The sequence below is a fragment of the Fodinibius salipaludis genome, from assembly GCF_002287075.1.
Taxonomy (GTDB): domain Bacteria; phylum Bacteroidota; class Rhodothermia; order Balneolales; family Balneolaceae; genus Fodinibius; species Fodinibius salipaludis.
Genome location: NZ_NSKE01000001.1, coordinates 1 through 57,671, shown reverse-complemented (window position 1 = coordinate 57,671; position 57,671 = coordinate 1). Strand labels below are relative to the sequence as shown.

Annotated in this window: 61 protein-coding genes (1 of these 61 running past the window's edge); 32 read left to right on the top strand and 29 right to left on the bottom strand. The window is 40.0% G+C overall.

What is annotated here, in order from left to right:
• The 3 genes in view from CK503_RS00310 to CK503_RS00300 are tightly spaced (at most 21 nt apart) and all read left to right on the top strand, a layout consistent with a single transcriptional unit that may run on beyond the window.
• Window positions 1–147: the final stretch of a M28 family peptidase gene (locus CK503_RS00310; RefSeq protein ID WP_095604789.1), read on the top strand. 840 nt of this gene lie to the left of the window's left edge; only the last 147 of its 987 coding nucleotides appear in the window; its start codon lies beyond the left edge, outside the window; its stop codon occupies window positions 145–147.
• Between the two features lie 21 nt (window positions 148–168).
• Window positions 169–1,011, top strand: coding sequence for a 50S ribosomal protein L11 methyltransferase (prmA, locus tag CK503_RS00305; protein ID WP_095604788.1), 843 nt, complete (start codon window positions 169–171; stop codon window positions 1,009–1,011).
• A complete protein-coding gene (locus CK503_RS00300) occupies window positions 1,008–1,922 on the top strand; it encodes a Ppx/GppA phosphatase family protein (protein ID WP_095604787.1) in 915 nt (304 codons plus the stop codon). Before prmA ends, CK503_RS00300 begins: the two co-directional genes overlap by 4 nt.
• A gap of 58 nt (window positions 1,923–1,980) precedes the next feature.
• On the opposite strand, the gene CK503_RS00295 is transcribed toward CK503_RS00300, so the two are convergent.
• Complete coding sequence (locus tag CK503_RS00295; RefSeq protein ID WP_095604786.1) at window positions 1,981–2,535, bottom strand: outer membrane beta-barrel protein; 555 nt, start codon at window positions 2,533–2,535, stop codon at window positions 1,981–1,983.
• Between the two features lie 424 nt (window positions 2,536–2,959).
• On the opposite strand from CK503_RS00295, the gene CK503_RS00290 reads away from it, so the two are divergent.
• The gene (locus tag CK503_RS00290) at window positions 2,960–3,598 is read left to right on the top strand and encodes an RNA polymerase sigma factor (protein WP_095604785.1); all 639 of its coding nucleotides are present in this window, start codon (window positions 2,960–2,962) and stop codon (window positions 3,596–3,598) included.
• A 12-nt stretch (window positions 3,599–3,610) separates the two neighbouring features.
• Here the strand turns inward: CK503_RS00290 and queG are convergent, their stop codons facing one another.
• The 5 genes from queG to CK503_RS00265 form a co-directional block, all read right to left on the bottom strand.
• The gene (queG, locus tag CK503_RS00285; protein ID WP_095604784.1) at window positions 3,611–4,561 is read right to left on the bottom strand and encodes a tRNA epoxyqueuosine(34) reductase QueG; all 951 of its coding nucleotides are present in this window, start codon (window positions 4,559–4,561) and stop codon (window positions 3,611–3,613) included.
• A 68-nt stretch (window positions 4,562–4,629) separates the two neighbouring features.
• Entirely contained in the window at window positions 4,630–5,313 is a 684-nt protein-coding gene (ftsE, locus tag CK503_RS00280) for a cell division ATP-binding protein FtsE (RefSeq protein ID WP_095604783.1), read from the bottom strand.
• A complete protein-coding gene (locus CK503_RS00275; protein ID WP_095604782.1) occupies window positions 5,295–6,089 on the bottom strand; it encodes a class I SAM-dependent DNA methyltransferase in 795 nt (264 codons plus the stop codon). The genes ftsE and CK503_RS00275 overlap by 19 nt, the downstream gene beginning before the upstream one ends.
• A complete protein-coding gene (gene pdxA / locus CK503_RS00270) occupies window positions 6,086–7,090 on the bottom strand; it encodes a 4-hydroxythreonine-4-phosphate dehydrogenase PdxA (protein ID WP_095604781.1) in 1,005 nt (334 codons plus the stop codon). Before pdxA ends, CK503_RS00275 begins: the two co-directional genes overlap by 4 nt.
• Window positions 7,091–7,107: 17 nt before the next feature.
• Window positions 7,108–8,520 (bottom strand): GWxTD domain-containing protein, encoded by a 1,413-nt coding sequence (locus tag CK503_RS00265; RefSeq protein WP_095604780.1) that lies wholly within the window; start codon window positions 8,518–8,520, stop codon window positions 7,108–7,110.
• A 158-nt stretch (window positions 8,521–8,678) separates the two neighbouring features.
• On the opposite strand from CK503_RS00265, the gene CK503_RS00260 reads away from it, so the two are divergent.
• Window positions 8,679–10,313, top strand: a complete 1,635-nt coding sequence (locus tag CK503_RS00260; RefSeq protein WP_095604779.1) for an acyl-CoA carboxylase subunit beta — start codon at window positions 8,679–8,681, stop codon at window positions 10,311–10,313.
• A 65-nt stretch (window positions 10,314–10,378) separates the two neighbouring features.
• On the opposite strand, the gene CK503_RS00255 is transcribed toward CK503_RS00260, so the two are convergent.
• Window positions 10,379–11,605 (bottom strand): ABC transporter permease, encoded by a 1,227-nt coding sequence (locus CK503_RS00255; protein ID WP_095604778.1) that lies wholly within the window; start codon window positions 11,603–11,605, stop codon window positions 10,379–10,381.
• A gap of 109 nt (window positions 11,606–11,714) precedes the next feature.
• A complete protein-coding gene (lysS, locus tag CK503_RS00250) occupies window positions 11,715–13,247 on the bottom strand; it encodes a lysine--tRNA ligase (RefSeq protein WP_095604777.1) in 1,533 nt (510 codons plus the stop codon).
• Between the two features lie 375 nt (window positions 13,248–13,622).
• On the opposite strand from lysS, the gene CK503_RS00245 reads away from it, so the two are divergent.
• Window positions 13,623–13,877: a hypothetical protein gene (locus CK503_RS00245; RefSeq protein WP_095604776.1), complete on the top strand. Its 255-nt coding sequence runs from the start codon at window positions 13,623–13,625 to the stop codon at window positions 13,875–13,877.
• Window positions 13,878–13,972: 95 nt separating this feature from the next.
• Here CK503_RS00245 and CK503_RS00240 read toward each other — a convergent pair whose 3' ends face one another.
• The 8 genes from CK503_RS00240 to CK503_RS00205 all read right to left on the bottom strand — a co-directional run bounded on the left by CK503_RS00240 (window position 13,973) and on the right by CK503_RS00205 (window position 18,774).
• On the bottom strand, window positions 13,973–14,332 hold the full coding sequence (locus CK503_RS00240; protein WP_095604775.1) for a hypothetical protein: 360 nt from the start codon (window positions 14,330–14,332) through the stop codon (window positions 13,973–13,975).
• A gap of 65 nt (window positions 14,333–14,397) precedes the next feature.
• On the bottom strand, window positions 14,398–15,102 hold the full coding sequence (locus tag CK503_RS00235; protein WP_095604774.1) for a ribonuclease H-like domain-containing protein: 705 nt from the start codon (window positions 15,100–15,102) through the stop codon (window positions 14,398–14,400).
• A 95-nt stretch (window positions 15,103–15,197) separates the two neighbouring features.
• Entirely contained in the window at window positions 15,198–15,611 is a 414-nt protein-coding gene (locus tag CK503_RS00230) for a hypothetical protein (RefSeq protein ID WP_095604773.1), read from the bottom strand.
• Between the two features lie 379 nt (window positions 15,612–15,990).
• The gene (locus CK503_RS00225; RefSeq protein WP_095604772.1) at window positions 15,991–16,407 is read right to left on the bottom strand and encodes a hypothetical protein; all 417 of its coding nucleotides are present in this window, start codon (window positions 16,405–16,407) and stop codon (window positions 15,991–15,993) included.
• 317 nt (window positions 16,408–16,724) lie between these two features.
• Window positions 16,725–16,949, bottom strand: a complete 225-nt coding sequence (locus CK503_RS00220; RefSeq protein ID WP_095604771.1) for a hypothetical protein — start codon at window positions 16,947–16,949, stop codon at window positions 16,725–16,727.
• Window positions 16,950–17,000: 51 nt separating this feature from the next.
• Window positions 17,001–17,420 (bottom strand): hypothetical protein, encoded by a 420-nt coding sequence (locus tag CK503_RS00215; protein WP_095604770.1) that lies wholly within the window; start codon window positions 17,418–17,420, stop codon window positions 17,001–17,003.
• Window positions 17,396–17,857, bottom strand: coding sequence for a hypothetical protein (locus CK503_RS00210; protein WP_176466167.1), 462 nt, complete (start codon window positions 17,855–17,857; stop codon window positions 17,396–17,398). Before CK503_RS00210 ends, CK503_RS00215 begins: the two co-directional genes overlap by 25 nt.
• A gap of 224 nt (window positions 17,858–18,081) precedes the next feature.
• The gene (locus CK503_RS00205) at window positions 18,082–18,774 is read right to left on the bottom strand and encodes an ABC transporter ATP-binding protein (protein ID WP_095604768.1); all 693 of its coding nucleotides are present in this window, start codon (window positions 18,772–18,774) and stop codon (window positions 18,082–18,084) included.
• 1,669 nt (window positions 18,775–20,443) lie between these two features.
• Here CK503_RS00205 and CK503_RS00190 point away from each other — a divergent pair.
• From CK503_RS00190 to CK503_RS00150, 9 genes are all read left to right on the top strand, one after another.
• A complete protein-coding gene (locus CK503_RS00190) occupies window positions 20,444–21,073 on the top strand; it encodes a 4'-phosphopantetheinyl transferase family protein (RefSeq protein WP_095604765.1) in 630 nt (209 codons plus the stop codon).
• 24 nt (window positions 21,074–21,097) lie between these two features.
• The gene (amrB, locus tag CK503_RS00185; protein ID WP_095604764.1) at window positions 21,098–21,862 is read left to right on the top strand and encodes an AmmeMemoRadiSam system protein B; all 765 of its coding nucleotides are present in this window, start codon (window positions 21,098–21,100) and stop codon (window positions 21,860–21,862) included.
• A gap of 6 nt (window positions 21,863–21,868) precedes the next feature.
• Entirely contained in the window at window positions 21,869–22,735 is an 867-nt protein-coding gene (locus CK503_RS00180) for a Rossmann-like and DUF2520 domain-containing protein (protein WP_095604763.1), read from the top strand.
• A 6-nt stretch (window positions 22,736–22,741) separates the two neighbouring features.
• Window positions 22,742–23,059, top strand: coding sequence for an MGMT family protein (locus CK503_RS00175; protein WP_095604762.1), 318 nt, complete (start codon window positions 22,742–22,744; stop codon window positions 23,057–23,059).
• 12 nt (window positions 23,060–23,071) lie between these two features.
• Window positions 23,072–23,593, top strand: a complete 522-nt coding sequence (locus CK503_RS00170) for a TlpA family protein disulfide reductase (RefSeq protein ID WP_176466166.1) — start codon at window positions 23,072–23,074, stop codon at window positions 23,591–23,593.
• Window positions 23,594–23,598: 5 nt separating this feature from the next.
• A complete protein-coding gene (locus CK503_RS00165) occupies window positions 23,599–24,225 on the top strand; it encodes a redoxin domain-containing protein (RefSeq protein ID WP_095604760.1) in 627 nt (208 codons plus the stop codon).
• Window positions 24,226–24,313: 88 nt separating this feature from the next.
• Window positions 24,314–24,703: a 6-pyruvoyl trahydropterin synthase family protein gene (locus CK503_RS00160; RefSeq protein ID WP_095604759.1), complete on the top strand. Its 390-nt coding sequence runs from the start codon at window positions 24,314–24,316 to the stop codon at window positions 24,701–24,703.
• Window positions 24,696–25,352 carry a 7-carboxy-7-deazaguanine synthase QueE gene (locus CK503_RS00155; RefSeq protein ID WP_217988279.1) on the top strand — a complete coding sequence of 219 codons (657 nt, stop codon included), beginning with the start codon at window positions 24,696–24,698 and terminating at the stop codon, window positions 25,350–25,352. Before CK503_RS00160 ends, CK503_RS00155 begins: the two co-directional genes overlap by 8 nt.
• Entirely contained in the window at window positions 25,352–26,074 is a 723-nt protein-coding gene (locus tag CK503_RS00150) for an SDR family NAD(P)-dependent oxidoreductase (RefSeq protein ID WP_095604758.1), read from the top strand. The genes CK503_RS00155 and CK503_RS00150 overlap by 1 nt, the downstream gene beginning before the upstream one ends.
• Before the next feature lie 112 nt (window positions 26,075–26,186).
• Here the strand turns inward: CK503_RS00150 and CK503_RS00145 are convergent, their stop codons facing one another.
• Complete coding sequence (locus CK503_RS00145) at window positions 26,187–27,605, bottom strand: NAD-dependent malic enzyme (protein WP_095604757.1); 1,419 nt, start codon at window positions 27,603–27,605, stop codon at window positions 26,187–26,189.
• A 295-nt stretch (window positions 27,606–27,900) separates the two neighbouring features.
• Between CK503_RS00145 and CK503_RS00140 the strand changes: the two genes are divergently transcribed.
• From CK503_RS00140 to CK503_RS00125, 4 genes are all read left to right on the top strand, one after another.
• Window positions 27,901–29,229 (top strand): amidohydrolase family protein, encoded by a 1,329-nt coding sequence (locus CK503_RS00140; protein WP_095604756.1) that lies wholly within the window; start codon window positions 27,901–27,903, stop codon window positions 29,227–29,229.
• 4 nt (window positions 29,230–29,233) lie between these two features.
• Window positions 29,234–30,634, top strand: coding sequence for an amidohydrolase family protein (locus tag CK503_RS00135; RefSeq protein ID WP_095604755.1), 1,401 nt, complete (start codon window positions 29,234–29,236; stop codon window positions 30,632–30,634).
• A gap of 5 nt (window positions 30,635–30,639) precedes the next feature.
• Window positions 30,640–31,980, top strand: coding sequence for an amidohydrolase family protein (locus CK503_RS00130; RefSeq protein WP_095604754.1), 1,341 nt, complete (start codon window positions 30,640–30,642; stop codon window positions 31,978–31,980).
• Between the two features lie 105 nt (window positions 31,981–32,085).
• Window positions 32,086–32,901, top strand: a complete 816-nt coding sequence (locus tag CK503_RS00125) for a carbon-nitrogen hydrolase family protein (RefSeq protein WP_095604753.1) — start codon at window positions 32,086–32,088, stop codon at window positions 32,899–32,901.
• Window positions 32,902–32,905: 4 nt separating this feature from the next.
• Here the strand turns inward: CK503_RS00125 and CK503_RS00120 are convergent, their stop codons facing one another.
• The 4 genes from CK503_RS00120 to CK503_RS00105 all read right to left on the bottom strand — a co-directional run bounded on the left by CK503_RS00120 (window position 32,906) and on the right by CK503_RS00105 (window position 38,157).
• Window positions 32,906–34,078, bottom strand: a complete 1,173-nt coding sequence (locus tag CK503_RS00120; protein WP_095604752.1) for a DUF445 domain-containing protein — start codon at window positions 34,076–34,078, stop codon at window positions 32,906–32,908.
• A 79-nt stretch (window positions 34,079–34,157) separates the two neighbouring features.
• Entirely contained in the window at window positions 34,158–34,610 is a 453-nt protein-coding gene (gene ybeY, locus CK503_RS00115; RefSeq protein ID WP_095604751.1) for an rRNA maturation RNase YbeY, read from the bottom strand.
• Between the two features lie 5 nt (window positions 34,611–34,615).
• Entirely contained in the window at window positions 34,616–35,074 is a 459-nt protein-coding gene (locus tag CK503_RS00110; RefSeq protein WP_095604750.1) for a hypothetical protein, read from the bottom strand.
• A 107-nt stretch (window positions 35,075–35,181) separates the two neighbouring features.
• Window positions 35,182–38,157, bottom strand: a complete 2,976-nt coding sequence (locus CK503_RS00105; protein ID WP_095604749.1) for a protein O-mannosyl-transferase family — start codon at window positions 38,155–38,157, stop codon at window positions 35,182–35,184.
• A gap of 251 nt (window positions 38,158–38,408) precedes the next feature.
• Between CK503_RS00105 and CK503_RS00100 the strand changes: the two genes are divergently transcribed.
• The gene (locus CK503_RS00100) at window positions 38,409–39,911 is read left to right on the top strand and encodes a sodium-dependent transporter (RefSeq protein ID WP_095604748.1); all 1,503 of its coding nucleotides are present in this window, start codon (window positions 38,409–38,411) and stop codon (window positions 39,909–39,911) included.
• 4 nt (window positions 39,912–39,915) lie between these two features.
• Here the strand turns inward: CK503_RS00100 and CK503_RS00095 are convergent, their stop codons facing one another.
• The 4 genes from CK503_RS00095 to CK503_RS00080 all read right to left on the bottom strand — a co-directional run bounded on the left by CK503_RS00095 (window position 39,916) and on the right by CK503_RS00080 (window position 43,598).
• The gene (locus CK503_RS00095) at window positions 39,916–40,452 is read right to left on the bottom strand and encodes a PH domain-containing protein (RefSeq protein WP_095604747.1); all 537 of its coding nucleotides are present in this window, start codon (window positions 40,450–40,452) and stop codon (window positions 39,916–39,918) included.
• Window positions 40,453–40,513: 61 nt separating this feature from the next.
• The gene (locus CK503_RS00090) at window positions 40,514–41,875 is read right to left on the bottom strand and encodes an LA_2272 family surface repeat-containing protein (protein ID WP_095604746.1); all 1,362 of its coding nucleotides are present in this window, start codon (window positions 41,873–41,875) and stop codon (window positions 40,514–40,516) included.
• Between the two features lie 104 nt (window positions 41,876–41,979).
• A complete protein-coding gene (locus CK503_RS00085; protein WP_095604745.1) occupies window positions 41,980–42,639 on the bottom strand; it encodes an acyloxyacyl hydrolase in 660 nt (219 codons plus the stop codon).
• 56 nt (window positions 42,640–42,695) lie between these two features.
• A complete protein-coding gene (locus tag CK503_RS00080; protein ID WP_095604744.1) occupies window positions 42,696–43,598 on the bottom strand; it encodes a cation diffusion facilitator family transporter in 903 nt (300 codons plus the stop codon).
• Between the two features lie 192 nt (window positions 43,599–43,790).
• Here CK503_RS00080 and CK503_RS00075 point away from each other — a divergent pair, with 192 nt between their 5' ends.
• Complete coding sequence (locus tag CK503_RS00075) at window positions 43,791–44,144, top strand: site-specific integrase (protein ID WP_095604743.1); 354 nt, start codon at window positions 43,791–43,793, stop codon at window positions 44,142–44,144.
• Here the strand turns inward: CK503_RS00075 and tadA are convergent.
• Window positions 44,139–44,636, bottom strand: a complete 498-nt coding sequence (gene tadA / locus CK503_RS00070) for a tRNA adenosine(34) deaminase TadA (protein ID WP_255233293.1) — start codon at window positions 44,634–44,636, stop codon at window positions 44,139–44,141. The genes CK503_RS00075 and tadA overlap by 6 nt on opposite strands.
• Before the next feature lie 338 nt (window positions 44,637–44,974).
• Between tadA and CK503_RS00065 the strand changes: the two genes are divergently transcribed.
• A complete protein-coding gene (locus CK503_RS00065) occupies window positions 44,975–45,445 on the top strand; it encodes a hypothetical protein (RefSeq protein ID WP_095604742.1) in 471 nt (156 codons plus the stop codon).
• A gap of 29 nt (window positions 45,446–45,474) precedes the next feature.
• Window positions 45,475–46,719, top strand: coding sequence for a hypothetical protein (locus CK503_RS00060; protein WP_095604741.1), 1,245 nt, complete (start codon window positions 45,475–45,477; stop codon window positions 46,717–46,719).
• A gap of 81 nt (window positions 46,720–46,800) precedes the next feature.
• Here CK503_RS00060 and CK503_RS00055 read toward each other — a convergent pair whose 3' ends face one another.
• On the bottom strand, window positions 46,801–47,193 hold the full coding sequence (locus CK503_RS00055; protein WP_095604740.1) for a hypothetical protein: 393 nt from the start codon (window positions 47,191–47,193) through the stop codon (window positions 46,801–46,803).
• A 6-nt stretch (window positions 47,194–47,199) separates the two neighbouring features.
• Entirely contained in the window at window positions 47,200–48,048 is an 849-nt protein-coding gene (locus CK503_RS00050) for a 5'-nucleotidase, lipoprotein e(P4) family (RefSeq protein ID WP_095604739.1), read from the bottom strand.
• A gap of 152 nt (window positions 48,049–48,200) precedes the next feature.
• On the opposite strand from CK503_RS00050, the gene CK503_RS00045 reads away from it, so the two are divergent.
• The 6 genes from CK503_RS00045 to CK503_RS00020 are packed head-to-tail and all read left to right on the top strand — an operon-like array spanning window position 48,201 to window position 52,630.
• Window positions 48,201–48,659 (top strand): ATP-dependent zinc protease family protein, encoded by a 459-nt coding sequence (locus tag CK503_RS00045; protein WP_095604738.1) that lies wholly within the window; start codon window positions 48,201–48,203, stop codon window positions 48,657–48,659.
• Between the two features lie 6 nt (window positions 48,660–48,665).
• Window positions 48,666–49,589, top strand: a complete 924-nt coding sequence (gene rimK, locus CK503_RS00040) for a 30S ribosomal protein S6--L-glutamate ligase (protein ID WP_095604737.1) — start codon at window positions 48,666–48,668, stop codon at window positions 49,587–49,589.
• Complete coding sequence (locus CK503_RS00035) at window positions 49,582–50,526, top strand: succinylglutamate desuccinylase/aspartoacylase family protein (protein WP_095604736.1); 945 nt, start codon at window positions 49,582–49,584, stop codon at window positions 50,524–50,526. The genes rimK and CK503_RS00035 overlap by 8 nt, the downstream gene beginning before the upstream one ends.
• A 24-nt stretch (window positions 50,527–50,550) precedes the next feature.
• A complete protein-coding gene (locus CK503_RS00030; RefSeq protein WP_095604735.1) occupies window positions 50,551–50,901 on the top strand; it encodes a DUF952 domain-containing protein in 351 nt (116 codons plus the stop codon).
• Window positions 50,902–50,903: 2 nt separating this feature from the next.
• Window positions 50,904–51,755, top strand: a complete 852-nt coding sequence (locus tag CK503_RS00025) for a M28 family peptidase (protein WP_095604734.1) — start codon at window positions 50,904–50,906, stop codon at window positions 51,753–51,755.
• Window positions 51,752–52,630, top strand: a complete 879-nt coding sequence (locus CK503_RS00020; RefSeq protein ID WP_095604733.1) for a diacylglycerol/lipid kinase family protein — start codon at window positions 51,752–51,754, stop codon at window positions 52,628–52,630. The genes CK503_RS00025 and CK503_RS00020 overlap by 4 nt, the downstream gene beginning before the upstream one ends.
• 7 nt (window positions 52,631–52,637) lie before the next feature.
• Here the strand turns inward: CK503_RS00020 and CK503_RS00015 are convergent, their stop codons facing one another.
• Window positions 52,638–53,087 carry a fasciclin domain-containing protein gene (locus tag CK503_RS00015; RefSeq protein WP_095604732.1) on the bottom strand — a complete coding sequence of 150 codons (450 nt, stop codon included), beginning with the start codon at window positions 53,085–53,087 and terminating at the stop codon, window positions 52,638–52,640.
• A 1,062-nt stretch (window positions 53,088–54,149) separates the two neighbouring features.
• On the opposite strand from CK503_RS00015, the gene CK503_RS00010 reads away from it, so the two are divergent.
• From CK503_RS00010 to CK503_RS16205, 3 genes are all read left to right on the top strand, one after another.
• Window positions 54,150–56,180: an InlB B-repeat-containing protein gene (locus tag CK503_RS00010; RefSeq protein WP_095604731.1), complete on the top strand. Its 2,031-nt coding sequence runs from the start codon at window positions 54,150–54,152 to the stop codon at window positions 56,178–56,180.
• 23 nt (window positions 56,181–56,203) lie between these two features.
• Window positions 56,204–56,929 carry an LEM-3-like GIY-YIG domain-containing protein gene (locus CK503_RS00005; protein WP_095604730.1) on the top strand — a complete coding sequence of 242 codons (726 nt, stop codon included), beginning with the start codon at window positions 56,204–56,206 and terminating at the stop codon, window positions 56,927–56,929.
• A gap of 553 nt (window positions 56,930–57,482) precedes the next feature.
• Window positions 57,483–57,671: hypothetical protein (locus CK503_RS16205; protein ID WP_217988277.1), on the top strand; the 189-nt coding region annotated here is incomplete at its 3' end.

The window sequence follows — 57,671 nt, the reverse complement described above, 5'->3', positions numbered from 1 at the left end:
CACGAAGTAGGGGAAAAGGGTGCTGAATTTGCTCCATACTGGCATACTCATAATGATGACCTATCCATTATCAGTAAAAAAACATTGAATGGAGTAGGAGAAACAGTACTGGAGTTAATATATAATCGAGTGAATGTTTCGGATTAGGTTTTCTATTAATATTATAAAATGAAGTATTTAAAACTGGTCATACAAATCGCTGAGAAGTATCAAGAACCCCTGATTGCCGAACTTTTTGACATGGATTTTGATGGATTCGAGCAGCGAGATGATCAGATCATCACCTATATCCAAAAAGAACATTTTGGAATTAGCGACAGAGAACGCATTGATACCTTGCTTGCTGCTTATCCCGGCGATGGATTTATCGAATCGGAAGAAGTAGTAGCCGATCAAAATTGGAATAAGCAGTGGGAAGAGACGATTAAGGCGCAAACGGTTGGTAACTTTTTTATAAGACCAACATGGTCTCAAGAGTCCGTTCCCGAGAATAAAATTCTGCTTGAGATCGACCCCAAGATGTCATTTGGGACGGGATATCATGAGACAACACGCCTGATTTTAAATTTGTTACCCGATGTTATCGCTGATAATGATTTTGTGATTGATGCAGGTACCGGAACGGGAATTCTTTCTATTGCAGTCATCAAACTTGGAGCCCGCCATACTTTTGCATTTGATATTGATGAATGGAGTATATCCAACACAAAAGAGAATATTCTACTGAATGAAGTAGATAAAGATATTGATGTAGTAAAAGGTTCTTCTGAGGTTATATCGACGGAAAATAAAGCCGATGTGATATTGGCAAATATTGAACGAAATACCATTCTTGAGATTTTTTCTGATTTGGATGCTTCCCTCAAAAAAGGAGGGACCTTGGTGCTTTCAGGCCTACTTGAGAAGGATAAATCGTCTATTTTATCAGTTTTGAAAGACAAATACCAAATTGTTGATATTCCGAAAGAAAATGAGTGGATTGCTATTCAAGCTAAAAAGAATATACTTTGAAAGCTTCTATTGATATTGGTACGAATACCACACTTTTGTTGGTTGCTGATAAGAACGGCCCCTCCCTGAATATTCTTGAAGAGCAACAGCGGATTCCGCGTTTGGGAGCCGGCGTTGATGATAGCAAAGCGCTTTCAAAAGCAGCTATGGAGCGGGTTGTTGAATCACTAAGGGAATTCCTGGAGATCATTAATAATAAATATCCTGAAGTAGATGATATTTATGTGACCGCAACCAGCGCAGTCCGGGATGCCAAAAATAAAGCTGTTTTCATAGATCGGGTAGAACACGAAACGGGGCTGCAAATTAGAGTATTAAGTGGAGTTGAGGAAGCTGAGTATACTTTCTTAGGGGCGAAAAGCATGCTGGGTGATCTTGAAGGCCAACAAATGGTTATTGATATCGGTGGTGGAAGTACTGAGATAGCGTATGGAGGAAAACAACTGCAGGACCGTTATTCATATGACATGGGTTGTGTCCGTTTTACTGAGCGGTTTTTGAAAAATGATCCACCCACAGAATTACAAATCCGGCATTGTAAAGATGCCGTAAAAGAAATGTTGGAGGAATATGAATTTACTATTCCAAACCAGACAACTCTTATTGGTGTGGCCGGAACGGTAACCTCACTGACCTTTATTGATTTAGGGCTAAGCTCTTATGATGCCGAAGTATTATCAGGACGTATTATTACAAATGAAGGGCTTCAGGAGTATATTAAAATATTTAGCGGCTATAGATCCAAGGCACTTGAACAAAAATATCCGTCCGTGATGAAGGGGAGGGCTGATATTTTTATGGCGGGACTTCTTATTCTGGACGGATTCATGAATGAGTATAACTTTGAAGAACTTATCACATCAACGGGCGGTATAAGACATGGTGCTATCTTGGCGAATAAAGAGAAATAAAAAATGACGTTTCCTTTTGAGAAACGCCATTAATAGATAAAGAAATGTACGAATTGTATTAAAGACCGAATCGCAAACCTGCACCAATAACAAATTGATCGGCATCGCCTCCTAAGTTCCCTAATTTTACTTCACCAAAGATAGTTCCAAAATCCATTCCATAGTCCAAGCCGCCACCCAAATTGAGTCCAGCTTCTGAATTTGAATTGGATTGAGAACTTCCACCACCTTCTGATTCTGTTGACAATCCGGTGATGTTTATTCCACCTAATCCATAAATTGACAGATTATCCTCATCGTAAAAAATATAGTGGCCATTTAGGTTTAGTTCCCAAACTGTTGATGTAGTTTCTATAGTAGTTCCGCCAAAAGTAGTTTGTTCCACGGATTTAGGAAGGTAAAAGGTGAAATCGCCGCCGATTCTTATTTCAGGTGTTATACCATAATATCCATCAACACGTAATCCCAAGTCATTATCTAAGTCACCAGAATAGCCGACTCCAGAACCAAATGCTAAACCAGCTCCAACTTTAAAATCTTGGGCTTGAGCACTTGTGCTGTAAGCAAAGATTAATGTGAAAAGTACTAATGCTAATTTAATTGTTCTCTTCATAGTATTATTTATTATTTGATTTATGATTAGTATCCCTTTTTGGGTTAGTTATTATATACGTAATCCCTCTGAAATTTGTATCAAATTAATTGAAACAAATTTATTTTATCAAATTAAGTTGTTATAAAGTCTTAAAACTATATCTGTATTAATAATTTAATCCCAGCGAATCTTAAGCCAACGAGCACTAATCCCAAGGCACTCCTTTATATCCGGTAACTGTTAAGTTGCATTTTGTATTAGCATCATTAGCAAATGATGAAGGTATGTGAATTGATCTATTTATATGACCGTTGAGAGAAGCAAACCTTACAATTTTTCTTAAGATGTTTTAAAGCCTTTATATTAAATGGGAATAAAGTGACACTTTTACTAAGTTTGAACCGAAATTAAACAAGTAATAATTTTCCTGTCTTAAGTGGGAATGTCTGATTCAAACGCAACGAATTCACAAACATCCGATTCGACTCGAGAAAATGCATCCGAAAGCAGTCTTGAGGACGATGTACTTGTCAAAAAGGCCAAAGGGGGAGATGAAAAAGCCTACAAGAAGCTCGTTGACAAATATGAACGGGCACTCTATTTCCACATCCTAAAGATGGTAAAAGATCGTGAACAGGTCGAAGATCTGGTACAAGAGGCGTTTGTAAAGGCCTTTGATAACCTAAACACCTATAGTACCAATTACGCTTTTTCAACGTGGTTATACCGTATTGCTACCAACAATACCATCGATTATCTGCGTAAGAAGAAGTTAAAAACGCTTTCTATTGATAAACCGAAGAAAACCAGAGATGGAGAGATGCAGATGCAGCTGCCCGACGATTCGGCCAGCACAGATCGGGATATCATCAAAAAGCAGCGCAAGGAGATTGTACAAAATGCTATTGAGAAACTGCCCGAAAAATATCGGAAGGTAATTCAATTACGGCATATGGAGGAGAAGAGCTATAAAGAAATATCTGATATCCTTGATAAGCCATTGGGCACCGTAAAGGCGCATATCTTTAGAGCCCGGGAGCTGCTTTACAAAGCTCTTAAAGATAAAAGAGGTCGGTTTTAAGTAAAGGTCGGGCTAATCTCTTTTATTGAGGTTTTCTGCTGCTGCCGCTACATTATCTTTGTATTTCTCAAATTTTGCACGTCTGATAGCACTTCCTTCAAAAAGGGCATCGTATTGGGGAATGTCCAGTTCTTCCCAATAGTTGATATCATGGTCCAATATTTTCTTCCGTGGAAACAGGTCTTCCATCTCACCGTATGGGGCGTCACGGTTCCAGGGACAAACGTTCTGACAGATATCGCAGCCAAACATCCATCCTTCGAGGTCATCACGATATTCTTCAGGAATTTCGTCTTTTAGTTCGATGGTTAGATAAGAGATGCACTTCGTGGCATCTACCCTGTAAGGCTCGTAGATGGCGTTTGTGGGGCAGGCATCGATACAGCGAGTGCAACTACCGCAATGGTCGGTTACCGGCGTATCATAGTTGAATTCAGCGTCTACGATCATTTCCCCAATAAAAAAGAAAGAGCCGATATTCTTGTTTAGGATGTTCGAGTTTTTCCCCATCCAACCAAGCCCTGACTTTACTGCCCAGGCCTTATCTAAAACAGGGGCTGAATCAACAAATACGCGTCCTTCTAACCCGCCCAATAATTCTTTTGTTTGCGCAAAAAGTTTCTTCAACTTTTTCTTATATACTTTGTGATAATCACGTCCCTGGGCATATTTGGCAATTTTAGGGGTACCATCTTGTTCCATTTGGCGTTCGTGATCGGGATGGAAATAACTGCCAATAACAGAAACAACTGATTTTGATCCCGGGACCAGCTTAGTGGGATCCACTCTTTTTTCAAAGTGGTTTTCCATCCAGCCCATTGTTCCGTTCCGGTCTTGATTTAGCCATTCTCTCAGCCGACGTTCTTCCTTTTCGAGTCGACCGGCTTTGGCAAATCCGCAGGCGTTAAAACCTAATCGAAGGGCATATTCCCGTACTTTTTGCGTACGCTCACGAATGTTCATTTCAGCAAAAGTTTGATCTGATTGATTAGGTGTAAAATAAGAGATTTACCAAGAAATGACGACCATTGTTAGAGCTCATCCATTGCTATATCCCCGATCTTTCCGTTCTCCAGTTTTAATGTACGATAGGGATATTGTTTAACGGTATCATAATCATGAGTTACCATAAGTACGGCCATACCGCGATTATTGATCTGTTTGAGAAGCTCCATGATAGATGCCGAAGCTTCAGGATCAAGATTGCCGGTCGGCTCGTCAGCCAGCATAATACGAGGCTCATTGGCTAAAGCCCGGGCAATTACTACACGTTGTTTTTCACCGCCCGAAAGATCATTGGGCATATTTTTTCGTTTGTGACTTAATCCCACCATTCCCAACACTTCAACTACTCGCTGCTTGATATAACTTTTCTTTTCTCCGGTTACCTGTAGAGAAAAAGCCACATTGTCGTATACCGATCGGTCGGGCAGAAGCTGAAAATCCTGAAATACTATACCAAGTCTGCGCCGGAGATACGGTACTTTTTTATCGGGAAGGGATGTTATATCCAAATCGGCTACCTGAACACGGCCGGAATCGGGCAGCAGGTCTCGATATATTAGTCGCAGAAATGAGCTTTTACCGGCTCCGGTTTGACCTATTAGGTAGGCAAACTCACCGTTTTCAAGTGTGAAGTCAATATTGTCGAGCACCGGCCGGTGGTCGAATGATACCGTAACGTTCGAAAATTTTATTACTGATTGCTGGGACATTGTAATACCATTGTGATTCGTAAACTGTGGTCATCGGCCTCCTCAAAGTCGAAACCGCTGTATTTTGCTCGTATGTTATACGTTGTTTGATCGATAATATCAAGCATTTGTTGCAGAGTATAAATTCGCTGCTGATGGACTTCGCTGAATTCCTGCACAACTGTTTCCTGATCGTCGGCCAGTTTTTCTATGCGGAATGTATTTTCATGAAGCTGATTATCGGCATCATAACTGCTTTTTCGAAAATAACGATAATTATCTTCGGTGTATCCCTCTTCATTGTTTAGATAGTCAATAGCTTGTATAGAATTCTTTGGGGTAGTAAAATCAAAGATAAGAAGACCACCGGGTCGCAGCACTGATTTTGTCTCGTTTAAAAACGTGAGTACCTCATCGGCATTTTGCAGATAGTTGACACTGTCAAAAACGCTAAATGCGGCATCAAAAGTACGATCGAGCTGCAGATCAAGAAAATCCATAACCTCAAACTTCACGTTGCACAGCATATCCTTATTTTTTTGACGAGCTTTATGGATCATCTGCGATGATTTATCGGTTCCCACAACATTGTAGCACTCCAGCTCATCCAAGAATAGTGAAACAGAACCCGTACCGCAGGCCAGCTCCAGAATATCAACGGGGTTGAGATGGTGTTCGAGCATGATGGCATCGATAAAATCCGCCCACAGCTCGTAATCAACATCCTCCATAACGGCATCATAAATATCGGCCAGCTTGGAGTATTGCGGATGTTGTCCGGTGTTATTGGTGTTCATCCCTTTGCCATCTGTTTACTTCGATGTTCAATGAGTTCTGAAGCAAGTCTAAAAGCTTCGATGAATGATGACGGGGTTGCCTTATTTTGGCCGGCAATATCGAAGGCTGTGCCGTGATCGGGAGAGGTACGAATAATCGGAAGTCCGGCCGTGAAGTTAACACCACCGCCAAAAGAAAGGGTTTTAAAGGGGATCAGCCCCTGGTCGTGATACATAGCAACAATGCCATCGTATTGTTCATATTTCCTATTTCCGAAAAATCCATCAGCGGGATGAGGGCCCGAAACCGATAATCCTTTAGATCGCGAATCTTCAATAGCCGGGGTAATAATGTCTATTTCCTCGGTGCCGATGATACCGCCGTCGCCGGCATGTGGATTTAGTCCGAGCACAGCAATATTGGGCGACGAAAGATTGAAATCATTTTGCAAAGCATTGTGCATGACTCGGATATATTTTTTAATCGAGTTGGTTGAGAGGGCAGGGGCAATATCGGAAACAGGGATATGCCCGGTCACAAGTCCAACGCGTAAACCTTTGTGTACCAACATCATCATGTAATCAGAAGTGTTGGTTTTCTCAGCCAGGAATTCGGTATGTCCGGGGATGTGGTATCCTGCTAAGTTTACGGCCTCTTTTGATATCGGGGCCGTGACAAGAGCATCGGCTTGTTGCGATTTGCATAAGGAGATTCCCTTTTCAACTGCCAACATAGCACATTTCCCGGATCCTTTAGAAAAATCGCCGGGGTTAACTGAAGGGGTTTCTTCAGTATAGGTTTCTAAGAGATTAATTTGTTGTTTGGCAACATCATCAATGGATTGGGCATAATGGTAATCCAGCGATTCGGATAGATTACTGAGCCACCAATCCAATACTTCTTTTGAGCTTAGAATAACGGGCGTTATACCTTCCAAAGGGAGTTCAAGCAGTGACTTTATAACTACTTCCGGTCCGATCCCATTTACGTCTCCAATGCTTATAGCGATACGTTTCTGCATTGTAATAATTTAAGAACTTATCTTGATTGATTGGATACCAGTTTGAAATCCCCAAAGCCTGTTGTTGCTTTGAAAATAAATCGTCTGTCTGGGTAGGTCCATATTTCGGTTGTAGCTCCTTCTTTGGGAAATTTGCGGTTAATATCTTTTGGTTTACCATATTTTATATACACTTCACCTCGGTCACTGTTATAGCCGATTGTGTTTTCGGTAGAGTAATTCTCATAGGTATAATCGATGCGTTGATAATATTCGGCCATTAATTCATTAAACTGAGTATCCGGGGTAGGATCACGCTCTTTCCAGAATGAGCGAAATTTTTCCTCCCGTTCTGCAGTGGTACCGCGGTTAATTCTTTTAATGGTTTCCTTATCGACAATAAATCGAAGCATTTCTATAGCCGTATCCAGATTTAACAAACTGGTAGGCATATCTTTCCATTTGGAACGAAAGTTGTCTCGGGCTACAATATCCCCCGAACTATTTTTTACGGTTATTTGATACAATGAATTTTCAAATTCGCTATTTGGGATATCGATAACAGCGTAAGTGTATCCATTATTTGTATCGCTGAGGTTCAGGTAGGGTTTTCCTTCTGTATATAGCAACTGAGGGTGGACATCTGTTTTGATGTTTTTTTCTGTCAACGTTTCAGTAAATACATTGCTTTTTTGGGTGGTATCTTCTTGTAAAGTGCCAAGTTTAGTTATATCCAGAGTGTAAGATTCTTCCTCCTGATACTGCGGCAAATAGGCTATGGCGAAAAAATCCTTAGTATACTCAACAGTATTTCCCGTCGTATTTAGGATGAACCGGGAAGATTCGGATTGTTTCGCAAGTGTTGGACTAACAAGGATATTTCCCGTCTTTTTTTCTCTGAAAGATTTAATGTTGATCTTTTGCGTCCGTGAAATCCGGCTATCAGTCTGGGCGCCTCGCTTCATTTGCAACACATAGTTATATGATCCTGGATTAAGATCCACTTTGATATAACCGCTTAAAAACTGATCATCGGACTGACTACTTTCATAATCTTTTGCATAGGCGGTATCGGCCCAGGAAGCACGTCCTGCGGGCTCAAGTCCCTCAAGGGAAATATTTTCTTTTTTCTTTTTGTCAAAATTTGTTTTATCTGCTTTAAAAACTTCCAGCATTAAATCCATAGTGCTGAAATATTTATTGCGGGAAGAACGGTCTTGGCTTTTCTTAAAAGGCAACGAACTATAGGGCACATGGAAGGTGACGACAAATTGTACGGCCTCGCCATCATTTGCTGGCAGTATTAGGTTGTCGAATGATGTCTGCTGTTGTTGCTGACGCATAACCAGATCTTGATAGCTGATATTACGCTGCCCATAAAGTTCAGTAGCTGATATTATTGAGAGAGTAATAGCGAACAGAATCGTCAGATACTTTTTTGAAGTTTTCACAAGCTGATAAATTTTTATGGGTTTTAAATATCAAGGAAAATAAACTAAAGAACTTTTGGTGGAATAGATAGAAACAATACTTTCGAGATTGCTAATTTTCGTTATTTTTGAAACGCTTCAATGAATCCAACTATTATCCAAAATAATAAATCACGTCTATGAGTTCCCAAGATTCAGCTGGTACGTCTCAACAGGATTTAAAATCACTTATTCAAGAGATCAATGAAACCGAAAAGGAGATTAAAAAGGGAGGTGGAGAAAAGCGAATTGAAAAACAGCATAATAAAGGAAAGCTCACCGCTCGTGAGCGTATCTACATGCTTATCGATGACGATACACGCCTTTATGAGTTGGGGTTATGGGCCGGCTATGAGATGTACGAGGATGAGGGCGGATGTCCTTCCGGCGGAGTTGTAACAGGCATTGGAACCGTATCCGGACGTGATTGTGTAATTGTAGCCAACGATGCGACGGTAAAAGCGGGAGCCTGGTTTCCCATCACCGCAAAAAAGAATTTACGAGCCCAGGAAATAGCGCTCGAAAATAATCTGCCTATTCTCTATTTGGTAGATTCCGCCGGGGTCTACCTGCCCATGCAGGACGAAATTTTTCCCGACAAGGAACACTTTGGACGCATTTTTCGGAATAATGCCCGGCTAAGTGCCGAAGGTATCCCGCAGATCGCGGCTATTATGGGTAGCTGTGTGGCCGGTGGGGCCTATCTTCCTATCATGAGCGATGAAGCCCTTATTGTTGATGGTACGGGCAGTGTCTTTTTAGCGGGGAGCTATCTGGTGAAAGCGGCTATTGGCGAAGAAGTCGATAATGAGACCTTGGGCGGTGCAACCACTCATACCGAGATAAGCGGAGTAACGGATTATAAGATGGAGGACGATGAAGAATGCCTTTCTACCGTGCGCGATCTTGTTGATAAGCTGGGTCCGTTTGATAAAGCTGGATTTAACCGAAAAGATCCTGTTAAACCGTCTCGCGATGTGACTGAAATCTTTGACGTTTTTCCGGATGATCGTACCAAGCCGTATGATATGAATAAGGTTCTGGAATGTATTGTGGATGAGGATTCATTTACTGAATTCAAAAAAGGATATGGACAGACATTAATTACCGGTTTTGCTCGCGTGGATGGCTGGAGCGTGGGTATTGTGGCAAATCAGCGCAAAGTAACGCGCACCAAACAGGGAGAAATGCAGGTGGGCGGTGTTATCTATTCTGATTCCGCTGATAAAGCAGCCCGGTTTATTATGAATTGCAATCAAAAGAAAATACCTATTGTCTTTTTGCAGGATGTTTCCGGATTTATGATTGGCAAACGGGCAGAACATGGCGGAATCATTAAAGACGGTGCCAAAATGGTAAATGCCGTATCCAACAGTACCGTACCTAAAATTACTATTGTTGTCGGTAACAGTTATGGGGCTGGCAACTATGCCATGTGTGGACGTGCTTACGATCCGCGGTTTATGTATGCATGGCCGTCGGCGCAGATTGCAGTGATGGGAGGGACACAAGCCGCTAAGGTGCTAACCCAAATTCGAGTCTCAACGCTTGAGAAGAAAGGGAAGGAGATTACCGAAGAGGAGCAGCAGGAGATCATGAAAGAGATCAGCGAACGCTATGAGGAACAGACCGACGTTCGTTATGCGGCCGCTCGTTTGTGGGTTGATGGCATTATTAATCCTATTGATACGCGTGACCGTATTTCACATGCTATAAAATGTGCAGATCATAACCCGGATATCGAAGAGTTTAAAACGGGTGTAATGCAGGTGTAAGAAAGCAGTATAAATTTCTATACAAGTAATCTCATTCCGCTGCTCTGCTGCGGAATTAATAAAACTCACCGACCGTAAGCAATTACTTTAAGCGGATCGGTTTTGGATGCAATACGGGCCGGAAGCCAAGAGGCAAGGGCACAGAGAAAGAGTGTGACACCGGTAACCAATACGAAGTCGAGCATGTGAGGCTCAACAGGAGCATAAGCCATATAATAATTTTGTTCGGAAAGCGGAATAATGTGATAGGTGGACTGCAGCCAGGCAAAGGTCAGAGAAAGGAAAATTCCGATTATCAAGCCAACTACAGCTACGAATAATCCCTCGAGCAAAAAGATACCTCGAATACTTTTATCACTGGCGCCAATGGTTTTGAGGATGCCGATATCGCGCGTTCTTTCGAGCACCATCATCAATACCGTACCGATCAGGTTAAAAGCAGCTACAATAATCATCACTGCTATCACAAAGGGAATGGTCTGCTCCTGCAGATCTACCCAGGCAAAGATATTGCTGTAACGCTCATAAATTGTTTCTGCGAAGTAGGGATAACTGAGTTCGCTATCCAGCTTTTCACCAAAGGATTCTATTTGTGAATGATCTTTGAGTGTAATTTCTATTGCAGAGGCTTCTTCAGATGATTTTAGAAAAAACTTTTGAACATGAGGTCGGGCCGCTAAGGCCAGAACATCATCAAATTGACCTATACCTGTCTGATAAATACCAGAGAGCCGGAACTGCTCAATTTCTGGCGAACTCAACGGGGAAGGAAGCCCATCAACAGTGTAAGCGGTGAGGGTTGAGTTTATATCCACATTAAGGGTTTGGGCTAACTTTGAGCCAACAATTATTCCCGGTCGACCAGTGCTATCGGTACTCAAATCGTAGGTACCCCTTGTTATATAATTCCCGATATCCGTTACGTCTCCTTGTTCGTCTACACCTTTTAGAAGGGTGCCTGTAACGTCATCAGCTCCCTGAATCATGGTTTGACCATTGATGACAGCTTGCGCTTTACCAATTTCCGGATAGGTGTCAATTTCTTTTAAAAGGGTATCAGCTCTATTTATTGTTCCACCACTAAAAGTACTGACGGTGACGTGGGGAGCAAAACCCAGAACTTTGTTGTCGATAACGGATTTAAAACCGTGAACCACCGATAATGCAATTAGAAGCCCGGCGGAACCAACCGCTACACCGGTAATAGCCATTACTTTTATGAAGGATAGAAAACGGGATCCTTTCCGTTTACCCTTGAAATATCGTTTGGCTAAATACCACTCGAAGTTCATGGCGATAAATTAAATATTGTCACCTCGAACGTTAGTGAAAGATCTCTTAATAATATAAAACGAAAACAAAGATTTCTCACTGCGTTCGAAATGACTTTTATAGGGTTGTTTACTTTTCAGGTTTCATCTGTGGGAAGAACAGGACGTCCCGAATAGAGTCAGAGTCTGTCATAATCATGGCCAAACGGTCGATGCCGATGCCAAGTCCTGCCGTAGGAGGCATACCATACTCAAGCGCCTGCAGGAAGTCTTCATCGATAGCCATTGCTTCTTCATCACCTTCGGCACGCAGTCGCGCCTGCTCTTCGAAACGCTTACGCTGATCTACCGGATCATTAAGCTCGGAGAATGCATTGGCAATTTCCTTACCGTTACAGATGCATTCAAACCGTTCAACGAGCCCTTCTTTTTCGCGATGCTTCTTGGCAAGAGGACTCATTTCAATGGGATAGTCCGTGATGAAAGTAGGCTGAATAAGTTTTGGTTCGACATATTCGCCGAAGATTTCATCAATAATCTTACCTTTTCCGAAGCTGTCCTCCAAATCGATATCCAGTTCTTTTGCAATTGATTTTAGTTCATCTAAGTCTTTATCATATAAGTCTTTACCTGTTTCATCTTCAATAGCTTCAAACATGGGGGTTCGAGGCCAGGGGGCAGAAAAGTCGATCTCATTATCGCCAACTGTAACAGTTGCAGAGCCGTGGAGCGCTTTTGCCACCGATTCAACCATATTTTCTACAAACTCCATCATCCAGTTGTAATCCTTATAGGCTACGTAGAGCTCTACCTGGGTGAATTCAGGATTGTGGAACCGGGAAAGTCCCTCATTACGGAAGTCTTTCGAAAACTCATAGACACCATCATATCCGCCTACAATGAGTCGCTTTAGATATAACTCATTGGCAATACGAAGATAGAGCTTCATATCCAGCGCATTGTGGTGCGTTACAAAAGGCTCTGCAGAAGCGCCGCCATAAATAGGTTGTAGGATAGGCGTTTCAACCTCCATATACCCTTTGTCATTCATATAGTCGCGCATCGCCTGAACCATATCTGTTCTTTGCTGAAATACATCGCGTACTTCAGGATTTACAATCAAATCAAGATAACGCTGGCGATAGCGCTGTTCTTTGTCGGTAAAAGCGTCATACACTTTTGTTTCGCCGTCTTCTTCCACTTCTTTGGGTAGTGGAATAGGGCGAAGGGTTTTACTAAGCAGTGTAAATTCCTTGGCATAGACCGTGGTTTCGCCAGTGCCGGTTTTAAACACATGACCTTTGATACCAACGATGTCTCCTATATCGGTAAGTCGTTTGAATACTTCATTATATTCTTCCTTGCCAACATCATTCTTACGGATGTATACCTGTATTTCCCCTTCTGAGTCTTGTAAATTGAAGAAGGTAGATCCTCCCATGATGCGTCGCGTCATTACACGACCGGCAATTGCAACTTTCTCAACGTCTTCTTCATCCTGATCGTCCTGTTTAATGAGCTCGGGTCGATCTAAAATCTGTTTACTCTTATGGGTTACTTCAAAATCATAAGGATAGGGGTCGTAACCCATCTCCCGGAGTTCCTGTAATTTTTCCAAACGTATTTCGTGTTGTTCGCTTACTGAGGACTCAGTATTGCTCATGAGAAAGTCGTGTTTGTTTCTTTTTACTATGGTTTATTAAGTCGCTAAAAATAAAGAATTCATGACAAAAGTGTGATTTTTTTCTCAACTCTAACTAATCCTTTTACAAGAGTATCTGTTTAAAGAATTTAATAGTCTGCTGAATAAGGGATATGCTTTTTTTATTTAATATGTTTTGTAAAAGAAAAAATGTCCCTCCTATAGCTTCCTTTGGCCTGTTTTTCACAATTCAGTAAATTTACATTAAGATTCCTTTATATAGTGGTATTTTTTTTGTGTATTTATTAAAGTAATGTTTCCAAGTCTTAAGAGATGAAGTTGACTTCAAGGAGATCTTGATTGAGAGTAATATATTTTTAAAATATCGGAGAAGATATGAATAAGCGGTTATTTCATTCGCTAACTCAACAGTTGAAATATGAGGTTTTTTTCGTAACCGATGTTGGTGAACCCTATCATGATTCACCAAATGAATTAAAAGTCTTTGAATTTAGCTATAAGGGACAACAATGCAAGTTGGTTCTCAACGGTTCAATTGAGTTAAAAACACAACAAACCAATCAAGAGATAGAGTCGTACCAAGAATTGCTACAAGGACTTATGCGATCTGCCAGAAAGTCCACACCATGAGGTATTAACTTTTCCTGCCAAACTGTGGAAGGAGTGGTAATGGGTGCAAGGGGGGGCTTTGATGGTTTGATTAATTTACTCTGCAGCAGTGAATTCTAATTTACTGTAATCTCCGACTTAATTAATTCAATATTGGGGTTTGAATCAGCGCCATTAGCTCCTGTTTCCAGCTTTAATTCTATGTGAGCAGTACCTTTAAACCCATTTTTGGATTGATATTTATAGACAGCCTCCCTTGAATTACGAACTATCCTACTCATTTTGTAATGGTCAGGTTGCTTTGTTATGGTGACCAACTCTTCATCGCCCGAAATATCAGTTTGATATTCAAAAACTTCGGAACTTTTTATAGATACCTTTTTTATTTCCTTACTGATGTGTGGGTCAGTTGTATTATTGCAACTAAATAAGAAAAGGAGAACAATTGGAATGGAGAGTAAATTAAATATTTTCATATTAAATTCTCATTTTATGAGGTTTGTTTAAAAATACCACGAACCAGCAATTGGTCTTGAACAGTTTACTCAAGCCAATGTGTGAATTTTGATCTTGGCCACGGGTTATCCATCCATGAGGTATCGGGCAACGGCAATTTTGAAGCTTGCTCAACTGTTAGCCATCCTGAGGGGAGTTCGAAGTAGGACTGTTTTCCTCTTTGGGTTATCCAACTAATACGGTCGTTCTGCTCACTTGTCTCTGCAATATCTAAGGTTAATCGACAATCTTGAGCTACATATTCAAGCACTTTCTGATATTCTTTTTCTTTCCAGAGGGTTGGTGCTACTGCACCATCGATATCAGCAGGTTTACTAAGACCAATTGCTTTGGCTGCAGCATTTAATGATATGGGAAAGCCTTTACCACAAAAGAAATGATACATCATATCTACATGCTGTAGTGCAAGTTTACGGCAAGCAGAGAAATGCCCGGATTCTTCGGCTAAGATATCAAAGTCGAACCCGAGTCCATTATGTGTAATGATGGTATATCCCGAATCAACTTTTTGCTGAATATATTTAATGAGAGAAACCAAATCCTGCTCTGACATCTGTGGAGCGGGGAACCCGTCTGGTGTTTCTGAATAGAAAACTTCAGGTTCATTTTTCTCGGTACACCAAATTGCAGCACAAGTAATTCCCAGCGGCCTGAAACTATTTAGGTCGCTCACATTTTCGGGCAGTACCTTGGCTGTTTCTATATCAAATGCTAAGTATTTGTGGCTCATAACTTTGTTAATCTAACAATTTTAAATATAGTGCTGAAGCAATCTATTGATTTATTAGGTCTTGGATAGCATTCAATTTATCTTTCTTAATAAAGCTATGAATTTTCTTTTTTTTCATTTTCTACAAAAGTAAACTCCATTAAATTTGCAAAGAGACTGCCTTGGGTCATACTCGTAATTTGATTCAGCTCAATTTCATCGGGATGGTTCATATCATTCACAAATATGGGACGGTGGAGGAGTATCTTCTGTTTATTCGCTTCGAAATCGGATATTTCCATAATCTGAAGCGTTTTAACAATGTGGAAACAATAGGGCATCAAAACTACACATAGTACTCCAACGGCTACAAAGGTTGGTGAGATTGATATGCTTCCAGAACTAATAATATGCCCTAATGCTTTAATTAGAAATACGGCAGAAACTGCTCCAAAAATTATTATCAAAAATACAATGAGAATAAAACCATGAATTAAAAAGGTATTTGAAAGTTCTTCTCCGGTATTCATAATTCTTCCTTTTTAAAACTGTTCAACACCTTGTGATTAAGTTGAATCTATAGATGAAATATTAACTAATATGTGACAGGTTGACAAGAAAGGGAGGCAATGGCTTTTCACTATAGGCCTTTTAACAGTTATTGGGAGTTTTTTTTTATATACTTTCCAAACTCGATTTTTGAAAACACAGTGTATTTGCCTCCATAGTCTTCAAAACATCATCCCAAGCTTTTTCAAATTATTCTGTTGTAGCTGATAAATGGCTGGATGGAAGTTCTATATAAACTATTAATTCGTGCTTATTTTTGTGACTTAGTATTATGATTGTAGGTATGAACGTACCTATTTTGCTTTATCGAAGGGGGGCGGTTTCATGGGCTACAAGCAACTATTTAGGAAGCTTGAATACATTTTTAAGATTAATTGTAAATGAACTCCCAATCTCAGTTGCTTCCTCTCGATCTTCTGCCTCAATAATTCCTTTAATAGCTATATCTTCTCCTTCATATTGTATAATTAGATGGGAATCAAAGTCTACAAGAGAATCCTTGGCAACGGTGTACTCGTATTCAAATGATTTTTCCCAGGGAGTTTTAATAGTTTCTATAACCATTTCCTTGTCGAGGTTTTTATATATCACGGTAGCCGGCTGGTTGTAGTTAGGGGAGTTTCCGTATTCAATAATTTTATAGGTTAATGTACCTTGATTGGATATTTTCCTTGGGTTGTTATCGGTGGGGCTATCACTGCAACCAACTATGATGAGAGAAAGAATGAGTATCAGAGCTTGTCGTATCAAATTCATTATATCAATTCAATTTGATGAGTTAATCTATATTGGGTTTTCTGTAATCGGATGTATCTCATAATGCTTCTTTAATCTCATTTTACTATATGTAATAAAGAATAACAACATTGAAGAGAGGAAGGAATAGATTTTTGTTTATCTACTAATGTGATGAAAATCTTTACAACTTTGAACTTTTAATTCCTATTTGTTTTAGGACTCTTCTCCTCGATATCTCTTTAATACATTCTGTATGCTGGGAGTCCAGTACTGGTCGTAACCGAACAATAACAGATATTGATTCTTGATCGGAATTTAGTAGTAGTATACTTCCATTAATTATTCGTGCTAAATTCCTGAATCTTCTGACGCCAAAAGCTATTGGCTTCATCCTTTTGAACTCCTAAAACTTGACGCATAGCATTGTAAATACCTTCATCATTAGATGTTTGTTTAAGAAAATTTTCAACTGCTTGAGTCCCACCTTTTTCCTCAGCTGCTTTAATCAATACAGCACTACTGACGTAATATGTTTGAGATGAAATTCTTTGTCCGGTCACAACTTTATTTAACGACAGAGATTTATTAGAGCTTATTTTTTGAGCAACAGGTTAAATTAGTTGCTCAAAAGATTTTTGTCCCATACCACCATAATAGGTTGCAAGTCCTTCGTCAATAAAGGGATCTAATTCATAGTCTTTAAAAATGGTATGCACCAATTCATGGGGGTACTCTTCTGACCCTGTACCTACAAATACTTGATTATTTTTAGGATAGCCACGGCCATCATTGCCATCCCAGGCATAATCCAGCCCACTTATTTTTGCCATTTCCATAAAACTTGGAGCTAAGTAATAATTAATGGGTTCTGTTATAGTAATATTAAATTTATTTGATAGCTCTTTGACAAATTGAGCAGAGTCTTGAGCTTTGTCTTTATCAAAGTCAAAATTTAGCGGGTAGATATATTGAATATTCCCAATTTGCCTGCGTTGCCAATCGTTGGTTAGGTAGGGAAGAACACTAAACAATCTCCATTCTCCATTTTCTTTGCCGGCGTATACTCGTTGGATAGAATAAATTTCCTGGGATTTATTGAGATTTTTGGGAGCGTATAGTGTTTTGATAGCATAGAATTCGTCTTTTTTTCAATGCTTAGTACTCTTGGCTTTAACCCAAACGCACTATGTACATTCATACCATTGGATAGTTCATAACCATAGGTCCACCTTCGAGAAATATCGTAATCACTCCATTTCTCTTTTTGCTGCTCTGACCAATATGGGTTGTCATAAATGTTATTTGGCTGATTGCTTAAATGTTTTTGCCATAATTTATAGACCTTTTTGACTTCGACATCAGTAGTATCAACTCGCGGGGCTATTGGCAGGTCAATTAACTCTTGCGCATTTCCATTTAAAAAGCAGAAAATTATTATAAGTATTGAAATACCGACTTTCTTCATCACACTTAATGATAGTTATATTACAAATTGTTTTATAACAATATCGTACCTAACCAATAGGCACAGGCGTATCGCGTTAACTACCAAATGAAAGGTTAACCAATAAATAGAAGGGAGTGTAGGCTTGCCGGGACAATTTATGTTATGGGTTTTCTCACAAATTAAAACAATCTCAGGTGAATTATCGGTGTGATTTGCGATATGAATCTAAATACAATTTTATTCAATTATTGACTGAAAATACTCTGAATTACTGATTCTGAGTGTTGGGTTATATCTGATTTTATGTATTCACTTATATTTTGAAAATCAGACTTGCTAAATGTTTGTTGTACCGACCCTTTATATAGATAGCTTATTTTATCACAATTGCTTTTTAAAACCTCGAGAATATGCGAGGTTAGGACTATAATTTTATTCTTCTTTTTTAACTCTTTTAATATAAGATTGAGATTTTCGACCGTCTCGAGATCCAAACCATTAAAAGGTTCGTCAAGAAGCATAATAGGTTTATCTTGAGATATGATACCAAGTAAAGCGAGTTTCTTTTTCATTCCTGTGGAATACGTATCAACAAGTTTATTTAGTGGGAGATTGAAAATCTCATTCCATAGCTCCACATCAAATGTAGAATTACCATGAGATAGCAAATCAATATATTCGGCACCTTTCATATAGGGATAGAACCGTGGTTCGGTTTCTAAATATCCTATCTGTGAAGTACCGAAACTGTTATCTGGAAAGATGACTTCTCCAACTGAGGGTGTTAGTAGCCCATATATAATTTTAAAAAACGTAGTCTTCCCAGCTCCATTTGCTCCTAATATACCATGAATACTTCCGGCTTTTAACTCAAGAGAAAGGTCACGTAAAACTTGTTTCTCTCCATAAGAAAAATCTATGTTTTTAATTTTTAGCATATTCAGGTAGTGCTTTATTAGCTTTTCGCCAATAGAAGTAAAGGAACACTATTCCTATCGGAAAGAATATTATTGTGCTTATAAAAAATATAGTGAAAGGAATTTGGTTGTGAATTACTGATTTAGAAAACCCAAACTGAGAGTATTTATACAGAAGACAAAAACATATTGAGCATTCAATTATAATCAGTAATAGTATTAAGATGTACCATAACTCGATATGAAAAAGTAAAAATAGAGTATAAAATGGTAGAAAAAATAAATGAATAAATACTGAGTGATCTTTCAATTTTGCCCACAGAAAACTTGAGTTTCTGGGGTATGATTCAATCAGTTCTTTGCATTCCAGATCAGTAAAAGCCTCTGAAAAGCTTGCAACTAATATGAGTATTGCTACCGGTATCGCAATAGCATAGGAGATTACCAAAACCGTAAAGGTAAATCCGAACAGCAAAAAGAGTTTTCGTTGACGCATATAGCTACGCCATTCAAATAGATTAACCGGGATCCACTTGATAAGCCGACTATTATCCTGATAGCTTTTTTCGATCTTGACAGAAGGGAGAAACAGCATTATTGTAATTAATAGATGTCCAAAAAGTATAGCTGACCATTGTTGGAAGTAAACAAGAAAAAGGGAGTAGGGGAGTACCAGGGAATGATATTCTCCTGCCAAAATAGCTTCTATCGAGACATCTAACTTCCTGAGAAAGCCTTGATCTTTTCGCAACAGATGAATAGGTAATATTACCAGCGGATAGATGAGTACTGATAGGAAATAATTATCTGAAATCAATCCGGGCAACTCAAAAATCAGAAAACCGACTATTATTATTGCTAATATAAAAATACGGATAAATCCGACCTGCTTAAATAATCGCCAAAGTTGCTTTAGTCGAAATATTAATATCTTTGATAGAAGTGAGTCCAATGATTTTTTGAGTATTCAGTTAAGCTTAGCGGGTCAAACACCTACCGATAATACGACCTACTACACTGAAGTAGCTAAGCTACGTAGGCTGTACATAACGAGCGGCGGGTCAGATTCTCATTTTTTAACAGGCTATTCGAATGTTTGCCAATTTTCTTCCTTTCGAGAATCTGGAAATAAATATATCTAATAATATCGAAGCGTTGGTATAAAACATTAAAAAGTAGTCGAATTTTGCTAAACCTTCCTCAGTAAAAACTTTTATCAAGACATAAATAGCTGCAATTCCAAAGCTAATTGTCCAAACTTTATACCAGAAAGGACGACCCTGGATTTTATTTAACATGTGAAGGTATTTTAGTAATTAGAATTTAGCTTTTATCTAAACTCTACTTATCCATTCAAATTCTATGGTAGATATCTAAATCCTAACATGCAAAAGGCTGCCTTTTTCTGTTTCTGTAGTAATGCGATAAAAAGAACTATAAGCCAAACTTCTCATGCCTGGTATTAAATCGAAAAGAAGGTAAGGTATATTCTCACTTCGGAGGTCGCTGACGCTCCATAGTACGGCCTACGTAGCCACTTCGGCGTAGTGGGCGTAGGCGTGAGGGATGTATCAATCTTAAACCGGAGCTCCAAAACAGATATCATACTTTTTGTTTTGCACAATTAATAGTTTCAGAAGAGCGTAAAATTAAAGATTTTCAGTTGTTTTAGATTGAATAACAGAATGCAATGAGTAATCCGTTTTCAGAAATTAAAGAGCTGTTGCCTTTTGAGGCAGTGTTTTCGTTGTCAGCAATCACTTCGGTTACATCTGAAGCCATAAGCCGGCTCAGCAGCGAAGAAAAGCGCGAGTTAGAACTCTGCAAAAACCTTAAGCGTCAGCGTGAGTTTGTAACCTCCCGGATTACGTTAAAAGAGATGTCCCAAAAAATAGGGGATAGCCCATATTTTAAAATTCGAAAGGATGAGCTGGGTCAGCCTTTCGGGAAAACGAGTTCTCAAAAATTCTTTGTCAGCATTGCCCATACTGATGATTATGTGCTTTGCGGGTTAGCTGGTGCCCATCCGCTGGGAGTTGATTTAGAACCAGTTGATCGAACAGTGCCCACCAAACTAAGGCCTCGGATTACCCATCCAAAAGAAAATGATTTGGCCAATGAGATACCGCTTATCCGCTTATGGACGATCAAAGAAGCCTACATAAAACTACGCGGACAGGGATTGCGGATGAATATGAATGAGGTGCAAATAACACGAGAATCAGACCGGATGTTTGCCAAGATAAATAATGACAAAAGAGCTAAAATTTGTAGTTTCCGATTGAAAAATAACTGGTTAGCAGTCGCTTTTTATCATTAATTAAAAATAAGCAGAACCGTTTTTATGAATATCACTTCGTATTCCCGCAAACAGATTCAGGAAGGACTCGATAAAGCGCGGGAGCACCATGGAGAAGTCAACGATCATATCCGGGTACTTTTCGCTCCGGAAGAAATTAACGAGGATAATTTTGAACGGGCATGCGATATTTACAGTCGGCTGGATATGTCGAATTATGAAACCGTGGTGATTGTGGAGTCATATGACGAAAAGCTCGATAAAAAGCTGCCAATGGCATCAAATTCGTTCTTTGAAACGTCGCTTGGCAAGGTGCCGGTCAATGATTATATGCGGAATGAGTTTTGTGATGAGGATGATGATTTTTTCATTCACGATGAGGCCTTTACCAAGGACATTAGCCTCTTTCAACAGCTGATGTTTTTGCAGACGCTTTCGGATGATTTTGAGGCGCTGAGTGTTCAAATTGCCGATCCCGATCCCGCTATTGTAAAAGAAATTGGGTACGTGCTCGAAGAAGTGTTGGCATCACGCAGTGCACTGCTGATATTTAGTTGTGAGCTCGACAACGAACGAAAAGAAGAATTTGAAAAGGTTGTTGAGCTGATCGAATCCCAGAATGAATCAGGGCTCATGAACTATTTAAATAGTGGTGAGTCTAAAATTGAGGGAACAACTGCTTTTATTGCGGGCATCATTGTTGCTCAAAAGTGGGGACTTGATCTTCACTTTTTACGTGGCAAATATGAGGATTACAGTGGCAGTCTGATAACCGGTTATGCCGATCGCCAGAAGATAATCTTTTCATAACCCGCTATGGAAGCGCCTGATATCACAATAATTGGTGTAGGCAGATTGGGTAACTCTTTAGCAAAGGCATTGTCAGCGGCAGGTATTCCCATCAAAAGCCTTTATAATCGCACCGCTAATAAAGCCCAAAAATTGGCTGCTGATCTTAATATCAATGTGTCAGGATCTTTTCCATCGGATGACCATGAATTAGGAGATCTTATATTTATTACGGTAGCTGACGGGGCTATTGAAGGGGTTGCCCATCGGCTGGCTGATATTACTGAGGATTTTAGTGCAAAAACAATCGTACACTGTTCGGGTAACGAATCTGCAATTATTCTTGCGGATTTAAAATCAAAAGGAGGGAGTATTGCTTCTTTTCATCCACTGCAGACCTTTACTGGGTATTCTGAACCGTCAGATTTTGAGGAGATCTATTTTAGTCTGCAGGGGAATAAATCTGCTTTCCCCCAGCTTAAAGAGGTTGCAAAAAGGCTTGGGGCAGAGACCCTGGAGGTTACGGAAGATCAGAAATCGCACTTACACGTCGCAGCGGTGCTGGCATCAAATTATTTAAATACGCTGTTGGACGCGGCAGTAGAGACGGCTTCGGCCAGTGGGCTTGCTCCCAAAAAAGCTAAAAAAGCGCTGATGCCACTGGTTAAGACAACGCTCCAGAATATTGAGGATCAATCTTTTGAAGATGCCCTGAGTGGTCCTATTAAGCGGGGGGACTTACAAACCGTAGAGCATCATCTGGATTTACTGAAAGATAAACCAGAGTTATTAGCATTATACCAAATATTAGGGCAGAGGACTGTTGAATTGGCAAAAAAATCTCAACAAATTGACCACGATACCGCTCGAAAAATGATTAAGATGTTGAAATAATACGGTGTGGAGGATTATTATCAGCGTGTTTATAAGATCGTAGAACAAATTCCCAAGGGAAAGGTGACAACTTATGGTAGCATTGCTCGCTATTTGGGGATCGCTTCTGGTGCACGTATGGTGGGGTATGCACTCAATAAAGCAGCTGAAACGAACATTCCTGCTCATCGTGTTGTTAACAGAAATGGTGAACTGACAGGACGTGCATATTTTCCCGACGATACCATGCGAGAACGCTTAAAGCAGGAAAATATTAGATTTATCGATGAATACCAGGTTGATATCGACCAACATTTGTGGGATCCTAACGAAGAAATGGGATAGGTGATGCTGAATATGAGAAAATATAAACACATAGTACCTTTTTGGCCTTTTGTTGTGCTTTTGGCCTTTGGTTTTGTAAATGAATCAATTGGACAGGGTTTGCAAGACGAAGAATTATTAAAGGATGTCTCTGCTAATGATATTCAAGAAGTGATCAGTTCTTATAAAGGTGATAAGGCCGTGTTGATTAATGTGTGGGCTACCTGGTGTGCGCCCTGCATCGAAGAGTTTCCTCATATCGTAGAACTACAGCAAAAATATGAGGATGATCTTCATGTTGTATTTGTCTCGGCCGATTTTCCCAAACAACGTGAGAAAGCACTGGAGTTTCTACGAGCACAAAACGTGGACTGGCCAACCTATTTTAAAACGGGAAAAGATCAGCCTTTTATTGAGGCGTTGTCAGATGACTGGAGCGGAGCACTTCCATTTACGAAAATCTTGAATAACGATGGAGCAGTCGTTGCCAGCTGGGAACAAGGTGCCGGATATGAAAAGTTTGAACGTTTCACTAAAAAAGCAATAAACAACTGAATGCCATGAAAATACGTAAATTAGTTTATGTGTTACTTATACTTATTGCTACTGGATTACTGGCTTTTCTGCCGGTAGAGGATAAGCCTGCCGATCGGTTGGATATTGGTGATAAAGCCCCGCTTGCGGATGTTGAGGTGACGGATGTATCGGGAGAAAAATTAACGCTTGCAGAAGTAGCCGATGAAAACGGTTTGCTGGTGAATTTTTCATGCAACACCTGTCCATGGGTTAAGGCCTGGGAAGATCGGTACAATCCTATTGCAAACTTAGCTGAGAAAAATGACATAGGGGTTATTATGCTGAATCCCAATGCGGCTATTCGGGACGATGGAGAGTCAATGCAGGATATGCAAGCCCGGGCAAAATCAAGCAATTACGATTTCTATTACGCTCTTGATGAGAAAGCAAAGCTGGCCGAAGCTTTCGGAGCAACTCGCACCCCCGACATATTTCTCTTTAACAACGATATGGAGTTAGTATATACCGGTGCTATTGATGATAATGCAAAATCTGCCCAAGATGTGGATCAGCAGTTTCTGAAGAATGCGATCCAAAACCTGGTAGCAGGCAAAGAAATCAATCCCCAAACGACCAAGGCTTTGGGATGTACTATTAAGTGGCCCAAGTAATTCCTATTTGTCTCAATATTTCCTTATTTTTGGAGGCTTGTCAGTAACGGCAAGCCTTTTCTTATGGAACCCAATGAAATAACAGTAAATGCCTACTTGGACCTTACATACTGAATTTAAATTTGATGCCGCTCATTTAATAGAGGGATATGACGGCAAATGCGGACGTATGCACGGACACAGTTACAAAGTGCATATTTCTGCAAAATCGTATAAGCTGAATCCATCGAAATATCTTGATACGGATGATATGGTCTGCGATTTTAGGGAATTAAAGTGGGCTTCCAAGGGTTCAGAAAAGGGTGGTTTGGATCATTCGGTACTGAATGAAGAGATGCCGATAAATCCCACTGCAGAACGCATCGCAGAATTTATTTATAAAGAGACTCAGCAGCGCATTCCCGAGGGCGTTACATTGAATGTTACCGTTTGGGAAACCGAAAACAGCTGGGTGGAATATACAGAGGACAATGTTTAACGAATTTGATCAGAAAAAATTAGAAGAGCTGATTGACCAGGATGAAATGTGTTCGGTGGAATATCCGCTGGTCGAAGATTTTTATACTATCCAGGGAGAAGGGGCTCATAGCGGACGTCCGGCGTATTTTATCCGTACTGCAGGGTGCGATGTCAATTGTTGGTGGTGCGATGTAAAAGAGAGCTGGGATGAAGACCAACATCCTCCAAAGACGGTTGAAGAAATAGTAGAGGGAGCGAAGGAAAGCGGCGCTGAATTTGCCGTAATCACTGGTGGAGAACCCCTATTGCACGATCTTGATCCGCTTACCTTCCAACTAAAACAGGCCGGAATACAGGTGCATATCGAAACAAGCGGATCGTCACCTATTTCCGGTTACCTTGATTGGATTACGCTTTCACCTAAACGTTTTAAAGAACCGCTGGATGATATATTTCCCTATGTAGACGAATTAAAGGTGGTTGTATTGACCAATAAAGATCTTGAATGGGCAGAGAAAAATGCCGAAAAATGTCCTGATAGCACGCAACTGCTTTTACAGCCAGAATGGGAAAAGGAGGGAGCCGTGGATTTGATAATTGATTACGTGAAGGAGAATCCACAGTGGGGTATCAGCCTTCAAACCCATAAGTTTATGGAGGTTAGGTAGTGGCTGATCAGAAAAGCCATTCCGTCGTTATCACCGGTGCCAGCCGGGGTATTGGTCGACGAATTGCCCAAGCTTTTGCACGAGAAACAGATTATGCTCTTCTGCTTGTTGCCCGAACGGAATCAGATCTAAAAGACACCCAAACTATTTGCCGTAATATCGGTGATAATCATATTGTTATTGCCGCTTTGGATGCTGCAGCCCCAAAGGCTGTACAGAAGATAAAGGTGCCGGAGGATTTTCCGACGCCAAAGATTATCATTAATAATGCCGGTTCTTTTCTGTTAAAGCCGTTGCAAAAAACAACGCATGAAGAATTTACTCAACAGGTACAGGCGAACCTATTTTCAGCAGTCAATATTACCAATCGTTTTCTGGATGACCTTAAAAGCAAATCGAATGGGTTAGTTATCAATATTTGCTCAGTGGGGGCGGTAGAGGGCCTTGAAGACAGCGGTGCCTATTCGGCTTCAAAACATGCATTGCTGGGATATACGCGTTCACTTCGTCAGGAGTTGATGGAAACTGAAGTCGGAGTTACGGCTATTAACCTGGGACAAACACAATCCACATCCTGGGAAGGCTCGCTTATTGATCGTGATCTTTTGATTGATCCCGATGACGTGGCTAACATTATTCTAAATTTAACTCAGTTATCTCCCCGAACGGTTGTTGAAGAAATACTTGTCAAGCCCCAACACGGACGTGTGCCGCCAATGTAAGCAATAATAGTAAAGCTGTAGGTTGGCAGCAGGCATTCTGATTAGCAAAAGGGTTACCCGTTTCGCACCAGGAGGTACGAAACGAGAAAGAAAATCTTTTTAAACTGATTCTTTATGGTTGCGGGCGTTGGGCTACTCCACTATCGTAGGCCGCATTTTTTACATCTTTGGACACTCTGCGTACCACTTCCTTGTTAAATACGCTTGGTACAATGTATTCTTCGCTAAGTCCCTCTTCATCGATACATTCAGCAATTGCGTGAGCTGCAGCCAGTTTCATTTCCTCGTTAATGTCGGTAGCACGAGCATCTAAAGCACCGCGGAAAAGTCCCGGAAATGCCAATACATTGTTAATCTGGTTAGGGTAATCACTTCGTCCGGTGGCAATAATCCGGGCAATTCCCTGTATTTCTTCGGGCATGATCTCGGGAACTGGGTTTGCAAGCGCAAAGACGATCGGATCTTCAGCCATCTGCTCGATTGCCTCGATGGGAACGGTTCCCGGTCCGCTAACTCCGATAAGGAGATCAGCGTCTTTGGTAGCTTCCAATAAAGAGCCGGACAGGTTATTGGGATTAGTATTTTCAGCTACCCACTTTTTACTTGAATTCAGTTCATCTATGTTGTCTCTGTTGATGATACCGCTTCTGTCACAACACAAAATTTCTTCTGCTCCTGCTTCTAATAGTATTTTTGTGATGGCTACACCGGCCGCACCAACACCAACAATCACGGTCCGGAGATCAGAAAGATCTTTGTCAACAACTTTTAAAGCATTAATGGTAGCAGCCAGCGTTACAACGGCTGTACCGTGCTGATCATCATGAAAAACAGGAATATCCAGTTCTTCCTTAAGCTTTTCTTCAATTTCAAAGCAGCGTGGAGCACCGATGTCTTCGAGGTTGATTCCTCCAAAACCGGGTGACATCCATTTAACAGCATTGACAATTTCATCCACTTCCTGTGTTTGCAGACAAATTGGATAGGCATCAACATCGGCAAACTCTTTAAACAACATAGCCTTTCCTTCCATCACCGGCATGGCAGCTTCTGGTCCGATATCGCCGAGTCCTAATACGGCAGAGCCATCGCTGACAACAGCTACCGAATTTTCTTTAATGGTAAGGGAGTGAACTTTCTCTTTATTATCGGCAATGGCTTCACAGACTCGTCCTACGCCCGGAGTATACGCCATTGAAAGGGAATCACGGGTATCAACAGGAACTTTGTTTTCAATTCGGATTTTGCCTCCGAGATGGAGTAGAAATACACGATCGGAGACATTTCTGACTTTGACGCCGTCAATTGCTTTAACAGCTTCAACAATAGCTTTGGAGTGTTCCTCATTGCGGGCACTTACGGTCAAATCCCGAACTTTATATTCTCCTTCAACCTCGACGACATCAACCGCCCCGGGATCTGCTTTATGATCTGCAATTTCACTTAAAATCTTGGCCAGCATACCTGGTTTATTTTTGATATATAAACGCATGGTAAAACTATAGCTGACACTTGGTTGTACTTCACTCATCGGGTAATCTTTTACAATTTAAATATTATTGATACTCAAAATTATGACCAGCAAATTTACAATCCTTAGAACTGTGCAACAAATTCTATTCCATGGTTTTTATCTGTTGAATGTACAAGCTGATGACTCTTAAATATAACTGGTTGAATATTGTTCTTAACTTAAAGAATAGGGCAGCAGTTATAAAAAGTATCAATTTATTACTGCTTTACATCTTTTTTCCTTTATATACTTTCAAATTAGATTCATAATCATATATTCAGAATGGTTTAAATTTGCACTAAAACAAATTTTTATGAAGAAAACAGCTCGTATAACTGTTCTTTGTTTTTCATTTTTGATGGTATGCTCGTTACACGGGTGGGCTCAGTCGTCACCGGCAGAGGCTTTTAAAAATGTAACGATTCATACTGCTGATGGAAACACAATAAAAAGTGGAACTATCGTCTGGAGAAATGGCGTAATTACTAATATTGGTAAAGATGTGTCCATTCCTTTTGATGCCTACGTACGTGACGGTGGAGATAGCCTGCATGTATATCCGGGGTTTATTGATGGGCATGCACTTTGGGGAAGTCCGGATGTGGAAGAAAATGTAGAAACCCCTGATGAACCCGGCAATCCTGGTTATGGGCGGGCGGGAATTCAGCCTGAACGAAAGCCCTCAGAGTTATTACAAACAGACAGCAAGGCTCTTTCCGAGGCGCCTAAAAAAGGGTTTACAACTGCTGCGCTGGGATTAAAGGGACAGATGCTTCCCGGTCAGGTTGACCTGTTTTTTATCAATGAAAAAGAGACTGAGGATTTGCTTTTAAAACAGGGAGTAGGAATAACAGCCCAACTTGAAGAAGCGCAGGGGCAAGCATATCCCTCAACAACAATGGGAGTAATGAGTCAGTTACGACAACTCTTTAATGATGCTGAAGCACTACAGCAACAGGAACACTATTTTGCTTCGGTTTCATCTAATTATCCCGCTCCTAAACAGAACAAGGTACTCGAAGCACTGTATCCGGTGATGGATAACCAGCAGCCGTTCTATTTTGTGGTGGATACTAAAGAAAATATTGAGCGTGTATTTGAACTCCAAGACGAACTCGGTTTTGAGGTGGTGATTGTATCCGGAAAAGAAGCGTATAAAAAGTCCGATGAGTTGAAGCAGCGTAATATACCGGTATTGGCAAGTATTGATTTGCCCGAAGAGCCTGAATGGCGATCAGATGACGAGGATGAAGATCAGCCTGAGATAACCGAAGAAATGCGCATCTTTAGAGATCGACAGGAAGAAGCTTATAAAGCAGACATTCAAAATATTGCAAAGCTTATCGATAGCGGTGTAAAAGTTGGCTTTGCTTCGAACGGACTTGAACTGTCTGATATCAGTAAAAACCTTACGGTCTTGCAAGAGGAGAGCGACCTTGGAAAAGAAGCCATATTACGAATGTTGACGCAATCAACGGCTGATATTCTGGGATACAGCAACCAGCTTGGAAATATAGCAGAAGGTCGTATTGCCAGCTTTACCGTATTTAATAAGCCATTTATGGAAGAAAAGGCTCAAGCACTTTATTCCATTACGGATGGAAATCTTACAGAATTTGAACAAGAATCTTCCGAGGAATAGCATTATGAAGAAGTTACTTTTATTAATACTAACGTTTTGTTTTAGTCTGACGGGTTTTGCCCAGGAGAAGGGATCGGTACTTATCAAAGATGGAACCCTGATTACTATTACTGATGGTAATATGCCGAACACCGATCTGCTAATTGAAGATGGTGTTATCACCGAAATTGGAGAAGACATTTCTGCCCCGCGAGGAGTGGAAACCGTTGATGCCTCCGGAAAATATGTGATGCCGGGTATTATTGATGCTCACTCGCATATTGCAGGGGTGGATATCAATGAATGGACTAATCCCGTTACGGCAGAAGTTTCGATGGAGGAGTCGATCAATCCCAATGATATCAACATTTACTGGGCGCTGGCCGGCGGTGTAACGTCTATACATTTAATGCACGGTTCTGCCAATGTTATAGGCGGACAGAATGAGACGCTCAAGCTTCGCTATGGGACAGAGATGGATGATATGCGATTTGAGGATGCCCCCCGTACGATTAAATTTGCGCTGGGAGAAAATCCAACGCGAGTACATGGACAGGGATTTGACGTGCAGCCGCGAACTCGTATGGGCGTTGAGCAGGTCATTCGCGACCATTTTGATGCCGCAATCGATTACAAGCGCAATCGCCAAGAATATTTAGATGCCAAACAGGCTTACGAAGATGGTTATCGCTCAACACCGCCTGTCCCCGTTGCCGAAAACGAACGGCTCGACGTTCTGGTGGATATCTTAGAAGGAGAAGTGCTTGTCCATACGCACTCGTACCGAGCGGATGAAATTACCATGCTGATGCGCGTTTTTAATGATTATAGAATTGAAGATTATACGTTCCAGCACGCAAATGAGGCTTTCAAAGTGGCACCGGAACTTAAGAAAAACGGGGCTTACACCTCAGTTTTTGCCGACTGGTGGGCTTACAAGTTTGAGGTCTACTATTCTACGGCCTATAATGCCTCTATACTGAATGCGAATGACGTCAAAAATAGTATCAACTCCGATAGCGGTGAACTGATTCGCCATCTTAATCACGAGGCGGCAAAGACTGTTCATTATGGCAATACATCTAAGCAGGATGCCCTTAAAATGATTACGATAAACCCTGCTGTACAATTAGGTATTGATGAAAAAGTGGGCAGCATCGAAGTAGGTAAACACGGAGATGTTGCCATCTGGGATGGACATCCATTGAGCATCTACAGTAAAACGTTAAAAACGTATGTAGACGGCAAGAAATATTTTGACCGTGCTGAAGATGCCGATGATATGCGATTGAAGGTTGATGCTGAACAGGAATTTGATGAGGCATCAGGTCGGTGGTACAACGAGAACGGCCGTCATTCAGAAACATGCCTGAGAGGAGCAGAGATCCGTTTCAGCAAACAAGGCATGAAACTTCAAGGCAATTAATTTAAATGATGAAAGACACAGAAATTATTATGAAGTATTTGAAAAGCACAATATCAGCTTGTCTATTGGTACTTTTGTTGGGGATGAGTGTTGAAGCTCAGATTACTCAAAAAGCTGAAATCGGAAAATTTGCTATTACCAATGCTACTATCTATACCGTTACCAATGGTGTGATTGAGAATGGAACGGTATTGATTGAAAATGAGCAAATTGTCGAGGTCGGCAATGACGTTGACATCCCTTCGGAGTATGAGCAGATTGACGCTTCCGGAAAACAGGTGTACCCAGGATTTTTTGATGCGGGCACGCAACTGGGTCTTCAGGAAATCGGTGCCGTAGCGGTAACCAATGATCAGGCAGAGCTTGGCGATTTTAATCCCCACGTACGGGCGTTTACTGCTATTAATCCAAGCAGTGCCAGTATTCCGGTTACACGGGTTAATGGCGTTACCCATGTTATCTCAATGCCCGTTTCCGGACGACTCGCAGGCAAGGCTACACTTATAGATCTCTACGGTTATTCTCCAGATTCTATGGCCGTTACGCCCAATGCAGGGGTTCATTTAAACTGGCCGACATCCAAAAAAGGAGGCTGGTGGGATGACCGAACCGATGAAGAAGTTGATAAAGAGTATAAAGAAGACCTGAAAAAGCTCAATGACTTCATTTCCCGGGCTCAATTCTACAATAAAATGATGACGGATTTTGAAAACAATCCCAGTAACAAAGAGCAGCCTGATATGAATAAAAAAATGCAGGCCATGCGAGAGGTTGTAAAAGGGGAGATACCGGTCATTATTTCAGTGGATGCCAAAAGTGATATTCTTAATGTTATCGACTGGACCAAAGACTATCCGGACATGCAGTTTGTGCTGGCGGGCGTAAGGGATGGCTGGCGCGTGGCTGATGAAATCGCTGAAGCCGGACTTCCGTGCCTGGTTTCTACGCTTTATACTCCCGAACGCGATTACGATAATTATCAGCGCCCGTATCAAAATCCTGCAAAGTTGCATGCAGCAGGCGTTAAGGTAGCTATTGCCACCGGTGGAGTTGAGAACGTGAGAAATGCTCCATACCATGCCGGCTTTGCAGCCAGCTATGGCTTAGGAAAGCAGGAAGCACTGAATGCCATAACAATTAATGCTGCAGAAATTTTTGGGGTGGATGATAAGCTCGGCAGTATTGAAGAAGGAAAACAGGCGAATTTGTTTATAGCTGACGGTGATCCTTTTGAGCCGATGAACCATATTACCGATGTATTTATTCGCGGACATAAGATTCCGATGGTAAGTCGGCATATACAACTCTATCAGCAATATTTGGACAGGGGAGCCAAAACAAATTAATATTCATTGAATATCATAATCTTAAGGGTGCGGCATGAATAGTGTCGCACCTTTTTTATTTTAGGGATAGTTGTAAAGACGTGTTAACTAAATACATTTCCCTTTATGTTTTCTGAGTCTTATAAAGCCGCTGTTATTCAGATGAATAGCCAAACAGATCTTCAGTCCAACTTGGATTCGACCTATCATTATATTGAAGAATCTGTTGAAAGAGGGGCTAAAGTAGTTGGACTGCCCGAGAATTTTTCCTTCCTCGGCGGACTTTCGATGCGGATGAATAAGGCAGATGAAATTGCTCGGAAAGTCCCAAAATTTCTTTCTCGGACGGCAAAAGAGTTTGAGGTTTACATTATGGGTGGGAGTTATCCCGTGCCGACTGGTAGCGGAAAAGTATATAATCATTCTCCGTTTTATACCCCCGATGGCGAAGAAGTACAAAGCTATAATAAAATCCATCTTTTTGATGTCGATTTGGATAAGGACGAATCATATCGGGAGTCCGACTATGTGGAACCAGGTGATCCGAAGTCGGTGATTTATGAAAGTGATTACATAGGTAACTGGGGGCTTTCCGTATGTTATGACTTGCGTTTCCCTGAGCTTTATCGAGAGATGGTTGCCGACGGATCCCAGATATTGTCTATACCATCGGCATTTACATATACAACAGGACAGGATCATTGGCTCCCGTTATTGAGAGCACGTGCTATCGAGAATACAAGCTATGTTTTCGCTCCGGCCCAGACTGGGTTACACGGAAAAAACAGAAAGACATGGGGGCATGCTATGATTATCGATCCGTGGGGCCGTGTCGTCGCAGATGCGGGGCAAGAGCCGGGTATTGTTATTGCAGAGATTAATCCCGCAAAAGTACAGGAGGTACGCAGCCGGATTCCTTCACTCAAGCATCGCAGAATGTGAGCTTTTAAAACTTGTCTTTTGAGTCTGAAACGTATTGATATAGCAGTTGATCTAAGAGCAACATAATAACAGCGAGGCTTGCCAACACAATAACACTTATTAGCGGCTCCCAGATGACAAATCCACCAATTACGCCCAAAATAGCTCCCAAATATTGAATATATCGCAGCTGCTCATTGGTTGCCGACCGGATAATATTCGAGATATGCTGCTCGTCGTAACTCCGCAAATTCTCTTCGACTAAAGCATGTACATTTAGCTGGTTGATAAGCTTATAGAGCAGTGTGGTAACAATTTCTTCGATTGCGTCACTATTTTTATCAATCTTTTCCGGCAGCTGATCAAGCAGATCATCCAGTTTATCGAGACCGCTTTCTACTGAGGTTGGTATTTGAACCAAGGCTTCTTCAATAATAGCCTGCATTTCCTGTCCCTTTACAAAGGTGTATGTTTTAAAAGCGATTTTTTCAAATGATTTATTATGTAGTGCCTCTTCGATTTGGATAAGAATACGTTTGGCAAGGGCAGCCCTGATTTCAGGATCGGCAATCATTTCATCAACATATTGCACCACCCACTGTTTTATATCTTTTCTGAACTTGGGGTCATCAATAATGTTTTTAATATATTGCGTTGAAAGCTCCCGGTAGCGGCTAATGATGTTTGATTCTGATATCTTTTTCTTTATGATTTCGGGGTTGATCAAATCCTCAGAAACAGCTTGTGCCAGGCGATAAGCAATACGGTTCTTTTGTGCTGGGATGAGTCCATGTCCCAAAATGGGACGTTTTTCGGCCGGTTTAAAGAGCATGGTAATGGCCAGCCAGTTGGTTGAGAATCCGATTAACCCACTGACGCTAAGTATCTTTAGGAGTCCCTCAAATTGGAGTGTTTGTCCCAAAACAGTGCCCGATAATCCATCAAAATCCCAAAAAAAAGAAAGTCCGAAAAGCAGTACTAATAAATAGGGGATAATCGAAAGAGTCGATATGAGAGTATTGCTGTAGTGTTGTTCTCGTTTGGGTTGTTGGTGGGGCTGTGTTGTCGGTTCGGTGTTATCGTCAATGCGGGTATATCGACTGACGATCTGCCAAAGATTTCGAGCGTGTTCGCGCGTTTTATTTTTGGCCGTATCCAAGGCGTCGTCAGATTTATTATCAGGAATGTCTACACTCATACCGTTGGCATTTATTGAACTGTTGACGGAAAGCTATACGCAGATATGGATAAGTAGTTTAGAACCTGCAAAACGGAAATTATCCGTACTGCTTTTCTGCCAGGTTAAGATAGAATTCTTCTTTTTGGCTCATCTGCTCTTTTTCTTTTTCGGATTGATCTTCGTAACCTGCCAAATGCAGCAGGCCATGTATGTAAATCCGTAAAAACTCTCTTTTATTGGATTCGTTAAATTCTTGTGCCTGTTCGACGATTCGAGGGCCACAACAAAACATGGTGCCTTCTATATCGTGGTTATGATTAGTATCGTCATATCGAAAGGTAATGATATCGGTTATATAATCCCGATTAAGGTGCTCACTGTTGATCTGAACAATCTTTTCTTCATCAACATAGACAACTTCAACAAAATTAAAGCTGCACTTTTCCTCGTCAGATAGCTGTTTAGCTACTGCTTGATAAAAAGGTTGCTCGAGGGGAATAGAAAGACTTGTCTGATTAAATACTTGGATATCAGGAAATTCATCAGCCATTGATATCAGTCTTCATCAAACGAAAAGTCATCCAGATCCACTGATTCAGTAAGGGATAGGGCAATGGCACTCATCATCAAATCTTCCGGCAGCTTTGTGAAATCGCTGTTCAAAATCATTTCACTTACGTTGGCATATAAGCTGCAACCGGCTCCGGTTTCGACAATAAGACCTGATGTACGCTCATTTTGACGCCCAAAAAAGGTCACCTGCTGTAGCATGTCACTGGCAATAAAGGCTGTACAATTGTGTAGCTGCAAAAATGTATTCTGCGCATACACCGAAACCATATTTGAGTTTTTGCCTTTTACCTCGAGGCCGAGATGTATTTCCAGGGCAAGACGGCGGTTTTCTTCTTCATTTACAACCTCAAGCCGAAAAACATCATTACCAAGGGGCTTGGCTTTGGTTTCAAGCACGTTGGCAATAGCATCAATATTTTCTTTGGTAAACTGATGAACCATTGGTTCGCAATCTTATACAATCATTATTTTGATTCTGTGGAATATACTATTCACAGCTTTAAATTAGAAATTTTGGCTGTGTAGTTCATATCACAAATTAGAGCTTTTTACAGTTGGAACCTATCAAATTCTTTCTTGTTTTCTTCTTTTGTTGCCGGAACTGAAATACGATCACCGGTAATAGCATTTACACGCTCATGCAGTCCTGTAGCTTTTTCATCATCACCATTCATAAAGTATATACGTTGTATAATGGTTAGGTGACTAACAGATCTTGAAATTTCACGGGCTATTTGTTGACGTTCCGAACCAATACTTTGCATACGCTGCTTTAAGCGCCGCTGGGCCTGCATATTGGCATTATTGCGGGCCTGTTCAGCCTCTTGGTTGAGCTGGGATAACTCATTTTGGATTTCATCGTACTCAGCAATAGTGGTTTCAAGATTTTGTAATACCCTTTCTTCGAGCTTTCGTGCTAACTCAACTGCATTTTGGGTATCCCCAACATCCGCATAACTGTATGCATAGAGGACGGTAGAGTTGATGTTATTATTATTGATGTTAAACGGCAGCTTTTCTTCGCCCCACTCAAGCCAGTAGCTGGCGCTGTCGGGCTTGCCCATTTCATTGTATTTATTAGCCAATTCGGTAATACTAAAACGGTAATTGCCCAACATGCGACGAATGTTCTCATCAAAGTAATTGTCAGGTTTATTCCATTCTCTAAACTGGAAATTTGAAAGCCGTTTAGCATGGATACTTGGATCCATCCAGCCATATCCCTGCGACTGGCGGCGTTGGGGTACAACGCGGAACGCTTTCCCTTCGAAACGGAAATAGGGCTGTAGGTTCATTTGGCTCTGTCTGGAAACCGTATTTGCAAAGTACACGGGCCGTACCCAATCGTTATTACGCAGAATATCTAAAATAACTTCATCCTGTACTTGGGTATAATATCGCTGATTTCCTTGGCGATCTTGTCCGGCTGAACGGCCTTCATAATACCAGGCCACTTCGTTATCCAGTGAATCTATTGGAATTTGGAAATGTATTTTGGATAGATCAAATCCAAGATCTTTATCAGTATCAACGCCCATTGCTTGTTTATAGCTTTCCATGCTGCTAAAGGTATTTTTCAGCATGTCTTTCTCAACAGGAATTCTCAAGGTATCGGGATTATGCATGGAGAGTCCCCCAGTTAATTGCGCTACTTTCTCATCATCAAAAGAAATAGGGAGGGGGGCCGATTCGTGAGACCATTGATCTCGTAACTGTTTGATATACCAGTCGGTATTGAGTAAGCTCAGACAGACAATACGTACATCAGTCCGTATACCCTCAACTTCCTGCAGATACCAGAGGGGAAAAGTATCATTATCCCCGTTTGTAAATAATATGGAATTCGGCGCTGTGGAGTTAAGTAGATTGTAGGCATAATCAGGAGCAACATATCTATCACCGCGATCGTGGTCGTGGAAATTCTCCATCCCCATCCATACAGGACTGGCAATAAATAAAATCCCCAAAATAGCATAAGATGCAATTTTGCTCGACTTAAGATACTCTTTAACTAATTCTATTAATCCTATGCTACCCATACCAATCCATATGGCAAAGGCAAAGAATGAGCCCACGTAGGCGTAGTCCCGCTCACGTGGCTGCATGGGGGTTTGGTTGAGATAAAAGATGATGGCCAGCCCGGTAAATACAAATAAAGCCAATACCGTTAGCGCTCGCTTCCAATCATTTTGAAAGTGAAATAACATTCCAAACAGCCCAATTAAAAATGGGATATAGAAGTAACTGTTGTGGGCGGGATTGTCTTCATGTTCGGTATCTGTAAAACCAGCTTGCCATCCCGCATCCTGTATATCGGCATCACGACCAATAAAATTCCATGCAAAATACCGCAAGTACATGTGGTTAACCTGATATCTCAAAAAGTAATCCAGGTCACTTGAATATTGACCATACTGTTGCATGTGCTGTGGATTTGTTGAGTACCGACGGGGAAAGAACGTTTCTTCGTCCCGATTTATAGTTCCCTGACTGTTATCATAGGTGTTACCCGTAAGTAAGGGGGTTTGTCCGTACTGTTCGCGCTCCAGATAATCAATGAAGGCCTCTACGGTTTCCGGATCGTTTTCATCGATGGGAGGATCGGCAATAGAACGGATAAAAATAAGTGAATACGAGGAGTAGCCAATTAGAATCATTGTATAGCAAAGTAATACGATATTTGCTATACGATGACCATTCTTATGGGTATAGTAAAGCCCAAAACTCATTGCCAATACAACAAGGACAATAAAGCCCAATGGCCCAATAAGTCCATAGCTGGCATTGGTAACTCCTTCTAAGAGGCTTGGAATTCCTTGTATAGTTCCGGGATAAATTAGTAAAAATGCCCCTGATGAGACTGCCATAAGTGCTCCGAAAGAACGGACACTAAATTCATACTTCTTGAAATAGATAATGAGGGCAACGAAAAACAGTGCCAGCAGATTTAGCAGGTGAATCCCCAGTGCAATTCCAAACAGATAGGCGATAAGGATAAGCCAGCGTTCATTGTAAGGTCTGTCGTGATTTTCGGCCCAAACCAGCGCTAACCAAACAACCGAGGCTGTAAATAGCATTGAAAGGGCATAAACTTCAGCTTCGACGGAGCTAAACCAGAAGGTATCAGTAACGGCAAAAGTGGCGGCACCGATAATTGCTCCGCCATACATGCCAATTTTGTCGATGGTGAGCATATTGTCAGGAGCACCTTTCCACTCTCTGACCAATCGCACGATAATAAGGTATAACAGCATGACGGTAAGAGCAGCACTTAGCACACTGATAAAGTTTATGCTGGCCGCTACATAAGCCGTGGGCATAAACATGGAAAAGATGCGTCCCAAAAGGGAATAAAAGGGCGCTCCGGGAGGGTGATTTACTTGTAGGCCGTGGCCAACAGCAATAAATTCTCCGGCGTCCCAAAAACTGGCCGTGGGGGCCATTGTTATGAAGTACAAGACAAGAGAGGCAAAAAATATAATTAAAGCTAACGTACGGTTGGTCGTCTTATGATTCGAAAACATTCGTACCCAATACCTTAAAATGCTGTTTAAATGGATTTCTTTAGCAGGCAATAATAGTCATAGGCATGATAGAATCAAAATGAGAATAATGAAGACTATCCACCCATAAAAAGATTTTTCAACGACTAATTATTAGCAATATTATTTTAAAAATAGTAACGATTTTAAGTGGCGGTTGCCACTTCGCTAAATAATTATTAAAAATAGAGGCTGGAAATCCTAAATCAATCAGATAATGAGGAATACGCTATATGAGCGAAAAAAATGGGTCAGGAGATCTTTTTTCAACGAAATTAGGTCTTATTCTAAGTGTATTGGGTATTGCTGTTGGCACAGGTAATATTTGGCGGTTCCCTCGTATTGCCGCACAAAATGGAGGACAGGAGGGAGCCGGGGCTTTCCTTATTGCGTGGATTACCTGCTTGTTCCTGTTTTCGATTCCATTGATTATAGCCGAATACGGTATTGGTCGTAATGGCCGCAAAGGAATCATTGGGTCATTTATAAAACTGGTCGGACGAAAGTATGCCTGGATGGGCAGCTTTATCGGTTTTGTATCTACAGCAATAATGTTTTACTACAGCGTAGTGGCCGGTTGGTGTCTCTACTATTTGATAGAGTCCATCTTTTCGACTTTGCCGGCCAATATGGGTCAGGCAGAAACTATTTGGTATGGTTTCCAAGGGTCGATGTGGCCTTCAGTGTTTCACGCGATAATGATTGGGCTCGGGGGCCTCATTGTCGTAAAAGGGATTTCATCCATCGAGCGGATTAACAAAATACTTATTCCATCGTTACTGTTAGTCGTAGTAATTTCGCTTATACGAGCAGTAACCCTTCCAGGTAGTTTTCAGGGGCTTGAATACCTCTTTACGCCCGATTGGGCTACATTGACACAGCCAAGTTTGTGGCTGGAAGCGCTGACTCAAAATGCCTGGGATACCGGTGCCGCATGGGGACTCATCTTGACTTATGGAGCCTATATGCGTACCAAAGATGATATTACCATCAGCGCCTTTCAAACAGGTATTGGTAATAATATTGTATCGCTTCTGGCGGCAATGACGATCTTCGCCACCGTATTCGGTACGCTTGGCAGCAATATGGGCAATGGAGAGATTCTGGATATTATGAAAACTTCAGGTCCGGCCTCCACTGGATTAACTTTTATGTGGATGCCTCAGCTTTTTAATGAGATGGCCGGAGGAAAAATATTTGCTATCCTTTTCTTTTTAGGATTAACCTTTGCAGCTTTTAGCTCGCTTATCTCAATGATTGAATTAGCCAGCCGTGTATTTGTGGATATGGGCTTTCCCCGAAAAAATGCCACAATTGCCATTTGTATTACCGGTTTCCTGTTAGGGATGCCTTCAGCACTTTCAACGGACATCTTGGCCAATCAGGATTTTGTTTGGGCAGTAGGACTGATGGTTTCCGGTGCGTTTATATCATTTGCTATCATCAAATTTGACCCCGAAAAATTTAGATCAACTATCGTAAATACCAGTGAACACAAGTATGAATTGGGAAAATGGTGGACAGTCATCATTAAATATGTAGTGCCGGTAGAGGTGATATCACTACTCGTCTGGTGGATATACCTTAGTATCACATCTTACGCCCCCGACAGTTGGTACAACCCACTCAGCGCATTTTCTGTGGCCACTATTGCCGTACAATGGGGCATAGCGATGGGACTGTTGTACTTGTACAACGATAAGATTGCTGAAAAAACAGCACAAGGTTTTGACTAAAAACCTATTTCGAATCCATTTTGTGATCTATTGATTGTAGCGAATCCCTGATTTCTTTGAGCACAGCCAAGGTAGATTCATCGGTTTCACTTGTTGAGGACTGGTATTGGTTATCTGTCACTTTATCACGCTGATCCAAAACCTTGCTGCGAAAGTCGGAAGCATCTGTGATGCCAATGAGTGTCAAATCGGCTTGTCCCTGTCCGCTACCGCCAGCCGTCTCTACTTTGAGGATACTTAACCCAAAAAATTTGAGAAGGGGACCTTCTTTGAAGGTGAGATCCTGAATTTTATCCAGTGGAATCGTGCGTTCTACATGGAATAGTATTCCTTTCTCGAAACGAAGGGCTCGTGTTGTTAACTCCGCGCTCAATCGATTGAAGTATTTGTTAATTATGATAGGTGCAATAATGAAGTAAATGGGGAGCAGAACAATCCCTACAATAGTAATAATAGAGATTAACATCCCATATATCAGTAAATACCTTTTTATCCGGGGATTGAACTCTGCCGATTGTAATATCTGTGTTTTGGATGTCATAGTTAGGACTTTAGTTAGTGATCAGAAGAATATAAGGTGAAAATGTCTCTGGTGGTATCTTCTAAAATAATTCTATTCCCAGTGTTGCTCCAATCCAGAAAACATATTGTCGGCCCTTGGCTTTAATATCAAATAGTCGATAGGGAGCATAATCATCGCTACCCTGCAATCGCGAAATGAGCATATTTAGGGTGGGGCCGCTATAAAACTTAAAATCTTCATTTACTTCTTTTCCGAATAGAAGACGATATTTTAATATCGAATTTAAATCCTTGGTCCAACTACCTTCATTGATTTTAAAGTACGAGAAGTCAGAATAGAGGTCGTGATTCTCATATTCTCGTAATTTTCCAATACTCCATCCAACCTGCCAGACATCCCGATTGAGCAGGGGGTTAAATCCAACTGAAAGCATGTTGTAAACTTGTTCTGTTCCCAGTTTAATCCCAATATTCGTAAACCCGGTTTCGGTAGTCCAAAAATCAAGATTTTGTCTGCCATCTCTGTAGTAGCTTATAAGTCCGACGGGAATGCCCTCAAACTCGTTTCCATAATTTATTAATCCCGCCTGAATACCTTGGCCTTCATCCACAATATTCGCCAAGCCCAGTTGAATGCCCTGAAAATCTTGACTGATATTTACCGAGCTCAAACTTATTCCCTGGAACGTTTTAGCGTAGTTTATTCCTCCTGATGTAATAATACCCTGCATATCCTGCCGGGCGATGTTTGCAAATCCGCTCACCAGTAATCCTTGAATATTACCACCGGAGATATTACCGACTCCTGAGACTAAAAGTCCCTGTATATCATTTTTTGCTATGTTGAATGCCCCTGCATATTGCATTCCCTCAATACTATCTCCCGACAGATTTAATATTCCGCTAAATTGTAGCCCTTGTATGTCATTTCTTGCTACGTTAAATACTCCTGCAGATTGTAATCCCTCAATGTTACCTCCTGACAGGTTAAATACCCCGCCCAATTGCACACCTTGAATATCTGATGAAGCCCAGTTTCCAATACCTGAAACCTGGACTCCCTGCATGCTGTTACCGCTATAGTTTCCTATTCCGGCAATTTGTACTCCCAAGGTATTATCTCCTGAGTAATTACCAATACCAGCTATCTGAACACCAGAGGCATAATATTTATTGGCATTAATCAGCGTTCCAAGTTCGAATCCCTCGTGTAGTGCACCGTGGTATCCGCCTAATAAGTTGAAAGAATATTTTGCGACATAATCAACGGCATCAATACCATTAGTACTTAACCCAGGTAAAAGTGTTATACGATAGGTACGATACGTAAGATCGTATTTTTCCCAGTCCTGATAATTGGTACTGTCTTGGGCTTGACTTGATAGGGGAGAGATTAGTAAGAAAGTGAATAATGTAGCAAGCAGAAATTTAACTTTATCCATTGGTGCCTACAAATGCGCTAATTATTATTGGAATTTTTACAGGTATATTACGAGACCAAGCAAAAATTGTTATAGCAAATTTATAGGATAGTCGTTTAAATAGATCAAAAAATAGTAACACCGGTAAAGAAGATATTTGAATCTATCCCGGGATTAATTTTGCCAAGTTGACCATTAGACATGTGATGGTATTTATATCCCAATGAAAGAGAGATATTATCTAAGACCATAATTTCTACTCCTGTACCCAATTCGAGCGTGAAATTAAACTGAACGCCACGATTATCGGGAAAGGGCTTTTTAAAATACATAAAGCCGGTTGATGACTTAAGAAAGGGTTGTACAATATTATGTTGATTGAAATTAAATTGAAATCCCAGGGGAGTGATTCCAAATCCACTGTACGAACCAGCTCGATATCGAGCTGTATTTGAGAGCGTATAATTTGCTGCTAAATTAACTTCAGCAGTGTATTCAAGCAGATGTGTGCTGTTGTATGTTGCCAGCTTTCGATTGTACCGGAGGGTATAAATACTGAGAGTAGCTTTCGGAATTTTGCCCCAGAATCCCTTTGTAGATCCAAATGAATAGCCAAAGGTAAAATTCATTTCATGGATATCTGTATCCGTTTTAGTTACCCAGGCAAGTCGATCTGTAAAATTAGAATCAGCTTCCTGATTGCCAACCCGTTCTGTGGTTTGGGCAAAACCAATACTATATACCGATAACAAAAAAAAGGGTACTACTAATAACTTGTTTGCCATTCCAATAAACTGCTGTCACATATAGTTATATACAAATAATCTAAAATATTTGTAAGTCATTTATTCTCTGCTTCTACGAATACACGTTTTACAAGGGGATACTCTTTTTTTATTTGTGAGGTCATGGTCGTGATATGTTCCTCTACATTCGATATATCCATTTTGTCTTTAAAATTCACACTCAGGTTTAGAAGGATATAATTTGGTCCCATATGCATAGTTAAGACCTCGTTAACATCTGAAATAAATTGATAATCGTTTGCTAAATTTGTAATACCTGTTACTATCTTAGGGTCTGCGCTTTCACCAATGAGCAGTCCTTTTGTTTCATAAGCAAGCCAGGCAGCTGTGATTCCCAAAATAATTCCAATAATGATAGAAGCGATGCCATCAAAAATGTGAAGCCCGGTATATTGGCCTAATGCTATGCCAATAAATGCTACAATTAATCCCAGCATAGCCGCGGAATCTTCAAATAGAACGACAAATAATGTTGGGTTTTTCTCTTTACGAACCGCTTCATAATACCCGCGTTCACCGCGAGCTTTATCAAACTCTCCCCATGCAAAATACAAGGCAAAGCCTTCAAAGATCATAGCTATCCCTAACACGATATAGTTTATCATCGGGTTCTGAACAGGATGGGGATCCATCAGGTTGTGAATACCTTCATAAATAGAAATGCCAGCACCCACGGCAAATATCATTATAGCAACAATAAAGCTCCAGAAGTAAATTTCTTTACCGTGTCCAAAAGGAAAGTGTTTGTCGGCCGGTTTTTTTGCTTTTTTCAATCCTAATAATAGCATCAGCTGGTTCCCGGTATCTACTGAAGAGTGTATACCTTCCGACATCATTGCTGAACTACCCGTTAACACTGAAGCTATAAACTTTGTTATAGCAATAAGTCCATTTCCAATTAGTGCAGCATAAATAACTTTTTTTGATGATCCAGCCATAGCAAAAAAATTTATATACGGTAAGAGACTTTAATTTATTCCATATTGATCAGTCCAATTATAGGTAAATAAATTGTGTTCCTAAAAGGCTATATGAAGTTCACTTTATTAATACGGTCTTCAAAAAAAATGTAAGGATTTCCTTTCTCTGTGGTCTTACTAATAAAGGCAATAAAAGAGAAGGAGAGATCTATGGGAAAGTCAGTACTTCTTAGCAAGATTCGTACAGAAATAAGAAGAAAGGAAATGAGCTATTACACCGAGCAAACATATATCGGTTGGATTACTCGTTTTATCTATTATCACAATCTGGAACATCCCAATAATATGGGAGAGCAGGAGGTGGTTGAATTTCTGAATTATCTTGTTACTGACAGGGATGTTCCGGATTTTATCCAAAACCAAGCTCAAGAAGCTATACAATTTTTGTATCGCCATGTTATTGGCAAGCCGTTATCATCATTAAAGGGGCTTATAAAAGGACACACATCTCATGACTACCAATCCCGAAGTAGTAATAGGAAACAACAAATTACGCCGTCATAAGTTGGGCCGTCCATTTCCTTCTGAACGACGCTCTTGGAAGAATTTCTTTAGAATCCACTCACAGTCTTCTTCCATAAATCCATGCATAACATCAACTTGATGATTTAATTTGTTGCTTTCTGCAAGGTTATAAACACTGCCACAACTTCCCGCTTTTGCATCCAGCGCACCGATAACTACCTGATCAATTTTTGACCAGACGAGTGCACCTGTACACATAGGACAGGGTTCAAGTGTCACATAAATTGTACAATCCTGAAGGTATTTTTGTCCAAGTGTAGAGCAAGCCGCAGAAATGGCCAGCATCTCAGCATGAGCGGTGGCATCGTTTAAGCGTTCCGTTTGGTTATATCCCTTCCCAATAATGCGATCATTTTTTACTACGATAGCACCGACAGGTACTTCCTTCTCTTCATAAGCCTGTTCAGCCAGAAAAAAGGCCTGTTGCATAAATCGAAGATGTTTTTGGGCACCGGAAATATCAGAATCCATTTAATTTACTTCCTTGTTGATCAATAACTGTTTTCAGCCTGACAATTTGAACCCGAAAATACGGTAAATGGACGGTGTTTAACAACTACTAATTGCATTCCTAAAGAAGGGGTAAGAGGAATATTGTACTTATCTCTTAATAGTTCCAGCATCCCAATTTCCGAGGGGGGGGGATTGGCCAACCTTCTGGAACTCATATCGATAATTTATTTTCAAAATCATCAATTTGGAGACTACCGTAGTTCTTTTAAGGAACATTTTTTTGTGATACCCTCTATAAAAAGTTGAATAGCAAAATTATAGTTTAATTAAACTAATAAAATAGAATAAATGGTATCATGAAATCACTTATACAGACGGTTATGATGATATCTGTGATTGCAGTGGTGCTTCTGACAGGCTGTAAGCAATCAATGGTTATCAGTCAAGTAGATTACTCGCAATCAATAGAATCAGTATTACAACCTGATGAGGATGGTACAGTTGAAGATCCCAAGCACGGGATAACTTTTAATATCAAACCCATTCAATACGCTGAAACCCAAGACACTTCTTCTGTAACTACTAAACAAGTACGGTACATTCGAGGTAATGAAGGGTACTACTATATAACTGCTCCCGATTATAAAAACGTATATGTTATGGCTCCCGAAAAAGGGAAGCTGGTATTAAAAGAAACGCTGAAGATAGGCGATAAAGCCATAGCAGAACCTGCGTTTAATCAGCGTAATACGCACATTCAGCTGGTTAATCGATCAACAGGAGACGTATGGAAAGTACATGAAGAAAGTATTGAAAAAGAAGAATAACAAATGGCTGAACAAGAGGTGAACTAATTATGAAACTTCGAATAACAATATTAGTAACAGTTGTAATTGGGCTTTTGTCATCAACACTGTATGCTCAGCAAGCACAGTCGGATTATGAGATACAACAAACTTTTAAGGAGCAATATGCTAACTATGAACAACAGGTAGAGAACGTATCATCACCCAACGGTGCAGAGAAGTTGATCGAAGCTATTAAACAATTCGATCAAGATTTTAGCGAGCATAAAGAACTGCTTGATGAAGCCCTATATCCGGATAACTACGATGAGCAGATGGAAAGTCTGAAGAAATCATCCGTTCAGACGCTCAATAAGGTTGAGACTATTACGGAACAGCAAAAGCAGCTTAATAAACTTGAGACTCAAGTTGCATCTTATGAGGATAATTTAAACCAGCTCAATAAACAGACTGATTCTCTTAAAACGGCTATTCGTAAGTCTACCGAGAGTGAAAAGGAGCTGTCAAATATGGTTCGTCAGTATCGGAAAAACTTAGAAAAACGTGATGAACTTATTTTAACGTTCATTGATTCAATGGTTGTAACATATCAGGATATGGATTTGGAGGCCTTGCAAGAAATGGAGGACTACGACCAAAAATCAAGGATTAAGACAAATGATGCCCTGAAATTGATTCATGATATTTCAGAACAAAACCTCCAGGTGTTACAGCAAAATGCCTCAAAGTTACAGATTGACGATTATATGCGTATGGCCGAAGTAAATAATCAGTTTCAGGCCATGTGGGATAGACTTGGCAATAAAATTCATGAAGTCTATGAAGGGGATAATGCCAATATGCTGGCTAAGAACATAAATGGAAACATAGATAAATGGAACAGCCTGCTACAAACAAATTCTGTTGAGGCTATGAAAGATTATTTTGCTCAGCAGGATATTGAGGCTGGTACTTTTGAGTCAGCTGGTGAGTTTAATACAGCCTTACATTCATATCTGGATTCAAAGATTAAGGAGAGCCGGGATAATCCTTCTGAAGAAAATTATAAGGATCTCCAGCAATTTAAGAAGTTTTGGGATCGTGTAGAGGTACAGTGGACGAGTAATTTAGCTCATGCCAATGTATTAAGCAGGGAACAGACTTCAGAGTTGAATCAGAAGGTAGATGAATGGACCCAGATTGCACAGCCTCGGTCTAACAATATTCTTGTTTATCTGCTCGGTGGCAGTGTATTACTGGCTGTAGTATTAGGCGTAATGCTAATACGCGAAAAGAAAAACAATGGATCGGCTTAAGATTCACCACACTTAAAGAGTATGTATTTTTTTTATAAGGGATCCAAAAACACGGATCCCTTATTTAATTGAATTATATAATCATTCAATCCCATCAGCTTGTTCTTCATCTAATAATTTTATGAACAAAGTCATTGAGCTGGTTATGGTGTAATACTCTTTACAGGCTTTTATTAGGATATAAATGAGTCCAGCCCACAATACTAATCCTATAGTTAAGTCACTCCAATGCCAACCTTGCCCAAATTGGATAAGATGCCAGAAAGAATAAAATGTAGCAATAAAAACACTAAACGATACCGCCCAAAATATGTTTTTCGCTTTATCGATTTGACGTTCTGCAAATTCTTTCAGTCGATTTTCTTTTAACAGTTGTTTGTCTTTATAAAGAAATAGATTGGTGTAAATAGAATAACCACCCGAGGTTTGCAATTCTTCTTTAAAGAACTCTTCAATAATTTTTTGCCTGGCCATAATAAATTAATTCTTCTTTGTATTGAGACGAGCTTTTCTCGCACTGTCAATTTGGGTAGGACTTAAAGAATCATCAAAGTTGTACAGAGCATTCTCCCACGAGCCGTAAGAGGGGTTTGGTAATACATACCAAAATTTACCCCATTTACTACTATTGTTTTCAACAAGTTCGGACCGCTCTTGCTGGGAAATACCCTTAGCTGGCACAAAATCATTTAGATCATCTCCAAAAATCATAATAATACGATAGTTTTTAGCAACATACGCACGACGTTCTGTTTTAGCCGATGTCCAATTATCGCGTTCATTATTACTTAGAATCCGGTCTTGGTTCTCAGAAAGTGGAAACCCAAGTTTTTTTAAGTTTTGGCGGGTTCCTTCTTCGACCTTAGTTTCGCGATTCGTCAGATAAAAAACAGCAACGCCATGATCGGCCGCTCGTTGCGTAAATTCTACAGCCCCGGCGATCGGGTTTGCCTTTGCCTCCATTACCCAATCATTCCACTGTTCCGGGTCAAAGCTACTTTTCTGCTTGATCATCCGAGCCTGAAAAGGGGAATTGTCCAGCACGGTTTCATCCACATCCAAAATAACCGCAGCAGGGAGCTTACGCATTTTCTGGTCTTCTTGTTTGGGGTAGGCAGTCCAATAGGAATCTTCAATAGCCATCCCCAGATTTGAAAGAGCAGTATTATAAACGGATGTTGTAAGTGCTTTATATTCAGCTGCATTTTGTGCCCAGAGCGTGGCCGAAGTAGTTGGGTGCTGAAGTGTTGAGGAACTACTGCAAGAGGTAAAAAGAAGTCCCAAAAGCAGAACGCTTAGGGGGAATAATTTTTGAAATGAACGGTGCATAATAAGTTGATGGTTGAGTTAAATTTTACAGTAGTAAAGTATTAAAAAGAAATAAATTTAGAAGAAATGAATTTGAAAGTTAACAGATGATACAAAGCCGAATAACTTGTATACTTGGGGTGGATTACATTAATGATTAATGTATTGGTAAAATGGCTGCTAAAAAAAGAGATCTTAAAGTTATTGGCAGGTTAGAACCAATCAATTTTCCCGAGTGGGATTTATATGGCATCGATGCAAAGATTGATACCGGAGCTTATACCTCCAGCTTGCACTGTCATCATATAAAACCGGTTCAAAAGGATGAGGGGGAATATGTGCGGTTCAACTTATTAGATCCATCGCATGAAACTTATAACGACAAACTTTTTGAGCTGCCGATACACCGTAAAAAAGTGGTTAAAAGTTCCAATGGATCAAGGGAAGAGCGTTTTATTGTAAAAACGAAGGTTCAACTTTTTGATAGGCTTTTAACGGCTGAATTGTCGCTTACGGACCGTTCCGAGATGCGATATCCCGTCTTGGTTGGACGGAAACTAATTAATGGACGGTTTCTCGTTGATGTATCCCAAAAATATTTATCGGAAAAAGAAATCAAAGAACAGACATAATCATACATGCACATAGTTGTATTATCCCGAAATTCTAAACTTTATTCTACCTCTCGCCTTACCGAAGCTATTGAGGAAGCCGGTCATGACGCTACCGTTTTAGATCATCTTAAATGCGATATTGTTAGCGAAAAGGACAATCCATGCATTTATTATCGAGGGACCAAAGTTACAGGTGTTGACGCTGTAATTCCCCGTATCGGAGCCTCTGTAACGTTTTATGGATCTGCAGTTGTACGACAGTTTGAGATGATGAAAGTATTTACCGCTGTTGAATCTCAAGCGCTTGTACGTTCTCGAGATAAGCTGCGAAGCCTGCAAATAATGGCTCGGGCGGGTGTTGGAATGCCTAAAACAGTATTTACAAACTATTCTACCGAAGTACGGAAAATTATTGAATCGGTTGGCGGTCCACCGCTAATCGTTAAGTTATTGGAAGGAACACAGGGCGTTGGTGTTGTTTTGGCACCGACTTTTAAAGCGGCTGAATCGATTATTCAGGCATTCCACAGCATGAAGGCACGTGTGATTGTTCAAGAATATATCGAAGAGGCCAAAGGAGAAGATATCAGAGCCTTTATTGTGGACGGTAAAGTTGTTGGAGCTATGAAGCGAAAAGGGGTTGAAGGCGAATTTCGATCCAATATTCACCGCGGGGGCAGTGGGGAGTTGGTTAAGTTAACTAAAGAAGAACGTCGGGCCGCGCTTATCGCTGCTCGTGCGATGGGATTGTCGGTTGCAGGGGTAGATATGCTGCAATCCGAGAGAGGCCCGCTGGTACTCGAAGTAAACTCTTCACCCGGATTGGAAGGCATTGAATCGGCAACAGGTAAGAATATTGCCGGACGTATTATCTCATTCGTCGAGCGTAAGGCGACCGAAATAAAGAATAGTCCCCGGAAGAGTCAGAATCTGACAAGAAATGCCTGATCCTATAACAATTAACGACTATACAATTGAACCAGGAGAACATAAGGAGATTCAGCTAAATATTGCCCGGCTACCTACCTATACCAATATCGATCTTCCGGTGCATGTTTTCCGTTCTGAAGAGGACGGACCTACGCTGCTGCTTACCGGCGGGTTACATGGTGATGAGTTGAACGGCATAGAAATTATCCGCCGGATGATTTCTAACGATCTGCTAATGCCAAAGAAGGGGAGTATAATTGCGCTTCCGTTGGTTAATGTGTACGGGTTTATCCAAAATGTACGCGGATTACCTGACGGTAAAGATATTAATCGCAGCTTTCCGGGCGTAAAGGGAGGATCACTGGCACGTCTGTTGGCCCACACCTTAATGAATGAAATCGTACCACAGATTGATTACGGGATTGACTTTCATACCGGTGGAGCAGCTCGGTCGAATTATCCACAAATACGGTGTACCCTTGATATCGAAAAGAATAAAGAGCTTGGAGAAGCCTTTGGAGCTCCCTTTGTAATTCATTCTTCTCTTATCGAGAAATCTTTTCGAAAAGCGGCTCATAAAAAAGGTAAACATATTTTAGTATATGAGACCGGGGAATCTACCCGTTTTGATGAGTTTGGTATTCAGGAAGGAATCAATGGCACACTGAGACTAATGAAACATCTCGGGATTAGAGATGAGGCTCCCAATCCCATCCAGGAAACCAAAATATATCGAAAGACAACGTGGGTTAGGGCTAAATACGCCGGTTTATTTCGCCCCCAAATTGAACTTGGTGATAAGGTTAAACAACGCCAGGTCTTGGGGCATGTCAACGACCCATATGGGAATGAGCAGTTTAAATTCAAGTGTCCGCACGATGGACAGGTAATTGGCTTAAACTATGCTCCTGTGGTTCACAAAGGGGATGCCTTATTACATTTAGCTTACGAATAATTTCAAAATTACTTTAATCATATTATGCGCGACGATCTTTTATTTCATATAACTACCAAAGAGGATTGGAAAACCTTTAATAATAGTGGAAGTTTTGAACCGGAATCCCTTGATAGCGAGGGGTTTATCCATTGCTCTACAGGGGAACAAGTTGAAGATACGGCAAATAGAATTTTTGGGGATAAAGACGAAATTTTGCTGCTTGTCATTGATGCCACCACACTTCACGAAGATATTAAGTATGAAAAGGATGCAGATACCGGTGAAAAATTTCCGCATCTGTACAGCCCCCTTAATACAAATGCCATTATTGACAAAATTACCATTAAAGCTGAAGATGATGGTCATTTCGATATCGCATTTACCACTTCTTAATAATGTTAGATCAGGCGATAATACATATTACCGAAATTGCGAATGTTCCTTCGTTTAGTTCTTACGAAGAACGGCTCCATCCATATATTCGACGGGTATTTGATGATATCCCGGCTGAAGAAATTAATGTTAAAGGCAATAACTTGATTTTTAAGGTTGGTGATAGTAATGAGTTACCGACAATTGCATTAACGGCTCATCTCGATAAAATTAACCATTATGGTGCTGATTACCCCAATTCATTACCGGTCAAAGTTTCCGAGGATCAAATTGAAGGAGCAATGGACGATAGTGCTGGTTTGGGAATGGTGGTAACATTGGCCGAAATGGCTGAGAGTCGTCAGTGGCCGAACATGCTTTTTTTCTTTTCTGAAATGGAGGAGAAAATGGGACTTAAAGAGCATCCCGAGATATTAAAGAATAATGGCAAAGGATACACAAATGGGATGGGGGCTCGACGCATTGCACAGAAATGTATAGCATTGGAAACGGTGCCTGATGAGGTTATCACATTGGATACAACTCCGCTATTTAAAGGAGATAAAGGGGTAGCCTTATATGCCAATCACTGGGAGCTAAATGATCTTGATCCCACAGAAAAGCTCATCCAAAAGACCCAACAAGCCGTGAATCGATTTTTGACTATCGATCCTGATATTAAAGTAGATAATAACACCAATGATTATCTGCATTACGGAGAAGAGTTTAACAAAGAAAATGGCTTTACTACGGTTTCAGTAGCATTAGAGCCTTCCATTTATCCGTATCATCAAAAGGGTGAGCAGGTATTTATTGATGATGTTCAACGCTGTCTGGTTATTTTAGAATCGTATCTAAATAATTTTGGCACGTGAAACGCTATGCTTTTTTATATAATCCGGCTGCACAAGGAGGGAGTTCGGAAATAAAAGTAGAGCGCTTGCGGACGTTCATTTCTGAATTCAATGATGCATACTTATTTTACTCCCGGGAAATTGGTGATATAACCCACTTTATCAATCAGAATTTTGAAGATTTTGATGTATTTGTAGCGTGCGGTGGTGATGGAACCGTCCGTGAAGTCGCTAAACCTCTTATGAATACTCAAAAACAGATGGGGATTGTGCCACTGGGAACAGGCAATGATCTCTGTAAGACACTTAATATTCCAGTTAAATTGAGACAATCCATATCTGTGTTAAAACAAGAAGAGGCCGTCTCTATTGATGTCGGGCAATGCAATGATTTTATCTTTTTAAATACATTGGGATTTGGCTTTGACGGCCTAACTAATCGTTATGCATTGCAACTAAAGCATTTGCATCCAGTTTTAACGTATGCGATATCTGCTATTAGAGCAGTCATAAATCACTCCTTTTTTGAAGTAACCGTTAAGCATAAAAATGGAGAGATTTCTAAAGAGGAGGCTATTATGTTTTCGTTGGCAAATGGAAGGGTAGAGGGTGGTTCTTTCTGGATTGCGCCTAATGCATCCGTTACTGATGGTAAATTAAACACTATTTTAGTTAAACCGATAGCGAAATGGGCAATCCCTTTTTTACTGCCATTGTTTTTATTTAAAAACCCGCAGCTAATCCCTCAAGTAAGATCCACAGAAGTTAACGAACTTTCCCTTTCTTTTACTGATAATATAGATATTCATGCTGATGGTGAAATAATAGAACAAGGATCAGGTAAATTTAATATCACCCTGATTGCCCATGCTTTAGAAGTGATATGCCCTTTGTGAAATCGGGTTATTTTATGACTCCATCAATGATGTGAATAACTCCGTTGCTTGTCTTAATATTTGATACACTAATTCTGTTCGATTCAATAGTCAGGTTAGTACTATTTTTATTTTGAACAGATATCGTTTTGCCACTCAAGCAGGTTATATCAGACATTGCTCGCAAACTACGCTCGGTAGCCATCCCGGTTAAAATGTGATTAAGAAGTAGATTCGAATCCGACTTTTGTCCGACACTAAGCTTATCGAAAGCGGCATTTGTTGGTGCAAATACCGTAAAAGGTCCCGCTTGGTTTATGCGATTATCAACACCAGTATTTTCCAGTGCTTGTGCAAACTGGGATGTTTGACTGTTGGATTTTAGTTTTTCTAAAATAGATTGGGCATGTACGTCAGAAAAAGCAATCAATAATGAAAGCGTTAAAGCAAATCGGAAGATTTTTTGAAAATACTTCATATGCTAAGTTATATAATTATTTAATAAAATTGCCTTGATGAATGTGACCAGATAATTTCTTTAAACCTATCATATTATAATGTGTTTTTTACGGGATCCAAATATTAATACCTAAATAAAACTCTATATTGATTTGAGTACTCAATTAATACCATTTTAGCTCCATATTTATTCGGGAAAGGTAGAAAGTAGACGAGAACCCTTATTTTTTTGCAACTAAGACATACTTAACCATTATAAATTCATTTTAGCCGCTTAGAATCCAAATTTGTATTTTATACCCACTTATAGGACTTATAGAGGGATTTTGGGCATAATAAATTCCGATTAGGGCTTTTATTTTTTAAAAAGAGGCCAATATAGCAAAAATCTATTGATGCTAACTTTTTTTATGAAAGATAATATTTCTAAAACATATAGATGAATACTTAATAAAATATAGAAAAGTAGGTACTAAAGATGAGCAATAAATCTAAGCACTTCTTTTAAAGAGCTTATTTTTGAATTGAGTATACGTATCAGTGAATCTATATTTGATAGTAATTGGGTTAATCTCATTGATAGGTTAATATTATATCGTTTGTCGATAGATATAAAATTGGTTGACGATATATAACACCGTTCGGGGTTATTATGGAGTAAATAAACTATCCCTGTGCGAGTGTCGTATAATTTGTATTATGTAAAGTAAAGAAAGTAGTTATTCTTTGTTATCGATATCGAGATACAACTGCTTTTATCAAAACGGACAACCATAATAAAATAATTTACCTCATCGTATTTCATTACAATTGGCTCGCCAATAGATTCCCTCCCTGGAGCATATTTATCTCGATAAATAATATACTTTATGCGTAAATGTTATCTGTAAACGATATAGCCCTCATAGTATCCATAATATCATAGCTTCACACTTCCCTATCGACAAGTAGACCTTTTGTTATATTATGCATACAATGAGTGCTTTAGAAACTATATCAATAAGTATAGGTTAGGTTGCTTAACTACTACACAAGGATTACCTTCTGGCGGGTACAAATTTCAATAAAGAAAAATCATTTGATGAGACAGCTACTATTTGCCTTCATTTTTTTATTTAGCATATCAATTATTTCATGCAGTGACAGTGGAACAGGTCCTGATCCAAATAATGGAAGTGGAGACGATAACAAAGAAGAAGTTACCACTTATTCTGTAGCTGTTAACGTTACACCATCTGATGCAGGCTCAATATCCCCTTCTGCAGAAGACTCCTATGATGAAGGCGAAGAAGTTGAACTGCAAGCAAATCCTAATGAAGGCTATGTGTTTACAGAGTGGTCAGGAGATATTGAATCTACCAATAATCCACATTCGTTAACTATTGATCGAGATTATGATATTACAGCTAACTTTGAGATCAAAACTTACGAATTGACAATCACTAAAAAGGGAGAAGGTGCTGTCAACGAGGAAATACTTGAGCAAAAATCTAAAGATTATGAACATGGAACCGTTGTTGAGTTGACTGCCAATCCATCCGAAGGGTATAAATTTGTCGAATGGGAAGGTGATATTACAGGTAGTGAAAATCCTGCCCAAATTACCGTTGATAATCCCAAAAAAGTTACTGCAGTCTTTGAAAAGAAAAGTTATGAATTAACCGTCAGTACTGAAGGTGAGGGTGCCGTTAGTGAGGAAGTTGTCCAACAAAAAACCACAGACTATGAACATGGTACAGTCGTAGAGTTAACTGCAAACTCTGCCGAAGGCTGGGAATTTATTGAGTGGACGGGGGCAACATCTGGTTCTGAAAATCCAACTCAAATTACTGTCGATGCATCCAAAGAAGTAACAGCGGTCTTTGAAGAAAAAAAAGATTATCCAAAAATTTTCGGCGGATCAGAAGGAGAAAATGCATTGTCAATAGCTAATACTCAAGATGGAGGGTATGTAATAACAGGATATACAGGATCAACTGATGGTGATTTTAGTAATTTGAGTGTTTCATACCATGAAATTTATGTTATAAAATTTGATTCTGAAGGGAATAAACAGTGGGTTAAAACCTATGGAGGTAAAGATGCCGAAATGGGCACCTCAATTATCCAGACTTCAGATGGAGGTTTTGCAATAACTGGACGCACTGACTCAGATGACGGAGATTTTTATGGAATGCAAAAAGGTAGTAGTGATATTTTTGTTATAAAACTAACTTCAAAAGGAAGTCTAGAATGGACTAAAACTTTTGGTGGTCCTACCTCCGATTTCGGAAGTTCCATTACCCAGTCTACCGATGGAAACTTATATATCACAGGTGATATTCAAACATCCTCTTATGATAAACCTGAAATAATTCTAATTAAAATAGATATTAATGGAAACGTAATTTGGGAAAAAACATATGGTGGCATTCAGAGAGATTTTGGTTCGTCAATTGTAGCAACTGATGATGGAGGGGTCGCGTTAGCCGGTAATACATATTCAAATGATGGCACTTTTGATGAGATGAATCACAGTGGGAATGATGCCTATTCTGATATATTTTTGCTCAAAATCAATTCCACCGGGGATATTGAATGGAAAAAAACATATGGAGGAAGTGGCCCAGATGAAGTAAAAACTATTACTAATACAAATGATAACGGGTTCATTATGACTGGGGGAACTAAATCCATAGATGGGATTTTTAGTTCTAATAACAATAGTGATAATTCGTCAGCATATATTTTAAAAGTTGATTCCTTCGGGAAGGTAGAATGGACAAATATTTATAAAGGGTCAAATAATGAGGTAGGAAATTCTGTAACCCAAATAATGGATAATGGTTATATAATTCTAGGAATTACCTATTCAAACAGTGGGGATTTTCAAGATATAAATAATGGTGAATCTGATATTTTCCTTGCTAAATTAGATTCTAATGGGAGCAAGAGTTGGCTTAAAACATTTGGTGGTTCTAAAAATGACACCGGGCTCTCAGTAATTTCATCAAATGACAATCTTATTTTTACAGGTAGTGCCTCTTCTAATGATGGCGATTTTAGTAAAACTAATAGAGGTTATAGCGATATTTATATTTATCAAACTGATAGTAAAGGAATTGTTAAATAATCTAAATCAACAAACCATTTTTTATGAGTATTTCTACCTTTTCACAAAGTACAATAGAAAAAATAAAATACTATGTTTATATATTGATGGATCCAAGAAATAACATGGTTTTCTATGTTGGTAAAGGTAGGGGCAATAGAATTTTTAGCCATATAAACAATTTGGAGGGAGATGAAACAGATAAAATTTCTTTAATTAAAGAAATTCAAAATGAAGGTTATAATGTAAAACATTACATCATACGAAGAGGTTTAAGTGAAGAATCAGCACTTAGAATTGAATCAGCTTTAATTGATGTATTCACTCATAAAGAGTTTGAATACTTATCTAATATTACGAACATCAACAGAGGTTTTTACAGTTTTGAAAATGGAATTTCAAAAGCAAGAGAGATCGAAAATATTTATTCTGTAAGTCCTCTAAATTTAAGCTCAGTTGAGCATAATTTATTGCTCATAAATATCAATAAAAATTTCAATAGGGAAATGTCACTGTATGAAGCAACTAGAAAGTATTGGCGACTAAATATGAATCGTGTCAAAAAGGTAGATTTTGTATTAAGTGAATACAGAGGGATTATAAGAGCAATTTTTAAACCTGAAGAATGGTATGTTAATGAGAAAAGAGGCAGGAAATACTTCAAGGGGTTTAAAGTAGAAGATCAAGAAATTAAAAAATTATATTTAAACAAGATCTATGAAAAAAAAGCTGGTAATCGGAATCCAATAAATTATTTGTTTCCAAATTAGATACAGCAACCTAACCCGCGCATTAAGCGGACAGGCCTCGCCAGGTCTTGTCCGCTTTTTATTTTTATAGTACTTATTTCAATTATAAAATATTTCAAAACTTTGTCGCCTGCAGCTTATGCGCCATGTCGTTAGTTTGCCCGCCGGCCTTCGCGGTTTGTCAATAAAGGCTGTTTCGGCTGTAAAAATATCCATTTTTCAGCCGCTTCTGGGTTGCCTTTTCCACTATTCAATTTGCCTTAAAGCTATCTTCCTTTCCGAAAATCCTATTTCCCGTTTTGTCCTGGCCGGTCGGGGCTAAATCATCTTACGTCCGCTGTGTTCTTCCGTTGTTTTTATCAAAGCCGTTGCTGGTTCTACATCTTCAGCCCCAAACTAACCCGGCGCTATCAGCGGACAGGCCTCGCCCTTTCTTGCTCGCTTCCTATTTATTAGTTACTCTTTCATTTGTTAACTAATTCGATATTCCAGCGCCTGCAGCTTAAGCGCAATGTCGTTAGGCATACTTTCAAAAATAAATTCTAAATTTTAAGTCATATTTTTAGTCCATTTTATGAGAAAACTCATTAGTTCAATTTTTCTCGTTCTATTTTTAACTGGTTGTTTTAGTTCTCCTTATGTGGATCCCAATACAGGTTCAACTTCCATATCCTCTGTTGAAGAGCCTGAAAAAATGGAGCCTTGTAACTACAATTCTCTCGATGGCAAAGAAATAATTTTATCTAAAAGTCCTAAAAGGACT

What these genes read in the sequence shown, in the direction of transcription:
- CK503_RS00075 (WP_095604743.1), top strand. Translation starts at nt 43,791, where the DNA reads ATGGGAAAGTCAGTACTTCTTAGCAAGATTCGTACAGAAATAAGAAGA.
- CK503_RS00230 (WP_095604773.1), bottom strand. Translation starts at nt 15,611, where the DNA reads ATGAATACCGGAGAAGAACTTTCAAATACCTTTTTAATTCATGGTTTT.
- CK503_RS00085 (WP_095604745.1), bottom strand. Translation starts at nt 42,639, where the DNA reads ATGGCAAACAAGTTATTAGTAGTACCCTTTTTTTTGTTATCGGTATAT.
- CK503_RS00130 (WP_095604754.1), top strand. Translation starts at nt 30,640, where the DNA reads ATGATGAAAGACACAGAAATTATTATGAAGTATTTGAAAAGCACAATA.
- CK503_RS00290 (WP_095604785.1), top strand. Translation starts at nt 2,960, where the DNA reads ATGTCTGATTCAAACGCAACGAATTCACAAACATCCGATTCGACTCGA.
- CK503_RS00015 (WP_095604732.1), bottom strand. Translation starts at nt 53,087, where the DNA reads ATGAAGTATTTTCAAAAAATCTTCCGATTTGCTTTAACGCTTTCATTA.
- CK503_RS00105 (WP_095604749.1), bottom strand. Translation starts at nt 38,157, where the DNA reads ATGTTTTCGAATCATAAGACGACCAACCGTACGTTAGCTTTAATTATA.
- CK503_RS00095 (WP_095604747.1), bottom strand. Translation starts at nt 40,452, where the DNA reads ATGACATCCAAAACACAGATATTACAATCGGCAGAGTTCAATCCCCGG.
- pdxA (WP_095604781.1), bottom strand. Translation starts at nt 7,090, where the DNA reads ATGCAGAAACGTATCGCTATAAGCATTGGAGACGTAAATGGGATCGGA.
- CK503_RS00110 (WP_095604750.1), bottom strand. Translation starts at nt 35,074, where the DNA reads ATGGTTCATCAGTTTACCAAAGAAAATATTGATGCTATTGCCAACGTG.
- queG (WP_095604784.1), bottom strand. Translation starts at nt 4,561, where the DNA reads ATGAACATTCGTGAGCGTACGCAAAAAGTACGGGAATATGCCCTTCGA.
- CK503_RS00090 (WP_095604746.1), bottom strand. Translation starts at nt 41,875, where the DNA reads ATGGATAAAGTTAAATTTCTGCTTGCTACATTATTCACTTTCTTACTA.
- CK503_RS00255 (WP_095604778.1), bottom strand. Translation starts at nt 11,605, where the DNA reads ATGAACTTCGAGTGGTATTTAGCCAAACGATATTTCAAGGGTAAACGG.
- CK503_RS00245 (WP_095604776.1), top strand. Translation starts at nt 13,623, where the DNA reads ATGAATAAGCGGTTATTTCATTCGCTAACTCAACAGTTGAAATATGAG.
- CK503_RS00010 (WP_095604731.1), top strand. Translation starts at nt 54,150, where the DNA reads ATGAGACAGCTACTATTTGCCTTCATTTTTTTATTTAGCATATCAATT.
- CK503_RS00030 (WP_095604735.1), top strand. Translation starts at nt 50,551, where the DNA reads ATGCGCGACGATCTTTTATTTCATATAACTACCAAAGAGGATTGGAAA.
- CK503_RS00190 (WP_095604765.1), top strand. Translation starts at nt 20,444, where the DNA reads ATGAGTAATCCGTTTTCAGAAATTAAAGAGCTGTTGCCTTTTGAGGCA.
- CK503_RS00045 (WP_095604738.1), top strand. Translation starts at nt 48,201, where the DNA reads ATGGCTGCTAAAAAAAGAGATCTTAAAGTTATTGGCAGGTTAGAACCA.
- CK503_RS00160 (WP_095604759.1), top strand. Translation starts at nt 24,314, where the DNA reads ATGCCTACTTGGACCTTACATACTGAATTTAAATTTGATGCCGCTCAT.
- CK503_RS00275 (WP_095604782.1), bottom strand. Translation starts at nt 6,089, where the DNA reads ATGAACACCAATAACACCGGACAACATCCGCAATACTCCAAGCTGGCC.
- ftsE (WP_095604783.1), bottom strand. Translation starts at nt 5,313, where the DNA reads ATGTCCCAGCAATCAGTAATAAAATTTTCGAACGTTACGGTATCATTC.
- CK503_RS00080 (WP_095604744.1), bottom strand. Translation starts at nt 43,598, where the DNA reads ATGGCTGGATCATCAAAAAAAGTTATTTATGCTGCACTAATTGGAAAT.
- CK503_RS00120 (WP_095604752.1), bottom strand. Translation starts at nt 34,078, where the DNA reads ATGAGTGTAGACATTCCTGATAATAAATCTGACGACGCCTTGGATACG.
- CK503_RS00260 (WP_095604779.1), top strand. Translation starts at nt 8,679, where the DNA reads ATGAGTTCCCAAGATTCAGCTGGTACGTCTCAACAGGATTTAAAATCA.
- CK503_RS00060 (WP_095604741.1), top strand. Translation starts at nt 45,475, where the DNA reads ATGAAACTTCGAATAACAATATTAGTAACAGTTGTAATTGGGCTTTTG.
- CK503_RS00135 (WP_095604755.1), top strand. Translation starts at nt 29,234, where the DNA reads ATGAAGAAGTTACTTTTATTAATACTAACGTTTTGTTTTAGTCTGACG.
- lysS (WP_095604777.1), bottom strand. Translation starts at nt 13,247, where the DNA reads ATGAGCAATACTGAGTCCTCAGTAAGCGAACAACACGAAATACGTTTG.
- CK503_RS00205 (WP_095604768.1), bottom strand. Translation starts at nt 18,774, where the DNA reads ATGCTAAAAATTAAAAACATAGATTTTTCTTATGGAGAGAAACAAGTT.
- CK503_RS00295 (WP_095604786.1), bottom strand. Translation starts at nt 2,535, where the DNA reads ATGAAGAGAACAATTAAATTAGCATTAGTACTTTTCACATTAATCTTT.
- CK503_RS00100 (WP_095604748.1), top strand. Translation starts at nt 38,409, where the DNA reads ATGAGCGAAAAAAATGGGTCAGGAGATCTTTTTTCAACGAAATTAGGT.
- CK503_RS00165 (WP_095604760.1), top strand. Translation starts at nt 23,599, where the DNA reads ATGAAAATACGTAAATTAGTTTATGTGTTACTTATACTTATTGCTACT.
- CK503_RS00035 (WP_095604736.1), top strand. Translation starts at nt 49,582, where the DNA reads ATGCCTGATCCTATAACAATTAACGACTATACAATTGAACCAGGAGAA.
- CK503_RS00050 (WP_095604739.1), bottom strand. Translation starts at nt 48,048, where the DNA reads ATGCACCGTTCATTTCAAAAATTATTCCCCCTAAGCGTTCTGCTTTTG.
- CK503_RS00125 (WP_095604753.1), top strand. Translation starts at nt 32,086, where the DNA reads ATGTTTTCTGAGTCTTATAAAGCCGCTGTTATTCAGATGAATAGCCAA.
- rimK (WP_095604737.1), top strand. Translation starts at nt 48,666, where the DNA reads ATGCACATAGTTGTATTATCCCGAAATTCTAAACTTTATTCTACCTCT.
- CK503_RS00170 (WP_176466166.1), top strand. Translation starts at nt 23,072, where the DNA reads ATGAGAAAATATAAACACATAGTACCTTTTTGGCCTTTTGTTGTGCTT.
- ybeY (WP_095604751.1), bottom strand. Translation starts at nt 34,610, where the DNA reads ATGGCTGATGAATTTCCTGATATCCAAGTATTTAATCAGACAAGTCTT.
- tadA (WP_255233293.1), bottom strand. Translation starts at nt 44,636, where the DNA reads ATGGATTCTGATATTTCCGGTGCCCAAAAACATCTTCGATTTATGCAA.
- CK503_RS00235 (WP_095604774.1), bottom strand. Translation starts at nt 15,102, where the DNA reads ATGAGCCACAAATACTTAGCATTTGATATAGAAACAGCCAAGGTACTG.
- CK503_RS00225 (WP_095604772.1), bottom strand. Translation starts at nt 16,407, where the DNA reads ATGAATTTGATACGACAAGCTCTGATACTCATTCTTTCTCTCATCATA.
- CK503_RS00240 (WP_095604775.1), bottom strand. Translation starts at nt 14,332, where the DNA reads ATGAAAATATTTAATTTACTCTCCATTCCAATTGTTCTCCTTTTCTTA.
- CK503_RS00025 (WP_095604734.1), top strand. Translation starts at nt 50,904, where the DNA reads ATGTTAGATCAGGCGATAATACATATTACCGAAATTGCGAATGTTCCT.
- amrB (WP_095604764.1), top strand. Translation starts at nt 21,098, where the DNA reads ATGAATATCACTTCGTATTCCCGCAAACAGATTCAGGAAGGACTCGAT.
- CK503_RS00065 (WP_095604742.1), top strand. Translation starts at nt 44,975, where the DNA reads ATGAAATCACTTATACAGACGGTTATGATGATATCTGTGATTGCAGTG.
- prmA (WP_095604788.1), top strand. Translation starts at nt 169, where the DNA reads ATGAAGTATTTAAAACTGGTCATACAAATCGCTGAGAAGTATCAAGAA.
- CK503_RS00055 (WP_095604740.1), bottom strand. Translation starts at nt 47,193, where the DNA reads ATGGCCAGGCAAAAAATTATTGAAGAGTTCTTTAAAGAAGAATTGCAA.
- CK503_RS00145 (WP_095604757.1), bottom strand. Translation starts at nt 27,605, where the DNA reads ATGAGTGAAGTACAACCAAGTGTCAGCTATAGTTTTACCATGCGTTTA.
- CK503_RS00155 (WP_217988279.1), top strand. Translation starts at nt 24,696, where the DNA reads ATGTTTAACGAATTTGATCAGAAAAAATTAGAAGAGCTGATTGACCAG.
- CK503_RS00180 (WP_095604763.1), top strand. Translation starts at nt 21,869, where the DNA reads ATGGAAGCGCCTGATATCACAATAATTGGTGTAGGCAGATTGGGTAAC.
- CK503_RS00140 (WP_095604756.1), top strand. Translation starts at nt 27,901, where the DNA reads ATGAAGAAAACAGCTCGTATAACTGTTCTTTGTTTTTCATTTTTGATG.
- CK503_RS00005 (WP_095604730.1), top strand. Translation starts at nt 56,204, where the DNA reads ATGAGTATTTCTACCTTTTCACAAAGTACAATAGAAAAAATAAAATAC.